This window comes from Methanofastidiosum sp., from assembly GCA_035362715.1.
Lineage (GTDB): Archaea > Methanobacteriota_B > Thermococci > Methanofastidiosales > Methanofastidiosaceae > Methanofastidiosum.
In genome coordinates this window covers 1-52123 of sequence record DAOSDU010000011.1, presented here as the reverse complement: position 1 = coordinate 52123, position 52123 = coordinate 1, and the positions used below count along the sequence as shown (strand labels likewise).

Genomic DNA, 52123 nt, shown 5'->3' with positions numbered 1-52123 from the left:
AATTTATTGGCTCTGCACAGGCAGGCTCATACGTTTCTGCAGTTGATAGCTTTAGCGTAAAAAACAAGAGATACGTAGTTTACGGCTCATTTGATGATAATGTCAACACATACTACAGGGAAACAAAAAATGTCCCGTTTTATGGATTCGGGACAGTTCTAGCTGCCTTGATATACTTCCTATACAGAAGGCGTCAGTAGCTCCTAAATCTTTGGACCACAAAGTCTTTTTCAAGCGCATTTACAAATGCTGCGGCTTTGGGGCCTGATTCCTTGCCAATCAAGACTTGGTATATGGCTCCAAAAAGCATTTTTGGCTCAATGGGAATGCCTGTCGCTATTTCATAGATCTTATTGTGAAGCTCAACATCAGTTAGATCTTCGCCCTGGACCAGGTCAGAGATTATTTTAAGCCCTTCCTTCTGCTCCGGTGAAAGCTCTATTTTTGGGGGCTCATCCAATAACTCAAACTTTATTATATCAGGGGCGTAGAGCTTTACCCAGTTTGACGCAAGTTTTACCCTTGTTTTTATCCTTTCGATGTCAGTTTCAGAAAGCTCACTTTTTATGTGGCCCTCCTTCTTTAGGATTTTTATAATTCTGTCAACATCAGAAGTTATCTGGACAAGGACGGCCATGAATCTAAAAGATGGCTGTGCTGGCAGGGCATTATACCCCCAGATGTTAGAGAATTCATAGAGCTTGTCATACTTTTCTCTTTTATTAATCTCTTCATCACCAAAGTAAGTCGTTTCAACCCTATCAAACTCATCGTAAACATTTAAGAAATCAAGGTCAAGGGCAATTTTAAGCTCCTTTGTCGGCTTTGTCTTGACAAAAAGATACCTCAATACATCAGGCTCCATGACAGACAATATATCTGAAGGCAAAATGACGTTTCCCTTGGATGATGACATTTTTCCGCTTGCGCCTTTTAAGGATACAAACTCGTAAGTTGCACCTATTATAGGAGGTCTATTGAATATCTCCTGTATTATTTTCTGCCCTGTGTCTGCGCTGCCGCCTTGCGTGCCGTGGTCCTTCCCATATGGCTCATAGTCAACACCAAGTTCAGCCCACCTTGATGGCCAGTCCACCCTCCATTTCAGCTTGATGTAGTTTGCCTTCCTTATGTCTGCAGTCTCTTCAAATCCACACTTACATGAATAACTTAGGGCATACTCCCCATCAAAAGATTTGATTTTTGTCATGTCCTTCCCGCATTTTGGGCAGTAAATTGAAACTGGATACCAGTCAGCTGCGATCTTCTCTCCACCCCTCTGGCTGTTCAATAGCTCGATTAGCTTGTCCTTTTTATCAAGTGATATCTTGATATTGTTTTTGTAAATGCCTTTTTGGTATTGATCTGAAGCCCTCAAAAAATCTGGTTTCATTCCAGCTTCAGAAAGTGAAACTTCAAAAGGCTCCATGAAATGATCAGCAAATGAGTTGTGGCACCCGTCAGGGTCTGGGACCTTACAGTCCGGGAACCCTATATACTCAGAATAATTTGCCGGCACATTTGAAGGGACCTTTCTAAACCTATCATAATCGTCCCACATGTGTATGTGGCGGGAGTTGTATCCCATGTCCTTTAATGCAAGCGCTACAAGGCTTGTCGTGATGGCCTCTCTGAAGTGGCCTATGTGACAGAATCCTGAGGGTGTAACCCCAGATTCACATACATACTCTTTCTTCTCTCCTCTTTCAGCTATAATTCTCTCAGCAAAAGTTGATGCCCAGTGCATGTCTAACCTCTCCGTCTGACGTTTGAGTCTTTATCGCATATCTCTTTTAAGACTTGCTCAAAGGACTCGTCATTCATCAAAACTCTATTCAAATAGACGCCCGTCCTGCCTATCTTATCCCTTCTTGTGAGGACTTGAGAGCGCTCTCTCACAATGTCAATTGAAACTTTTAGTAGTTTTGATACTTCAGCTTCCCTCCCAGTTATCTCTTCTTCTATATGGCCCCGCTCATTTGGCCTTATCAATACGAGCCTTTTATCGACACCAGGGACCCTCTTATCTTCTTTCAAGTCGTCAAGCTCGATTGCCCCCCCAAAATAGTAGAACTCAATCTCCCTTACCTTTGACTCTGTGATGGGGAAGGTTATAGTTTCCCCGGAGAAGAGCGTGATTGCACCCTTCACAAGGTGCCAAGGCGTTGCCTGGACGATGCTCCTCTCCTTGATTCCTAGGTCGTCAAGTGCCATCTCGAGTAGGTAAGTTTCAGGTATATGCTCGATAAAAAAGTCAATATCAGATGCTTTATGGACATCCCCCCTGGCTACCGAGCCGTAGAGAATGGGGTGAAAATCCGATATTTTTTCCATGACTGTAACTGCCTTGGATCTAATTGACGAAAGCAGCTGCCACTTTTCGTCGTCATAAACCACATTTCTCCTGTGAAATGCGACTGTTTTCTCCTTCATTATAAAAAAATTACAGTTAGAAATATAAATCATTATCTTAGGAATTGGATATGAATCCGCTTTATATCGTGCTTTTAGGCATAATTATGTTCTGGGTCATACTTTCCGAGGTCAACAAAAAGTATAGCCTTTCAAAGTATGGCATCGATTTCCAGGGGATAATCCTCTTGTGGAGAACTAAAAAGTTCAATGACTTTATTGATAACATCTCACAGAAAGGGAAAAAGATCTGGGGGGTATACAGCATAGTCGGGATAGGTGCCGCAGTTGTCGGGATGGTCACTGTGTTTTACTTCCTATTTTCAAATGCTGTTAAAGTCTTGCTTTCACCTGAACCCTCACCAGGGGTCGGGTTTGTAATCCCGGGTATTACAGTCCCCTTCTGGTACAGCTTGATAGGGCTTATAGTAGTCCTGATGGTGCATGAGGGGTCGCATGGTATAATAGCAAGGGCAAACAACATCTCTCTGAAGTCAGTCGGGTTGGCCCTTTTTGTTGTATTGCCGGGAGCATTTGTTGAGCCTGATGAAGAGGAGCTAAAGAAAACATCAAGGCTCACAAGGATGAAGGTCTATGCGGCGGGGTCTATGGCAAACTTTGTCACAGCTCTAATTGCATTTGTGTTAATCATGGCAGTTATCAATCCGCTTTTGACACCTTCAGGTATAGAGATAGTGTCAATTGAGGAATCTTCTGGTGCGTTTGCGTTTTTATCGCAGGGCGATATAATAACAGAAATCAACGGCGTAAAGATTGAAACACTAGAGAACTTCTATGACATTATGCAAAATTCAAAGCCAGGCGATACGCTAAATATTACATCTGATAAAGGCACATTTGATGTGTTACTAAAAGAACACCCAACTGATGCTGGCAAAGGCTACATTGGCATTGTGACCTCTCAATATTACAACTCGCCAGTTAACATGAAGATTTTAACCCCAATAAGCGGTGTGTTGTTCTGGGTTTTCCTTTTGAACTTTAACATAGGGCTCATAAACCTCTTTCCACTGCCATTTTTGTTTGATGGGGGGAAGATATTCAAGGAGATAGTCGATATAAAGTTCAGTGAGGCGAACTCTAATGCGATTCAGAAGGTATTTGCTGTGATAGGCATTTTGCTCTTCGCAATAAATATCCTGCCTTCATTTTTATGATGTTATGATAAAGGTAGTTTTTTTACGGGACAAGAGGAGTGTTGAGATAGAGGCTAGAAATGTCTCTGAGGTATTCTCAAAGCTATCCATATTGAGAGAGCAGTACGTCGTGATAAAAAACGGCAGGATAATCTGCGAAGACGAGCCTTTGTCAGATGGGGATACAATTGAGCTATTCACAGTTGCTTCAGGTGGTTAATTGAAGTGCTCAAGGTGTAAAAAGGATGCAATCTATTTTCAAAGGCAGTCAGGCCAGTACTACTGCGGGGAGCATTTCAATAGCTATTTTGTTAAGAAGTTCATGCGCGGCATCAGAGAAGACAAGCTAATAAAAAAGGATGAGAAGATTGCAGTTGCCGTAAGCGGCGGAAAGGACAGCTTGACTTTGGCCTTTCTTCTAAAAAAGCTTCAGGTGAGATACCCGTTTGAAATGGAGGCCGTCATAGTTGATGAGGGGATTTCTGGGTATAGACACCACACCCTTAATGCTGCAAAAAATCAACTTGAAAAGCTTGAGATAGACTACCACATCGAAACTTTTAAGGATAATTTTGGAAAGACTCTTGACTCTTTTGTTGAAAATAACAAGGAAAATGCATGCTCCACCTGCGGCGTTTTACGAAGGTATATTTTGAATAAAAAAGCAAGGGAGCTATCTTGCACAAAGCTTGCGACAGGCCACAATCTTGATGATGAGGATCAGTCTGTTATAATGAATCTCATGCGGGGCGATGTAATCAGATTTTCTAGAGGCCAGAACTATTACAAGAAGATCAGTGACAAATTTGTAGAGAGGATTAAACCCCTGCGTTATTTTTTGGAAAAGGAGATAGTCATCTTTGCACTTAATAATAATCTATCTTTTGACTCATCAGAGTGCCCATATGCTTTGTATGCTATGCGGGGGGAGGTGGGGAAGTTTCTTGACAGGATGGAAGAGGTGAGGCCTACAACAAAATACTCTCTTTTGTCGGGCTATGATAAGATACTCCCTGCATTAAATCAGTGCTTTATCCCCGAATCAATTGGGGTATGCGAGATTTGTGGCGAGCCAACAATGGATGGCACCTGCATGAGATGCAAGATTTTGGAGAAATAAGTTAGACTTTAAGGCTTCCAGACTTTTAAGAAATCGACTCTTTCAAAGTCACTGTCGTTTGTGGCGATATTCTTGATGTCATAGTATTTGCAACTGGCCGCGTGGATAGCGTCACTAGCCAAGAGATTGTATTTATTTGAAATATCTAAAGCAGTTTTTAAAATTTCAGCAGTAAAAGGTAACAATACTATTCTTGATTTAAATATATCCTCAATAGCTCTTTGTGCGAAATGACATTTCGATATAAGCGTAGGTTCTCTCTTAATATATGGGAGTAATTCTGTTTTATTCATTCCTGTTATTTCTTCTAATTCAGATATAGTAACTTTGTAAAAAAATTCATTAATACAATTAACTGAGGAAAACCCTAGGATCTCTCCATCTTGACATTTTGAGAGAAATCTCAATGAACTTTCATAAAATCTATGCTTTTTATTAAACGCATACAAGAAAATATTAGTATCTATAAAGATTAATCCTTTAGAAAAACTTTCAACATCTAGTATGTCCATTCATAAGCCTCGTCTTCTACCATCTCATCCCATTTTTTTTCATCGACTTCCATATGGTCCCTGAAAAAAGACTTCACAGGCTTTTTGTGTGGAAAAGCTATCACTACATCCCCAATTATCTTAACATCTTTATCAGATATCAATTCAGATATCCTATCCTTCTTAGAATCTGATATTTCCATCATATCCAATTATTAAAAGAGATATATAAATATTGTCTTGTGATAGATTATATTTATTTTATTCTGTATTTTTCACTTATTTTAATTCGTATATAATTAAAATATGTTTCTGAAATAACAACGGAATTGATTAATCCTATAATTTCCCTTTCGTCAATTCTTTTTAAAAAATTTTTAGTCGAGTTATAATACTCTTCACGTTTCAAAAGAAAGTAAGTAAAAATATTTGAATCAACAAATACTTTAGAGTTTTCTGGAATATGAGAGAGCTCATTCAATATCTACACCATATTCAGTCATTTCTATGCTCTCATCAATTAGCTCTTTCTTTGATTGGACCAGTCTCTTTTCTATTTCATCTATTTTTGACCTTCTTATCTCTAAAATGACCTTTTCGCCTTCCATCCCGAGTTTCTTAAGATCCTCGTCAGTTTTGATTATTCCATCCTTTATCCTTGCATGGACTATTATTCCCATAAATAAGAGTTGCATTTGAAAGTTTTTAAGTATTGCTGTAAGATTCGTAGAACGGAAAAATACGATGCAAAGGCGGATTACCACCCTTGTCAATTAGAGTAAAGAAAAAAATCTATAAATATAGTGCCAGAAGTAAAATATTCAAGATTAGAGTCCATCAATACACCAAAAGACCTTATTTCTTAGACAGGCCCCTATAGAAAAACCTTTTATAATAATATGAAAATCTAAATCTTATGCCCTGGTGGCTTAGTGGTATAGTGCCTGCTTGGTAAGCAGGAGGTCGCGGGTTCAATCCCCGCCCAGGGCTTCATAATTCTATTTTCGAATATTCAGTTAATCGAGGTAATACCCGGCACCAACGACGTACGTCTTACCCTTGTGGGTGACATTCTTGATGAATGATATTTTTTCTGAGTCTATATTCTCCCCATGCCTCTTCCAAAGATAAGGTTCAGACCAGCCTTCGCCTTTACGGCTATATGCTATCTTCATTATCATCTCTGTTATATTTGTACCACGTGCATCTGTCATGTTTGTAATTTCTATATCTTCGCCCATGTTGTCCGGGGGGAATACAAGCCTGATAATCCTTTTACCTTTAACAATCCAGACAAAAACGTAAATATCACCATATAAGAATCTGCCTTCTGTTCGGAACATAGGGAAAGCATCCTCGCCCTGTGCCTCGACAAAAAATGCAGCTTCTCTGACTAATGATTCAATTTCTAAAGCAATATTTTCTGGCATATGATCACTAACGCCCTAATAATTGATTTATTTCTTATTTTCTATTTTTCTACTATTTTCTTAATTTTTCGTTCAAGAGGAGGAATATCTTGATTAATTCTGACAATGTCAGGACTAGGACCTTGCATAAATTACCTCTGAGCTTTGAATTACTTGAGTTCTAAAATATCTACTAAGATCATTTGGTGTCCTTAGATCGATTTTACATTCTTCAAAAAAAGAAGATAGTTCTTCTTCCATTTCTAATATTTTAAAAATGCTTGGCGTATGCCCATCTTCAAACTCTACTAGCAAATCAATATCACTTTCAGGATTAAAGTTTTCTGTCAAAGCTGATCCAAAGAGGGATAATTTTTTGATATAATTATCTTTACAGAATTTAATGATTTTTTTATTGGATATTAAATTACTAATTCTAGAGTTCATAAACAGTATTATGAAACTCTAATATAAATCTTTTATTGATATATATCCATCTGCGGGGTGTAATCCCCTAATCAGTGTCACAGTATGCCAAAAACGGGCAGTGTGAAGTGTAGCATTCACTTTTTGGAATCCTTCTAAAGTTTGAAAGAAAACACCATAATGGTCTCTTTGTCTTTGGTATATAATCTTTATTTTTTTCTCTAACCTCTTCTTCAATGTTGGTCAAATCATCCTTCATTCTGTAAAACACGTGCACCTTCTCAGATCTATAGGTATAAATGCAATAGCCTTCCATCTTTTCTCCATCAACTTCAATATAGTCCCATTCTCCCCTAGCATGACCTGCTGTTTTATACCTTAACAGTTCTTACATAAATACATTCTTATTTATAGTTCATATTAGCATTAAGAATAAACTAAGTGGGATTGCCCTATATTTATTATCAAGATCTATATGATTTTTTGTGACAAGTAATCCTTTATCAAATCTTCTTAAATTCTTAAAGTCGTGACTGCCAATTTTTGATTGGTATTTTACCTCTACGGGGATAAGTTCTTCCCCAAGCCTTACAACATAATCTACGGATTCCCCTTTGTTCGTTCTGTAATAGAAAAGAGAATTTGATACATCAAATAAATCTGTAGGGGAATAATTATATGCTAGTCTAGCAAGATGATCACCACATAAACTTTCTGTCAAAATAGATTTATTTTCAGGAGACAAAAGATATGTTTGGGCCATTTTATAATAGTTACCTCCAGGATTTACTAAGAATCCTCTAAAAGCATGGAAAAAGAAAGGATTTGGAATCTGTATTTTTTTCTCAGATCTATGTTTGGCCGTTTTTTTATCGAAATCTACTGCAGGATAAATATTGACTGCAAATAAAGTCTGAAGCAACTCACAGTACTGATTGACTGTCACCGTGCTTGAAACATCTGCCTCTCTTGAAATTTTAAGCCACCCTATGGGTTTACCTTCATGCTTAATGATTGCAGAAATAATCCTCTTAGCTAAACCCTCGTCTCTCCCAAGTTTTGTTAGATCTCCAAAAAAAAATTGGAGATAAAGCTCATAAATGCTATTTGGAATTGCTCCTGTGGATGCGATAGAGTTAACAGCTGTCATAATCCCTCCATCAATAAGATAATCCTCCATTATGTCTTCTAAGGAATTCATTTGAGGAATTAAGGGATTAATCCATTTTTCAGCGTCCCCATTTAAGATATCGTTTAGAGCATCTATTCTTATTGAATTATCAAAAAGCCCCATATCCTTAAATTTCTGTCCGAGACTTTTGGACTTTAGTTCAACATATTCAGAAAATTTCATTGGGAGAAGTATCTTATTGATGTTGCCATTCTTCATCTCACCCTTTCTGCCGGGTAACCTCTCAATGCTATGTTTTAAATCCCAGGAAGATGAACCTGTTAGGACAAATGTTTTATCCATAAGCCCATAAGTATCAACTATGAATTTTATTGAAAGCTCCCAATCCTCTACTCTTGATATCTCATCAATCATAATTATTTTTCTATCTTTAGACTGTCTCAATGCCCATTTTAGATAAGCTTCAATTGTATCCTTTAGTTCAATATTTGATCTCATGAGATCACATGTGAAATAACAAATATCAACAGGATTTTTTTTCATTAGCCGTTCTCTAATCATTATTTTTAGAAGAGTAGTTTTCCCAACTTGCCTTGGGCCCCTAAGCGAATAGACGCTATCCTTTTCAATATCTATATGGGACTTAATTCTTGGAATCCATATATAACGGGCAGAATTTAAATTTGTTAACTTCTCATCATTTTCAATGAGTTTTTTATCCTCCCACCAAGGATTTTGTGGGAGTATATCATATATTTCTACCATTTTTGGGCACCTACGATATATCTATATACTAAAATTGGTATTTTTAATATATCATAATATACTAAAAATACTATTATATAAATATTACTATTCAAAAGTCCATAATTAAAGGAACGGGCAAAAAATAAGTGGAGATATTAAATAATAAAAAAATTAATTGATATAGTATCCTGCGCCTAGGACATATGTTGTGTCGTTGTAAACAACTTTCTTTATGTATGTGACTTTCTTCTCAATCTTATTGTCCGCTGGATTTGTCCTGAGGTATTCCCCAGACCATCCCTCACCCTTTTCGCTATTTGCTATAGTCACAAACATGTTTGTAATAGAGACATTATTGTCATCCTTAAAGTCAGAGACGTCTGTTCCTTCTTGCGCCAAATCTGGTGGGAAGACTACCCTCGTAACATTATCCCCTTCGACCTTCCAGACAAAGACATACGTGTCGCCTGTATAGAACTTCCCTTTTTCTCTTATCTGTGGGAATGCCTCCTCACCTTTCTCTTGGACAAGCACAGAAGCCTCTCTTACCAAAGTAGAAACTTTTTCAGGCCTACTATCAGTCCCCTGACCGATGCAACCAGAGAACAGAAATATCAGAATTAGTAAAATAGATATGTATTTCTTCAAAGTTATCACGTCCAATTAATGGTTTTTAATTAGATTTTAAAAAAGTAACTATTATAGAATTATTCTGTTGTTAAACTTATTATTTCTTCCCTTATAGAGTTTATTTTCTTTTCTGTTAGTTTAGAAAGAATTGATTTAGATTTAATTAAAAGTTCAGGGGCAAAATCAATTAATTTTGAGTAGAGTTCATCTGAGATATCTTTATCTACATAATACTGGACATCGATTCTTGCTTTTAGTGAGTCTTCTATAAGATCTAGCTCTTCTTTATTAAAATATTCATTAAGATATTCCTTTACAAAATCAACGGTGCACGAGTGAATCTCAGACTTTATTCCTATTCTCATAAGTACAGCATAAAGTGAAAAATAAATGGTATAGTAAGCAGTGGCAACCTTCCATTCTTTCTTTATATTAACTTGAATAGATTCCAAAGAATCTTCCGCTTTGCATAAATAAGCTTGAGATAAGTTTGAATTGGGTTTAATTAATTTAATTCCGTTTTTCTGATTTAGGCACCATAATATCTTACTCATTTCCCATCACCGTTAATACAAATCCATCAATGTTTTTAATGGCTATATGATTCTCCAATACTTCCTTTACCAATATATCTTTATTGATAACAGATTTGTATTTTTCTAAAGGGTAAACAACTAGATTAATTTCAATTTGATATGTTTTTGATATTTCTCTTATTTTATTATTTTCTATATATCCGATTACAAATATATCCAGATCAGACTCTTTATTTTGAGTTCCTTTAGCATAACTTCCAAAGATAAGGCCAATCCCCGAGATAAGAGGTAATATCTTTTCTATAATTTCTCCAACTAGGGGATTCTTGTCCATAAAGAGGGTAGTTTTATAGGACTCGGCTAATATAAGATAATTTTTAGAAGTAGAATTTTTTCTTAAAAAATAGGATTTAATCTTTCCACGGAAGATTGATTCGAGTACGCCCTTTGATTCTAAGGAATTTAGAATTAATTGTGCTGTCCTGGGGCTGATATTGAGGAGTCTATTCACTTCCCTTATATAGAGATTTTTGTTATACCCTAAGGTGAATAAAGAAATAACTTTGAGATGATTTTCCGTTATACTGGGATTATTGTTTAATAAATAATACATATGTTTAAAATATAATACAATATTATTTAAATCTTTGTATTTACAAAATTAGAAATAAAATAAGAATAAGAAAAAATTAAATTATTAAAGATTCTTTTTCTTTACTCTGATTGAAGATGGCGGTAGTCCGCCTTTTGAATTTAGTATTTCATCCAAGTTCTAAAGTTTTTTTTACAATGTCCAAAACAAACTTTACATCTTCGATGGCTCTTATTGCATCACTTTGAGCATATTCTTCAGAAGGTAAAAAGTCTTCAGCGCCGTAGAAGCTTACCTCCCTTTCTTTTCTCAATGTTTTAGATATAGTTCTTATTTTATCAGAATTAGATAAGAATGGCTCTTTTAAAAAGTCTTTATTTTTATCTAGGATAATACTAACATCGTGCATAGTCGGAACAATAAGCCCCATATCTAGTAAGACAGCCTTTAGTAAAAGCTCCACAGTTTCCTGGGCTTCCCTTACTACTTCTGCATACCCTTCTCTTTTGAGATATTCATTCAATACTTCATATCTAATAATGGCGCGTTTTAGATAGTCTTCTGAAAGTTTATCCAACTTTTATACCTTCTAATATCTTTTTATTATTAAGGACAAAGTATTCAAAACTACCACACTTTTCCTTTCTTGTTTTACATTCATTCATTAGATTCTTATATTTCATAAGTAAATTTTCCATGAAATTATCTCTATCAAATATGATAATTCTTTTTGTAACCATGTCAAGATACAGAGGATTAAAGCACAATGATTCTTTTTCTGTTAGAATTAAAGTTGATATTTCAGAGGATATTCTATCCTCGTAAAGCTTGAGGCTTAAATTTAAGAGTGGGGATTCAATCTCTTTGACAAATTCTCTTATTCTCTCTCTCCTGTTTTTATCTGTTTTAATTACAATAAATAAATCAATATCTGAATCAAACTTATTCTCTTCCCTTGCATAAGATCCATAGACTACAAGGGACACTAGTGCATCACCATAATAATCTTCGATTTTGCTAAAAAGTTGAGTTATATACTCTTGATGATTTTTAGTGAAAAACTTCATTATACCAAATAGATAATTTATATTTATAAAGATAATCAGTAGGGTGGGTAATAGATTAATTAAATAAAATAAGAAAAGAAGAAAAAGATAAATTAAAAATTAAATTATTAAAGATTCTTTTTCTTTACTCTAATTGAGGATGGCGGTAGTCCGCCTTTGTGCCTGTGAGGTCTTAGTTTTGGTGCGCCTGGTCTTGATGGTAGTGTTAATCCCTTTGACATTGGTGGTCTCTTTGGCCCTTGCTGTTTTCCAAATTTAAAGTAGTAAAGTGCACCTGCAAGTATCAGTAATCCAAGGCCTATACCAAGGTATAGCGGTAGATTGTTTTTCCTTAGTGCTGTGTCAACAATTACTGTTGAGTCTCCAGCTGTAACCTGCTCTTCAACAGTAGTGAATCCTCCTTTAGTAATCCTGACTGTGTGTGTTCCAAGCTTAAGTCCTGTGACAAGTAGCTCCCCTTCTGAATCAGTTATTCCAGAAAGTGTGCCGTCAACATAGACACTTGCTCCTGCAAGTGGTGCGCCGCTTGCATCTTTTGCAACGACCCTTATGGAGCCAGTTGCTGGGGCTAGTGTAATTGACACTGATGAAGTCTGATTTGAAGTGATGTTAGTTGTCTGTTGAAGGCTCTCTGCAAATCCGCTAGATACTGCAGACACCCTGTAAGCGCCCGGGGCAAGTTGAGTTGATCCTGTACCACCAGATGTAGTAATGGACCTAACTACTGCACCAGTGCTTGACCTGATTGTGACAGTGGCAGTGTTAATTGTTGCACCTTTATCATCCTTGACAGATACTGCCAATGTTCCTCTTATTGAGTTTAGTACGATGCTTCCAAGGACAGATTGCAGGTTCACAGTCTGTTTTGACTGCACGCTAAATGATGAGGATGTGTATGCATCGTATCCTGCCTTTGATATTGTGATGACATATGTTCCTGGTAGCGCATCAAATGAGAACTGGCCGATTGAATTTGTTGTCTTTGTGTCGACAAACTCTTCTCCTGGGTACTTCTTCAATACCACTGTTGCAGATGATACTATCTGCCCAGAGTCATCCTGGACTATTCCTGTGACTGTTCCTTTTGTTTCAAGGATTACAATCTTTTCTCCAGTTGTAAGTGATGTCGGCTGTAAATCCCTTAGTTCCTTTTCATATGCTGGGATCTTTGCGTAGTATGTGCCTGTTGATGGAAGCGGGGATGACTGGAACTTTCCTTCACTGTTTGTAAGTCGGCTATCAACCTTTACATCTGTGGACTGGTTGTATATGTCTATCAAGACATTTGGTGCTGCTGTTCCTATCGCATCAAAGTAGACTGTTCCCCAGATATACCCTTCAGTACCTGGTACTGTCATAGTTAAAGTCTGTGTTGTGTTTCCGTTGATAAGTATTGTACTTGTTCCGTAGTCTACATACCCGGATGCTGTGACATTGTTTAGTGTGTGATTTCCTCCGGATAGTGCGGTGTATGTTACCTGTCCTGCTGCATCTGTTACCTGCGCAACACCGTCAACTGTAACAGTTGCACCTGATATTGCTGTGCCTCCTGCATTCTGGACTGTTATTGTAAGGTTTCCTGCGGAGTATGTTACAGCTACACATGATCCATTTTGACAAGTGTATCCAGATGGACATGGAACTGTGGATGAGCACTGTGATGCTGGCCCTTCGTTGTTTGGAACGTTAACTGTAAAGCTCCAAGGGGCTGTGAACTGTGTTCTGTTCCCAGCTGTGTCTACTGCACAAATTCTCCAGAAGTAAGTTCCATTGTACAAAGGTGTTTGTATTGTATACCCCATGTTGACATAGAGATTATTGTCAACATTAATACCTAAGACCTGAAATATCCCAGATACATCTGTTGTTTTTTCAGGTGGAAATGTAATATCTGTTGAGTATTGGATTATATAACTTGATATCTCTTTTACAACACAGTCACATCTAGAGTGTCTCCATTCAAGTTGTGGATTACTTGAGTTAAGGGTAAATCCATTTGAGGGTGACCTAAGTGCTAATCCTAAATTGTCACGAGGAATATTCAAACATTCAGTTGGCCAGTCATTTTGACAACTAGTTACTGTATTAGGTATATCGCCCCAAACTAAGGGAGGAGAAGTACTTATACGGAAGTTTCTAGTTAATGAATTAGTTCCACGGTTACCCGCAGAGTCTACAGCATAAACTCTCCAATAATATGCCGCTCCAGGGTCTGTTAATAATGTTTCAGGGAAATCTTGTGTTGGTACAAAACTTGTTGTAGTAAGTGGCCCTCTTTGATAAGTAGTGGAATTCCAATCTGATGGCCCATAAAAGTTAGATGTGGATGGCCATGTAGTTGTACCATTACTTATACCTGGAGAATCAGGAAAGCTTGCATTTCCAGATATTTGGACATAATATCTTACAGGATTTGACAAATTATTTGTATCTAATACTGAAGTCCAAGTAAATGTAGGTCTCTTGTTCTGGCTGACTTGCCCATTTGTCAAAGTAAGTAAATTTGGTGCTGGTGGACCTGTTGTATCAACGGTAAATCTCCAAGTTTCAGAGTATACTGTTGTATCAAGGCTTGACGCAACCTTCCAGAACCAAATACCATCTTCCAAACGTCCTATTGGTGGTGTTGGAGGTTTTGAAGTGGATACATTATATTCAGTCTTTCTTGTTGTATCACTGTTATAGTCCCCGGTGTAATTATTTACGGCAATCTTATCCGGATATGCAGTGTAATCATAGAAAATTGGTGTACTATCAGGAGAATCGGTTCTTGATAAACGTATATTATAAAATGTAGCAGAGGATACGTTTTCCCAGTTTAGTATTGGATTGTTGTAGTCTAACAAGGAAAGATCTGATGGAGATGTCAAGTTTGGAACAGTTGTTGAAACTAAGAAGCTCCTACCGACTGAGGGTATTGGACTCTGATTTCCAAGTTTATCAGTTGCCCAAACTCGCCAGTACCATGTGCCATTTGAAAGTGCTTGGGATTTGTGCATTCTTAGATTAGAAAATCCAGCTGGTTTGCTTGGCCAAGTAACATACCAATTGTTATAGGATGTATCTCCTGAAGTACTATTATATCCTCCATTTGGAATTCCACAAAAGAGAGCATCGTTTGGATTATAAAAGCTCTCGTTGATATCTATTGATTGTGTGATAACGTTAGTTGTAAAGTTAGGTGAGGTAGAATACTGTATGTGGTATGTAATGCAGTTGTTTTGTCCTGAGTCAGCGGGCCTCTCAGAAGTTAAATCAGATATTTTGTAAAATGTGAAATTGGCTTCATTTCTATTGTTTGGGATTACATAGCCATTATCAGGTTTATACATGCTTGGAGTATCTGTTGCGGTACTTACATAGAAAAATGCACCGTCAGAATCCGTTTCTTGTGGCAGATAACTTGGATATTTTCTTTCATCTACATCCCATACTGAAGCGTTTATTTGAGTTCCAACATTACCAGACATACTTTCCCCAGATATTGTTATTTGGGCCAATCCATTGTTTGTAGTTGCAGTCGGCACATTGTATGTCGCAGTGAAAACAGATGCAGGTGCTGATTCAGATACAGATAAAGTAGTCCAAGTAGTTTGGTTATGTAACTTTACTTGGACTGTTGGTTTAGTTTTTAATACTTCGGAGGAATAAATCCTAATCTGCATTGAGCCTGCACCAACGACATCAGGAGTAGTGTTATAGTCTATTTTTGGAGTTTTAAGATAACGAATTCTAAAAGTTGGTACTGATGAAGTAGTCGAAACTGTAAAGCTCCTTGTTGTGTGTGAAGTTGGTGTACCGCTAAGATTGCCCAAAGAGTCTGTCGCCCACACTCTCCAGTACCATGTCCCATTAGTAAGCCCTGATGCGGCATATGTAATCGTAGGAGAAGTTGTATATCTTGTATAAACATTAGATGCAAAGGTAGAAGATGTAGAATATTGTAAGGTATATTCTACTGGATCAGCAGCATCAGTTATATCATTCCATGTGAAGGTAACGTCACTTGTTTCTATAGCACCGTTGGTGGGAGAAACTAATGTTGGCTTATCGCATTGCGAATCTACAATAAAAGTTGGCCCATCTAATCCTGTAGTCGCTGTATCAATAATATTTCCAATATTTCCCGCCCTATCTGTAGCATTTATAGTCACCGTAGCCAATCCGTCGCTTGCACCGTTTGTACTTGTGATGCTATATGTTCCTATGAGGGTAGTAGTCGGGAAACCCCCAGATTGTGATCGGAAATTTCCTGCTGAGGGAGGATTTGTAGTTGAAGTGGTATAAGTAAGATTCTGGAGAGTTTTGTTTTGCTGTTTAACAGAAACTGTTGGAGTAGCAATAATAGGATCATCAGCTACAATTGTGATTGTAATATTTCCAAGTCCAAATGTGCCGGGGTCGGTAACTGGCGCACCGGGAACATTAGGTGTTTTAGAATAACTCACAGTGAAGGTAGGTGCAGTATTATCAACTACTACTGATGGAGACAAAAGTAGCGGTGATAAATTACCTGCCGTATTATTTATAGTCCATGTATGTGGCCCTTCACCTGCAGTAACTTGAACTAAATCTAGATTAATGGTACGTGTTCCTGTAGACGTAATGTTACAGGTATAAACCATTTTTTTTGCGGGAAGAACTCCATCCGCATCACTAAGTGCATAGTCAATAGTAAATCCTGTTGATGCCGGCTGAACACCTTTGTCCGCAAGAACAAATCCTGCGGGAGCAATTATCTCTACTACTGTCCAAGAGGGAGAAGGAGTTCCAGTAATATTAAAATTAAATCTTACCCTAACAGGCATGTTATTACCATTAAGATAGGGTTGTGTATAATTATTGGCACTTGTCGTGATGTTGACGCTAATACTAGCAGCACTAACCTCCTGAAACTCAATTGCCCCAAATAAACTAAACATCAATAATGATCCAAATATAAAACTCAAAATCTTCTTATTCAAACAAATCTACCTCCTTTTTCGAAATGATCAGTTTTTTTATCATAATGCTTCTATCATGATTTATGTTAATCATGTAATTATCTCTATTAATTTCATTATATTTTAGTCCATTATCCTCATTATAATATTTCAAGCCAATACCTCCCTAATGTGAAACGATATAAAAATATTATCATGAAACGATTTTTCCATAATTTCAAAAATTGAAACACTCATTTTTAGCTCTCCTCCAGCATCTTTACCATCTTTTCCAGAAAATCCTCCCAGTTCTCTGCCTTCATGCGGCCTTTCCACTCAATGAGTTTGAAATAGAGATCATCCGGGATTCCCTTAATCGTTATACTTTTCATCAATTAACCCCAATGATTAACAATTATCAGTTTTCGCCATATATATGTATAAGCTGTTATCTAGTATCATTATCATTAATAGGTAATAGTATTTAAAGCTTTCGCATCTATTGCTTATCAATGTAAATACTTCTTAAGAAATCTTTGGAGTTTTTACTGTTAACACTGGCTAAATGTTTATATCCCTAGTAACAGATAGTAAATAGGTGATTCTCTGGAAAAGATACATCTTCCAATTATTATTGAGATGGATGAAGACGGTGTGTATATTGTAAGCTGTCCACAACTTAAAGGCTGCCACTCATATGGGGAAACTATAGAAGAAGCAATGGAAAACATTAAAGAAGCAATAGAGCTTTGCTTAGAAGATTAAAGTTCCTCTAATATTATTTTGGCATTATCATAATTAATTCAATATATAAAATTCATTTGGCACAGATTTAAATAATAGTATAATCAAAATATATCTAATGAAAAATGTTGAAGATATTGAAAAAATAATAGAAAGGGAGAAGGAAGAACTTCTCAGAGGATATAAGATTAAAAATATAGGCATCTTTGGATCTTATGCCAAAAATTCTGCTAAAGAAAAAAGTGACATAGATCTAATTGTTGAATTTGAGGAGCCTGTTAGTCTTTTAGGTGTAATAAAAGCAGAGAATTATCTAACCGAACTATTAGGAATTAGGGTGGATTTAGTTCCAAAAGAAGATATACGAAAAGAACTCAAAGAAACTATTCTAAAAGAAGTGATCTATATTTGAAAAGGGAGTATACATTATATCTAAAAGATATGTTAGAAAATATAGAAAAAGCAAATTATTTCATCAAATCTTCCTAATTATACTATACTCGATTATTTAATTTGGTATTAAATCTCTTCATAAGTTATTAGAAGTTTTATCAATATAATGTTTATTCAAAGATCTGTTTACTTTTTTGCCTAGAATAATAGTATCTTCTATGGTAAGGGTGCTTTTCTTTAAGTTAATTTCTAGTTCTTCAGAGAGTAAATCAGATTTATTAGAGTCCATTAATCTGTATCTGGAAAAATAAGATATAAAACTAATGTTTACAAATCTGCCCAAGCATTATCCTCCTCAAAAGTTAGCCAATCTTTTTTTAGAGAGGATTCACTCATTAGAGAAATTTCAAGAATACTTCTGTGTAGGATATATTCACCTTTCTTCATCATAAATCACGACTAAGTCTTCCATTACACTATTTTTAATAATAGGCCTCAAATTTTCCTCTGTAAATAAGTCTATTTTTTTACCCAGAATATCTCCTAAATCAAGCCCTATTCCTATAAATTCCAATAGGTCTTTTACCTCACTAAACTCTACAAGGATATCAATGTCACTATCTGGCCTTTCCTCTCCTCTTGCTGTTGAGCCAAATATTCCAATTTTTATAGCACCGTGTTTTTTTAAAAATGAAATAATAATTTCATTTTCTTTTGGATTCATGAAAATCTATGCATTTGTAGTGTATTTATCGATTATCTTTTATTAAAAAGAAATTAAACTAGGAATAAGAGTAAAGAAACTGGAAGACATCCATAGCTACTACTTAAACCATAGTTATCTTTTGTCACTAAGATCCCTCTGCCAAATGATTTAAAGTTCGATAAATCAGATTTTTTTATAGTGCTTTGATACTTAACTTCAAAAGGATATATTTTATCCTCTGTTAGTAAAAGGAAATCAATCTCTTTTCCTTTTTTGTCTCTATAATAACACACATGATCTTTTGGATCAAATAAGTCTCTTGGATTTAATGAATATGCAAGTCTACAAAGATGATTCTGTACAATTCCCTCAATAATCTTACTTTTGATTTCTAGGTCTAGGACATTTTTTTTCAGATTTATAAAATAATCAGTTTCTGCGTTAGACCAGCCCGAAAGGGCGTGAAAAATGAAAGGGTCTTGAACGTAAAGTTTCTTATTCTTGTTAAAAACAATTCTATTTTTATCGATTGAATAAGCATAGATTGTGTTAATAACAAATAACTCTTCCATTGCACCCACATAATCTTGTATTGTATTGTGTGATTTGATATCCGTATTTTGAGAAAGATTGTTCCAACTAATAGGATCAGAAACTGTCCTACATATCTCCCTAATTATCTGTTTGAAATAGTTTTCTTTGAAGTTATACCTTCTTAAGTCCCCTATTATAGAACTTATATAGATATTAAAGGTATTGTTGGATATTTTATTTTTATTCATGTATTCATTTATAACATATGGGATTCCGCCACAGGCAATATATTGGTCAAAGAGGGCGATGAGTTCATTTTTGTAAAGCATTAGCTTCTGCATTCTTGAATCGTCTTCTCCTTCAAAAAATTTGAAAATTAAATTATGTTTTTCTTTTGAATGATTTAAATTAATGTCTGATAGTATTCCATTGAATTTTGGCTCAATTAATTTTACAAACTCTGAAAATTTCATGGGTAAAAGAATCTTGTCAAGCGTTTCATCTTCTGATCCCCCTCTCCTTCCAGGCAATGTTTCTCCAGAATATTTAATATCCATAGAATGCGATCCTGTTATTAAAATTGAACAGTTTTCAAAAAGAGCTTTGTTTGATAAATGAAGTATTTCTCTTTGCCAGTTTTTTACAGAACATATTTCATCAAAAAATAAATATTTTCTATCGCCAGAGTTAACGCCAGTCCAGTTAAGGTAAATTTGGATTATTTGACTAAGTTCTTCAGCATTGTTCATTTCAAATGACCAGAAGAATATATTTTCAGGATTAATTTTATTTGAATTGATAAGTTCTTTTATTATGATTTTTAGTAATGTAGTTTTGCCAACCTGACGAGGCCCTCTTATTGTATATATAACATCTTTATCTAGAGAAATGTAATGTCTTAATGCTGGATACCACTTATATCTAACTTCATCAAACATTTTAATTTTAATATCTTGATTAATGGATTTTTCATCCTTCCACCATGGGTTATTTTCTGAAAGTTGGCTTATATCAAAATAATCCATAAAATAGCATTAACATTATAAATATTTAAACTTATTGATTTTTGACAAGTCATTTATAAATAAGACAAAATAAAATTGACAACGCACATATAAATAAAACAAAAATAAATTGACCAGTTATTTATAAAGAAGCATATTTATTTTTGACAACTATGACATACCAGTTAGAGAACAATTCCTTCTTTGCATGCTTCCTGGACTGTACCTATTTCATTTCTCTTTCTTTCAAACTCTTCGGGCGTATAGCAGAATGCTTGAAGTCTATAAATCCCGCCCCAGAGATCCTGCACTAATCCCATCCTCTTGATAAAATTAATGCCTTCAAAATCTTTACTAACAATGATTATATCATAGTCACTCTCGATTAAGTTGTCTCCCCTCGCTCTCGAACCAAAGAGAAGAACTAATTCAGTGTTAAATTCATTTTTTATCAGCCTGACTAAATCATCTAAAGTTTCAGCTCTTTCTCTATCCATCATATCTCCTGCAATGTAATTAAAAATTAAGTGATAAAAAATTAATGGTAATACCCTAACTTGATCTCTTAAATTCTGTAATAGCATAGTAAATCTACACCTAAAAGATATCGTTACAATGTTCCAAGATAATAATAGAAAATCCATCCATTAATAATGGCTATCTCTCACCTCATGAAGCCAATAAGGAAAAGAGATAGAATATGTAAACCAGAAAAGGGAGAATTGTATCAATAAGAATTAAAACAGAAATGAAATAATAATAAATTAACTTGGGGATGTCCTATTTTTTATCTTGATTTTTCTTCAATATCTTTTGTATTTTATCCACAGGCACTACGCTCTCGTAAATAGTAACGTCGTCTATATACCATCCCTGATATTTATTGTACTCGTCATCTCCTGAGTCAAAATAGAATATCACCCTGCTAACTCCAGGATAATTTCTTAGATTAACTGTATGTTTAACCCAGACTCCAGGCACATTGTAGCCACCAGAACTGTAATCTCCAGATGAATCATAAGTATCATCTTTGGGATTTAGTTGTAAAAAAAGATACTTTGTTCCGTCGTCTGATGTGATCTGCATTAGGTCAAAGGTGCTTGGATTTAGAGCTTCAATCTCCCACCATGTCCAGAAAGTAAGTATAGAGGGGTTAGCTAAAGGGGGAGAGATAAGCATTCCACTGTTTTCTCCGACGTCATAGTCACCAGTTGATTCATCCCCATACCAGAAGCTTCCAACACCGCTATGCGCATTTGGGTAGTCAGAGTTTGATGGCGTGACCCAGTGCCATAGCCCGGTAGTTGTCCAGCCTTGTGCACCGTCCTCAAAATTGAATATTCCGCCTCCTGCAACGGAAAAGATAGATAAGAAAAATATTACGCTTACTACTATTGAAATAAAAGATATTTTCTTCATGTTTTGCATATGCAATTAATTTATTTATAAGATTAACTACAAGGTAATGATAGAAAATATAGAATAAATAATCTTAAAATTGATCCATATATTAATAGCTATCGAAAAACGATTTAAATATAAGAATTATTTTAATTATTGTTATGGATATAAATCTTGACAAGGAGCTAGGATTAATTAATAAAATAGAGGGATTTGAACATGTTAGATTTATTTTTCTCTACGGTTCAACTTCTACAGGTAATGCAAATAAGAATTCAGATATTGACCTCTGCATATACTATGAAGGCCCAGAGAACGAAGCGTCTAGATTTAGATTAAAAGTATTATCAGAACTATCAACCGATAAATACGATGTAAAAATCTTTCAGCAACTTCCCCTCTATATTAGAAAAGAAGTTCTAAAAGGAAGATTACTTTATTCAAAGGATTTTAGTTTTGTTCATGAGGTAGCTCTTGATACCATTAGGGAATTTGATTATTTTAAAAGATTTTATTATGACTATATAGGGCTAGAAATGATAACATGAGAAAAGAAATTATTCTATCCAAAATAAATGAAATAGAGGAAAGCATTCCGTTGATAGCTGAAAATATGCCAGAAGATTTTGAGGATTTTGAAAATTTAGGATTGTTAAAGGATGGCATCTACAAAAGAATACAATACATAATTGAAAATATCCTAGATATTTGTGCAATTATTAATTCGGATCTCAAATTTAGCTCGCCAGGAGAAGAAGATGATGTTATTACTAATCTAGTTAAAAACAAGATATTATCACTAGGTATCGGAAAAAAAATCAAAGAACTTAAAGGCTTCAGGAATATTATAGTTCATAGATATGGGAAACTTGATGATAAATTATCGTTTGAATTAATAAATGAAAATCTGGAAGATTTTGAAAAAATTATAGAAAATATAAAGTCAATTTTAGACAAGTACTAACTTAAAACAACTTCTTGATGCTCTTCTCATAGGGTGGCTTTAATACCCCTTTTTCTGTAATTATCCCTGAGATATATTTAGCAGGTGTCACATCAAATGCAGGATTAAAAACGTCTATGCCTTCAGTTGCAATCCTCTTGCCACCTATGTGGGTCACCTCATCCTTACTCCTTTCCTCAATAGGTATACCCTCGCCTGTTTTTGTCTTTGGATCGAATGTGGATATAGGTGCTGCTACGTAGAAAGGTATGTTGTTTTCTTTGGCCAAAACTGCTACTTGATATGTTCCAATCTTATTTGCTGTGTCACCGTTCATGGCTATTCTATCGGCTCCAACTATCACCTTCTGGATCAATCCTCGTCTCATAGAGATACCTGCCATGTTATCGCATATCAAAGTTACAGGAATCCCATCTTCCTTTAACTCCCATGTTGTGAGTCTTGCACCCTGAAGGAGTGGTCTTGTCTCATCTGAATAAACCCTAATCTTCTTGCCTGCCTCAACTGCGGCTCTAATCACTCCAAGTGCAGTGCCGTATTCAGAAGTTGCAAGTGCTCCTGCGTTGCAATGAGTAAGTACTCCGTCTCCAGTGGAAATAAGGGGGTGCCCGTATTGCCCCATTTTTCTATTAATCTCCGCATCTTCCTTCCTTATCCTTTCTGCCTCTAAAATAAGTTCATTTTTAATTTCTTCAATTGATTTGTTTTTTATAGAGTCAAAATAGCTCATCATGCGCTCAATTGCCCACATCAAATTAACTGCTGTGGGTCTTGCATTTTTTATCTTTTCTCCTTCTAGTATAACATTGAAAAAATCATCCTTGTTACTGCCTTTGTAGCTTAATGCTGCTAAAACAATGCCGTACGCCCCTGCCACACCGATTGCAGGTGCACCCCTAATTGCAAGAGTCTTTATTGCTACTTCCAATTTCTTTACATCTGTGCATGAAACGACTTTATATTCACCTGGTAGAAGGGTCTGGTCAATATATTTGACCTTGTTATCTTCAAAAAAGATAGTTTTAATCATTAGAATACCGCCCCAAAAAGGTTTAAATACTCCACTCTCATTGGCTATAAAAAACTAACGAGACCCAATATGATCGAAATAACGCCTCTTTTAATATTCAGTATCATTTGGTTTATACTGCCGCCTTACATTGCGAATATGGCACCCGCCGTTTGGGGAGGCGGTCCATCGCTTGATGGCGGGAGGCTCTTTTTTGATGGTAAACGACTGTTTGGTAAAGGCAAGACTACAAAAGGTGCTATAGTCGGCATTCTTGCCGGAGTTATAATAAGCCTGCTGCAGCATATCGCACTTCCTTTCCCTTCCTTAGGATATGCTCTTTTGAGGGGTTTTCTTTTGGGGACAGGGGCGATTGGGGGGGATATTTTCGGCAGCTTCATAAAAAGGAGATTAAATATTGAAAGTGGTGATTCTGCCCCTCTGCTTGATCAGCTTGATTTTATGATTGGTGCAATAATATTGGTAGCCCCGCTGGGCCTTCCATCTTTTGAAGTTGTCTTGATATCAATTGTAATAACTCCTTTCGTCCATTTTGTTTCTAATGTTGTATGGTATCTTGCCGGCAGAAAAGAAGTCTGGTGGTAGCCTAGGCTTTTCTTGCAAATGACATGTAACCCGTGTGACCAAGCATCCTTGTCTTTGGCCTTGTGCCTTTTTCCTTTACCTCGTATTCTCTTATGATGCATTCGATTGATTTAACTTCAGTATAATCGTATTTTGATATTTCTCTTCTGAAATCGATGACCTGCTCTATGCAAGGAGAAAATGAGAATATGAATCCACCGGCCCTTAGTGCCTCATAGGCATGGCCAACAACTCTATAAGGCTCAGGGAGGTCAAGAGAAACAAGATCGACATCCTTTTCATCGATGCCCTCATAGATATCCTTTAACTTAAACTCAACATTTCCCTTCCCATATGTGTCAATATTCTCTTTAGCGACCTTTAGAAAGCGCTCATTGATATCATAAGAGTAGACTTTTCCAGGAAATACGGTATATGATAATAATAGCGTTACCGCTCCTGATCCTGCCCCTGCCTCAACTACGGTATCCCCGCTGGAGATACCGGTATTTGCAATTATCTGGCATGCATCATCAGGATTTATGGTCTGGGGCATCTTTCTCATCATATAGATATAGTCGATTAGATTTGGTTTTAGTATGGAAAAACTCTTCCCCATGTGGGACTTAATCTTGTCTCCATAGGTCTTACCAATAAGTTCAGATAGGTCAAGCTTTCCCAGATTTGTATGAAATACCCTGTTGGTGACTGTTATCAAGTATTTCTTTCCCCTTGGGTCTAATATAAGCACTCTGTCGTTTTCTTCTATCGTATGAATTCACCCCTTGGCGCCAAAAAATAAACTTCTGTGATAAATGTAGATTCAATCGCTTTAATCTGCTCAAAATACATGATACAAAGTTATTTAAATAGTTCTTAAGAGTTTTCCTTGGGGAGGAAGGTTATGAAGGCATTTGAAAAAATTTTTGATAGGATTGACGTTACAAAGCATAATTATAAAAAATTGATAATATTCCCTTTAATTATAGTATTAATATCTGTTATCATTATCTCAACTCTTGGAGTTAATTTGGGTGTTGATCTAAGAGGTGGAACACTTGCAACAGTTCAGGGAGTTGAATACACTCCTGAAATTCAAAATTATCTTATTACAAATCTAGGTGATTCAACTATCAAGGTAAGATCAATTTTCAGCCCCTTGGCAGAAGGATTTATTGTAGAAACTGGGCCTGATGTCGATTCGGCAAAATTAATCAGCTTGATAAATCAGAGATACCCAGATGTTGCTGTAAGCGTACAGAACATCGGACCTTCCTTGGGCGCCTCGTTTTTGAAGCAAGGTACTCAAGCAGTTTTATTTGCATTTTTATTTATGGCTATTATTGTCTTTATAGCTTTCAGAATGCCCATACCCGCAGGTGCTATTGTCTTTGCAGCTTTTTCTGATATGTTGATTGCTCTTGCATTTATGTCAGTTGCAGGGATTGAACTTTCAAGATATACCATAGCTGCTGTTTTGATGTTGATAGGTTATTCTGTAGATACAGATATCCTTCTTACGGCAAGAGTTCTTAAAGAAAAAGGAGACGACATAAATGAAAGAATAAGAAATGCAATGGGCACTGGGCTCACAATGACAATGACCACTCTTGCTGCGCTGACGGCGCTTTACATATTTTCTACTTCTGATGTCCTAGATGATATTGCTATTGTTTTGATATTCGGCCTTATAGGTGATCTTATGATGACCTGGCTCTTCAATGCAGGAGTATTGAAATGGTATGCACTTAGAAAGCAGGGGGCTGACTAAATGAATAAGATTCTAAAGAACGGCAGAGTTCTCTTATTGATAGTTGCAGTGATATTTTCAGCTGTTGCAATTAATTTTAACGGCATATCTACAGGCCTTGATCTAGAAGGTGGAACACTTGTTACCTTGGAGCTTGAAAGAGCCGTTGCAAATGATGTAATGGAGGATACTGTTACAAGGCTTGAGTTAAGATTGAACAGGCTTGGTATATCTGATGTAAATGTAAGGCCGTGGGGAGAATCCAATATAATGGTTGAGGTCTCAGGAACTTCAGCAGAAAAAGAAGCAAGTGTCATTAAGATTCTCCAAGAGCAGGGGGTATACGAGGCAAGAATTGATGGAGTAGTTGCCGTAAAAGGCTCAGATATTGTAAGGGTAGATCCACCTGAAGTCAGGCAAACTTCATATGAAGGAATAAACTGGAATGTACCATTCACCATTACTAAGGAAGCTGGGCAAACTTTTGCTAACGTAGCTAAAGGCAAAGGCGGATACCCAGTAGACATGTTTCTTGACAGGCCTGCAAATTCAGTTATAGTGATGAACAAAAATATGTACGGTTCCATAACTGGCCTGCCATCTGACTTTAATATATCAGGAATTGATGTAAACGTTTCAATCCCTCAAATAGAAAATGTATTTTCGATTGAAAGGAGAATTGGAGACGATATAAAAATAGTAACTTATACAAATAGCTCAGAAATTCCTTCACTCTTGAAGAATTATGTGGGGGATAAGGAAAGAGTAATAGTCCTTGCAACAGAAAATGAAGTTGGAAGAGACATCTACAATCAGATAGCTGCCATGGGATTCAAAACTGAAAGAGAAATCATGGCAGAAAATGAGAGCCAAAGCGCCTATTTCTCAAGAGTAGTTGGTCTTATGAACTCTCCATTACTCTCTGAAAATCTCGCCACTGGAGAGGCTTCGGCTACACCATCTTATGTAATACAAGGCGTTTCCGCGACTTCAGAAGAGGCTATCAAAGAAACTTCAGAATTAAAGATAATACTTCAATCAGGTGCACTTCCTGTTGCAACAGAAATTGTGGGGAAGAGCTTTATTTCACCGACACTTGGTTCAGAGTTTATTAGACAAGTGCTGATTGCAGGTCTTGCAGCGCTTCTTGCAGTTGCAGCTATTGTTTTCATTCGATACAGAAGAATCTATATTTCCTTGCCCATAATACTAATATCCTTCTCAGAGATTATTATAATATTGGGTGTTGCATCTGTTATCCACTGGACAATTGATCTTGCCGCGATGGCGGGTATTATTGCCGCAATAGGTACAGGTGTAGACCACCAGATAGTTATTACAGATGAATCCCTGATGGAAAAAGGTGGAGAGAAGAGAAAAAGGAAGAGCATCAAAAAGAGAGTTGAGCATGCCTTCTTTATTATATTCACATCAGCCTTCACAACAATAGGGGCTATGGCCCCTCTTGCATATTTGAGTTTGGGGATGCTTAGAGGATTTGCAGTGACTACAATAATAGGTCTTTTAATTGGAATAACAATAACAAGACCTGCTTATGGCAATATAGCAAAAATATTATTAAAAAATCAATAATCTAAATGACCATATTTAGATTTTATATTTAATAAATCTATTTTTTCTACATAAACACCAATTAGAAAGCCTATCACAAAGAAGAATCCCAAGAACATTAGACTTATTTCTATTTTAGAAGTCAAGAATAGGTTAATGGTGTACATTTCAATCCCAGTAAAACATCCAAGAGCAAATACTATAAAAGATCTAGCAATAACAGCTTCTTTCATCTCAGATTTATTAGGGATTTGATTCCTTGTTTCTTCTATGAGTTTTAATAGTTCCCTTCTTAAATCTTCATCATTTAGGTTGCCAGTCATGCAAATCTTAATACAATTGTAGCGAAAAGCTTAAAAAGATTTGGCTAAGATATGCGATTTTCTCAATTTTTTAGTTTTAATACTTCAAGTTCTTTTTCAAGTTGTGCAAGCTCCTTTTGGCTAAAAGCGTCTTTATTTAATGGAATAATCAAGCGTGAATTTTCAATTAGAACTAAATCTCTAAGCGCTTGTATAAATTTTAAGACTATATCAAAATTGTTCTGAGCTATTAAATATTCAAGCCCTTCCAGAATAACAATGGAATCTTTTCCTTTATTAATAAAATCTGTTATTAGGTTCATAAGGCTATTTAGGTAAATAGGAGAAATTGTATTTACTCCTTCTATCTTTGATAACCAAATAAAAGGCGTCTTTTCAAGATCATATATTTTCTTTAGTAATCCAGGTGATGTTCTTGTTATTGCAAGACCTGATATGTTGTGTGTTACAAGGTCCTTAAAGATTTCAAAACTCTTCTCATATTTTTTTTCATAGACTATAAATGATTTGCTGGAGGGGAGTTCATACTTAATTGGGAAAGGTGCCTCTTCTTCTCCATTAGTAGATATATTATACTTAAATCTTAAAAGAAATGGAGTGGATTCTCCAGATATTAAAATGATAACGTTTTCATCCTCTTGTTCAAAAGGCGTATCTAATTTCTCAACATATAATGCCCCTATGATATCCTTTTCAAAAAATATGGGCGAGAAAAAACTATTTTTAGAGACAGGGGCCGTATTTTTATTTTTATAGTTATTATAAATATTAATGAGTTTTTTTTCTTCTTTTAAGTTAAATCCTATCTTATTTAAAATTATAGGATTCCCATCCCCTTCAACTGAGTAAAATACTACTTTGTCAACTCCAACTGCCTCATGAATTGTGTCCACGATTAGCTTTGCCCCTTTTTCTAAGGAATCAATTTCTCTAAGCTTCTCCGATAAAGTAATCACAGAAAGTAATTCTTTGTTTCTTTTTACATATCTCTGTTTCAATGCATTATTATAATGCTTCACAAGATTAGATAGTTTCCACCTATCATAGGCCTTGAAAACAAGGCGCCTTATATCGTCTACGCTAACAGGTTTTTTCAGATAATCGTAGGCCCCATGTTTAATAGCTTCAAGTGATGAGTCAAGGGTTGCGTGGCCAGTTAAAATTATAACCATTGTTTCAGAATTGATATTCTTAATATTTTTTAAAGTTTCTTCACCAGACATCCCCTTCATTTTGAGGTCAAGCAGAACAAGATGAATGCTATTACTTTTGAATTTTTTGATTGCTTCTTCGCCACTGTCCGCATCTAATACAGTGTATCCTTCTGTTTCCAAGATTATTTTCAGGCTGTCCCTTATGTTTATTTCATCATCGACTATTAGAATATTGAACTCGTCTTTATCCATTGATTCACCCCCTTGTGAGGCAAATTTTAACTGTAGTCCCTTTATTTATGTCGCTATCTACGTACATCTTGCCGCCATGAGACTCAATTATTCTGTGCGTCATAGGTAAACCGATACCTCGGTTATTTGTAAATGATTTTGTTGTATAGAAAGGGTCAAATATACGTTCAAGATTTTCTGGGGGTATGCCAATACCATTGTCAGTGACTTTGATCTCAATGTAGTCTTGATTCTTTATAGTTTCTATTTTTACAGTCGCATTGCGGTCTATATTAATCAAAGCATCTTTAGCATTTAATAGGAGATTCATTACGGCTCTTTGAAGTTGACCTTCAGTAAAAGGAACAATGCAATCGCCACATTCTTTTAAAGAAATAGATATGTTTTTTGATTTGAAATCGTTTTCAACTAATTCAATTGCTTTTTTTATCTCGCTATCTACATCAATTGCAGATATCTCACCGTGCATATAAGATGAGAAATCCAAAAGCCAGTTCAATATGCCGGCAATTCTTTCGACTTCATAGTTTACAGTCTGGATATATTGTTTTCTTTTTTCGTCGTCATTGGTATTCTCAATAATATATAGATAATTAACAATGACATTTAAAGGATTATTAATTTCATGTGAAAGGCTTGCTGAAAGCCTTTTGATGGAGTCTAGTTTTTCCGATATCAAAGGAGAGAGATTGATTCCTTTAGTCTGATCAATTTCTTTAAATGAAGCAAGTATGGTTTTAGTTCCTTCTCTGTCTAAAAAATCAAACTTAATTTCACATAAAATCTCTCCACCGCTTTTATTCATGACTGACCCTGTTGTAGTGTAGGAGAATATGCTATCTTTTGTTTTTGAATTAAGAACGGTAAGTATGTTTTCTTTTCCATTGCAACATAATAAGTCGGGAAAGGAGATATTTTTTAGATCGTCTCTTGAAAATCCTGTCATATTTATGAGGGCATCATTAAAAAAAAGCAGCCTATCCTCTACTATTTCAGCCATTGGCATGGCAAAGTTTTTTGATATACTCACATTGAAAGTGGAGTTTGATGGAGAAAATTCCTTGGTTTCTGTCATTTTATTCGTACTCAATAACTTGTGTTTTAGAGGTCTTTTTATATATTTGCTTTAATATTGCGATTTTCTTAAATAAAATTAATTAAATCACAAATAAAGAAAAAGAAAACTTCTTAAAGTGACATATTTTAGTTTCAAACGGAGATTCATTTGCCCTACATAGAAAATCTTCTAGAGATAGACCTAGATACTGAAAAAATTGAAGTAAAAAAACTGGATAAAAAGATGGCCAGTAAATATATTGGAGGTAGGGGTGTTGGAGTAAAACTACTATTTGATATGCTTCCTCCAAATACCGATCCACTTTCACGCGATAATATTTTGATATTTGCAACAGGACCTATAACAGGAACTGTTGTTCCACTTTCTGGGAGGCATATAGTCGTTTCTAAATCCCCTCTTACAGGCACTGTCTTTGATTCGAGCGCAGGTGGTTTTTTTGGAAGAGAACTTAGGATGGCGGGCTTTGACGTTGTTGTGATTAAGGGGGCTGCAGAAAAACCTGTTTATATCGAAATAGACGATGGTAATGTTGAAATAAAAGACGCATCAAACATATGGGGAAAAAATGTAAAGGAGTCTACATCAATCCTATCAAATGACGGCTTTAAGGTATCATGCGTAGGAAAAGCAGGTGAAAAATTAATACCGATTTCTTCAATAATGAGTGAGTACACTCATGCCTGCGGAAGGGGCGGCCTTGGGGCAGTAATGGGCTCAAAAAAATTAAAAGCATTTATTGTCAGAGGAAAGAAAGAAATCCAAATATCTGACAGCGAAAAAATGAAGAAATACATATCAGAATCGATGAGACTTTTAAATGCTTCACCAGTTGCATCAAAAGGATTGGCTTATTATGGCACTCCTTCTCTTGTAAATCTCATAAACACGATGCGGATAATGCCAACTGACAATTTTAGAAAAGTTCATTTTGAAAATGCGTACAAGGTTTCCGGGGAATATATAGCGGAAAATTATGATATCAAGAAGAAAACTTGTTACAATTGTTTTATAGCCTGCAAACGTGAGGACAGAAAGCGAAATATAGAAATACCGGAATATGAAACTATTGCAATGTTTGGCCCAAACTCAATGAATGATGATATTGAAAAGATCATACAGGCAAATTATATCTGTAATGATTATGGTGTAGATACCATTTCAGCAGGAAATGCTGTAAGCTGTTATATAGAATTAGAAGGGAAAAAGGATATTGAAAAGCCGCTTAAAGAGATAGTCGAAGGTGGGCCTTTAAGCCAGGGATCTTTTAGGTATTCAAAAGGTAAGGGTAGAGAAGAGTCTTCAATGTCTGTAAAGGGCCTAGAGATACCAGGATACGACCCCCGGGGTGTTTTGGGGCTTGCATTGAGTTATGCAACTTCCAATAGGGGCGCATGCCATCTTAGAGCTTACATGGTGGGGCCAGAAATACTGGGCAAGCCGAAGCTGATTGACAGACTATCATTTTCTGGTAAAAGTGGCCTTATACAGATATTCCAAAATATTTCGGCAAGTATTCACTCATTGATAATGTGTCAATTCTCGTCTTTTGCATTGTCAGAAGAAGAATATGCAAATTTACTTTCTGCGAGCGTTGGTGAGTTGTATACATCTGAAGAATTTATAAAAACTGGGGAGAGGATATATAATCTTGAGAGATTGTTTAATCTCAGAGAGGATATGTCATATTCTGAAGATACCCTTCCAGAAAGATTTTTTGGCAGCGATGGTATATCAAAAGATGAATTTAATTCTGTACTTGATGAATATTATACTTATAGGGGATGGATTAAAGGAGTTCCAACTATGGAGAAACTTGAATCACTTGGCTTAAAAAATGAGGGGAAATTTTTATGTGGAAAGAAATAAGTAAGTTCGGTAAAAAACTTGTTGATGGGGGTTATCTTAGCTCTCATTTTGGTAATATTAGTGTTAGAGTGGGGGATAGTATTACAGTTACAAGAAGTGGTTGTATGCTTGACGAGATAACTGAAGCATCTGTTGTTACTGTGGATCTTCATAAACCCTCATCTCTAGACTTAATAGCTTCAAGTGAGACCATTGTTCATAGAGAAATCTACAAACGGACTTCTGCACTTGCAATTATACACGCACACTGCCCCTTTGCAGTTATAGAATCTCTTTTGCATAATACATCAATTGAGCCTTACGACTCTGAAGGAAAATTCTTTTTTCATGAAATACCAATAGTAACTGGAAATATTGGAACAAAAGAGCTAGCAGAAAATGCTGCAAAATCTCTTGAAAAACATAAAGGATGTATTGTTAAAGCTCATGGTACATTTGCTGTTGGTAAGATACTAGAAGAAGCCTATGTCCATACAACTATGATGGAACACAGTGCAAAGGTAAAATATTTCTGCGATTTAAGCAAAAGTAAATAATAAAATTATTTTACGATAAGAACAGGAACCTTGCTGTTTGTGACAACTACAGAAGCTACCTTACCAAGGGCAGACTTTTTTGGTTTGGTAAATCCATACTGGCCCATAATAATTAACTCATATTTTCCTTCCTCTGCCTCAGCCAAGATTTCATTGGCAGGGGATCCAGATCTTGCTTTAGTTTTAGGCTCAAACCCAAATTTCATCAATAATTTGTAAGCATTTTCAAGTATTTTGAAGCTGACATCGACAGGTTTAAGATTTTTTAAATCTTCCATTGTTTCAACATTTTTGAGCTCAACTTCTTTTAGCTTTCTTACTTCTTCGTTAAATTTTCTTTCATAAAACTTGAACTCTTCATGAACATTTGGCATAACGTATAAAACAACTACCTCGTGTTCTTGGGATTTACAAAAAAGTTGTGCCCCATACGCCAAAGCGCTGTCAGAATAGAAGGAGCCATCAGTACACATCAATATTTTCATATTATCACCTTATTGGCATATAGGGTATTAAGAATACCAAGATTATATTTGCTATCAGTGTTGATATTCCCCCCACTACAAGCCCAATCCATAACCACTTCATGAATCTCATGCTATATTTCTTTCTTTTTTCTAATATACCTAAAGCAACTATATTTGCAGTACTCCCTATCATTGTAATGTTACCCCCGTAACACCCACCAAATAAAAGAGCCCACCATAATGGAAAAGTATTAATTCCAAGGCTATTAAAACTTTCGACAACTGGTATTAATGCAGCAACTAACACTACATTATCAAGAAGACTTGAACCAAGAGAAGCTATCCACAATATCATTGTTGTAAGAATTGGGAGGCTACCAGCAATACCTGCAACGCTTTGTGCAAGTATATCTGTTACACCCGTATATTTCAAGGTACCCGCCTTTGCAAACAGCATCATGAAGAATATCAGTGTCCACCAATCCACATCTTTTTCAATATACTCTCTGGCTTTTGTTCTTTTCCATAACATGACCATACTTGCACCTATTAAAGATGCTGCTAGAAGAAGTGTATTATGTGGGAGATCAAATAAGGATTCAAGTCTTTTGTGCATAGCAATAAGCGCTATTGTGGATAGAAATATTGCAACACCTATCTTAAATTCTTTCTTGTCTGGTACAAATTCCCATTCGTCCTGGAATGCCAATTTTTCTGTTGTTCTCATTTTTAATCTTATTTTTGACTTAAACAATGCTACGTCCTTTCTATACCAGAACAATACTACTAGGATAGTCGCAATCAAAGATATTATTGCTACTGGAAATGCCCATATAATAAAATCTTCAAATGATAATTTTCCCCTCATTGCAATCAATATGCCAATGGGGTTCCCCAAAACTGTCCCAGAGCTGCCTATATTAGTCGCCATAACGCAGGAAATAACATATGGAACGGGATTAACATCAAAATAATCTGTTATTTCTAATAAGACTGCTGTTACGAAAATAATGGAAGTGACCTCATCAATGGCCATTGCAAGGACTGCAGATAGTAAACAAAAAACAATCAAAAGGAGGTGCGCTTCGAAGTTAGTCAGTTTGACGATTTTAATCATCAACCACCTAAAAAATCCAACATCTTTTAGCATCCCGACAAGGGTCATCATCCCGACAAGAAATAATATTACTTCAAGCGATGCAAATTCAATAAGATGAGGGATATCCAATGTCCGCGTTAACAATAAAATCGATATCCCAAGAAAAGCTATGGCGACTCTAAAACTCCAAAAAAGAAGAGTCCCGATGACTGTTGCCGCCAATATCGAAGTTGCTATGACTTGATTTCGTGTGAAACCAATATGATCAAGCAGAATTGCTATACCAATAGTAAATCCCACGAGGATCAAAACATCTCTTCTAAAGTTTAAACTTCCACTGCCTTCGTATTCTTCAGCCATATTTTGACACCGTTGTGATAGGGCCATTTTATTTGATTAGGATTTAAACTTATCTGAAGATTTTGTTTAAATATATTTATAAATTAAGAATAAGAAAGATATATGTGGTCTGATGAGAGAAGACATCCTTATCAAGCATTTGAAAAATCTTACCCTTGAAAATAATAAGATAAAAAATGCATTTATAATGGGAATAGATGGCCTTTTGATATCTGTTATGGATAAAAAAGAGGATAATCAGATTATAGCTGCAAGAATGGCTGGGGTAATTGACGCTGCTAAAAGGATAGAAAACAGGATACCTGAAGCTTTGTCCGTTATGATCAAGGATAAGAAGATTATAGCAATCCCCCTTTCAGAGAATTTTTTGATAGTTCTAATTGCTTCCGAAGATATTGATTCATTCAGTGTGATAAAATTAATCGATAAGAATAAGCAGAATATCCTTAGTATGATCGAAAAAAGAGAGTTTAGCGACCTCTTCTCTTATAATCCAGCTAAAGTAGATGGGCTTGACATTTAATAAGATTATAAACTAATAACTCATTACATTGTACTTATTTTAGTCACTTTCTGAACAATATATTACCATTGTTTCTTTAAAATGTTCATTTGATACTTATCAAAATAAATAAAAAATATTTTTTTAGACAAAATATAATAATTTATTGCCTTATTAGGCCTAATTTGACCATAAATATAGCCATACTAATAAATACTGAATTTTATGTCTATATTTTATCTATATATTAAACATATGTTTAGTATATATAAAATATATTGGAGGTTTAACTAATAAGGTGATTAAAAATGTCTATGGAAATTAATTTATTAGATACTTTATGGGTGTTAATTGCCAGTTTTTTAGTATTTATAATGCACCTTGGATTTACCACAATAGAGGCAGGATTAACAAGGTCAAAAAATACTATTAGTATTATCACAAAAAATGTATTTACTATCGCCATGGGGAGCGTGGTATTCATGGTGATAGGATTTACACTCGCTTTCTCAGGAGATGGGAAGTTTATCGGTGATTTGGCCTATTTTATGATAAATGGATTAAATTCTGACCCGTGGCCAGGGCTTATGATCCCGGCAATGGCTTTCTTTTTATTCCAGGCAATGTTTGCTGCAACATCTGCCACTATAGTTAGTGGTGCTGTTGCTGAGAGGATAAAATTCAGCGCTTATGTTGTTGTTTCTATAATTCTTGTAGGCTTAGTATACCCAATAGTCGCCCACTGGATATGGGGTGGTGGATGGCTTTCATCTTTGGGCTTCCATGATTTTGCAGGGTCAACTGTTGTTCACAGCGTGGGGGGATGGACTGCTCTTGCCACAGTCATAATTTTGGGCCCAAGGTTTGGGAAGTTTGATAAGGATGGAACACCCCAAGCTATAGCGGGGCATAACATAGGCCTTGCAGCTATTGGATGCTTGCTACTTTGGTTTGGATGGTTCGGTTTTAACTCAGGAAGTGAACTTGCATTAACATCAAGAGTTCCATTAATTGCCATAACAACAAATATTGCCGCTGCTGGGGGCGGTATTGCAGCGTTGACTGTTACAAGATTTAGGGGAGGAAAACCGGATATCAGTATGTTCTTAAACGGTATACTGGCTGGACTTGTGGCAATAACTGCCCCTTGCGCAGTTGTAACTCCACATTGGGCCCTTGTAATTGGGGTACTAGCTGGGATAATAGTGGTATACGCAGTTGAATTTATCGAAGCCAAGCTTAAGATAGACGACCCCGTAGGTGCTATTTCAGTCCACGGTGTTTGTGGATTTTTTGGAACTATATGTGTTGGACTGTTTTCAAGTTCAAATGGCCTTATAACTACAGGCTCTGCATCCCAGTTGATTGTTCAATTAATTGGAGCGGGCGCAACATTTGCGCTGGTATTTGTTTCCGCACTAGTCATAGCTAAGGCTGTAGATGTGACAATAGGGCTAAGGGTGCCTGCAGAGGTAGAAATAAAAGGGCTTGACATAACTGAGTTTGGTGGAGATGCCTACCCAGACTTTCTTAAGATGTGAGGTGCTGAAAAATGAAAAAAGTTGAAGCTATAATTAGGCCAGAAAAAATTCAAGATGTTAAAGCGGCACTGGATAAACTTGGATGTATTGGGATGACTATAACTGAAGTTAAGGGGAGGGGAAAACAGGGCGGTATTACACAACAGTGGAGGGGAAGACAATATCATATTGATCTCCTTCCTAAGATAAAGATAGAACTGGTCGTCAAAACAAAATATGTGGACAAAGTCGTTAATACTATAATTGAAAGTGCAAGAACAGGAAAAACTGGAGACGGCAAGATATTCGTAAGTCCCGTGGAAAGGGTCTATCGTGTGAGAACAGGAGAGCTTGATGAAGACGCAATTTAATAATTTAATTTTTTATTTTTAATTTAGGATTAATAGTAATCTTTAAATTAAAGTATTAATGAAAATTTTCATGAGCAATGTAAAATGGCAACTGAAATGGGCAGTTATTCTAATTTTATTATCAGCTTTGATATATATATTCCACTACTTTATTTTTAGGGACGTTCACCACATCTTTCTATATCTAATAGGAGATATCGCCTTTGTATTCATTGAAGTGCTTATGGTGACTCTTGTCATCCATGAATTATTGACCATGCGGGATAAGAAAGCCATTATGGAAAAAATGAATATGGTTGTTGGTACCTTTTTTATTGAAATGGGAAGTACGCTTCTAGATCGCCTTAATGATTTTGATAAAAACTTTGATGATGTTAAGGAAAATTTTATTGACATTGATACATGGTCAAAAAAAGGAGTTTCCGGAAAGACTTGAGATGGCTAAAAAGATTAACTATGAGATTGATATTAGAAAAGGTGATTTAGAAGAACTAAAAAATTTTTTATTTGAAAAGAGAGAGTTTATGTTAAGGCTTCTAGAAAATCCCAATCTTTTAGAACATGATTCATTTACAGAACTTCTTTGGGCAGTGACACATTTGACAGAAGAACTATCATTAAGAAAAGACCTTAAAAAATGTACAGATACAGATCTAAATCATTTACAGGGTGATCTGAAAAGAGCCTATGTAATCCTAATCTATGAATGGATAGAATATATGGGACATTTAAAAAATAAGTATCCTTATCTCTTCTCTCTTGCAGTAAGAATGAATCCTTTTAATCCTAGGGCATCGATAGAAGTAAAAGAATGAAAGAAAAAAATATATTTATTTTTTATCCTTATTGATTATCATTGAAATACAGTTTTGTGGACAGACCATCTTACAGAGCCCGCAACCTACACACTTTTCATAGTCGACATCATTTAGCTTTGGATTTTTCATTGCGTCTGTAGCCCCGTCTCTGCATGCAGTGACACATCTTCTGCAATCGATGCATCTTTCAGTATCAACATCAGAATAGACTTCCTTTACATAGTCAAGCTTTTCAAGTTCTGTAATCTTTGGTAGTGTAATTCCTTTCAAGTCTGCAAGCGAGTCGTAACCATGCTCTTTCATAAAAGTTAGAATATTCTCGTTCCAACCTTTTACGATGTCAAATCCGTACCACATTGCAGCTGTTGCAAGCTGTACTGTACCTGCTCCCATCATCATGTACTCAATTACATTTTCCCAAGACTCAATTCCACCTATCCCTGAAATATTGATGCCTTCTCTTGCAATTTCTCCGACCATCCTGAGTCCTATTGGCCTTACAGCAGGTCCTGAGTAACCACCAAATCCACCCTTGCCCCATACATCAGGCAAAGGATTTCCAGTAGTAATATCAACTCCTGATAAAACTAAGACGGTATTGATTGCCGCTACTCCTTTTGCACCGCCCTTTATTGCTTCCTTTGCTATTGATGCGATGTCAGTTACGTTTGGGGTTAGTTTTGTCATGATAGGAACACTGACAGCCTCTGCTGCCGCCTTAGAAACTTCTCCGGTCAATGGGCAGTCTTGGCCTATGAATGCTCCCATAGCACTGTCTGACATGTGAGGGCATGAAACATTTAGTTCAATTATATCTGCACCCTGTGCCTCGACATCTCTAGCTAATTTTGCCCATTCGTCTAGATCTGTACCTGCCATTATACTAGCAACGATAGGAGTGCCGTGAGTTTTCTTTAGCTCTCTTAACACTTTAAACTCTTTTATCCACCAGTCAAAGACATAGGTGGAAATATGCTCTATATTTTGCATTCCAAATAGTCTGTTTCTACCTTTGACCCCTTGAAATCTTGGTTTTGGATCATGGAATTGCCTGTAAGATATAGTCTTTGTAACTCCACCGCCAAATCCAGCCTCTACAGCCCTTTTGATATGATCTGCATCCAAAGTTGGCGGGGCCGAAGAAAGGAGAATCGGACTCTTAAATTCAACACCTAAAAATTCAACACCTAAATCTACCATTAAATCACCTTCCAAACTTTAATCCATATACTTGTGGAATAATAGAATATTTAGAACCTGCAGCTCTTTTTAGGAATGAAGGATCATTTGTAATTAACGGATATGCCCTCCACTTCGAATCGGCCCTGGCAACGACAGCCTTTGAGAATATATCATTCTTAAGGCCGTATGTTATTAAGGCCGTTATCACGCCACCGTCTTGGCTATGATATGGATTTTTTGCTCTTGCTGCAACAATCTCAGGTTCTTCCTTATCCTTTAAGAGAATTTCCTTAAAGGAATGTGTTCTTGGGCATGACATATAGCAACAGCCACAGTTCGGCAGACAGCCCCTAATACTGTAAGGTCTCCCATCCTCAAGTATTTCAATATTATAACACGGACATGCAAGTGCGCATGTTCCGCATGCAACACAAAGCCCCGGTTGCAGAATTTCTTTTTCTAAATCCATAAACTCTTTTTTATGGCTCTTTTCAACAAATCCTTCTAAATTATCATCTTTTTCCAAATCTACAAAAGGAAGTTTGAATCCCTTGTCTTGAGCTAGCTTAATTGATTTTTTGGCCTGTTTGTTGTTTAAATCAATAACCTTGTTTAGTTCTTCCATTTGCACATTTGTTGAAACTTCAATAAGATCGTGATCAACTAGTTTTTTGAACAAATCTTTTGCTTCTTTTGATCTCAATATTACCGTTGACCAGCCTGTTTGTGTTCCTACACTCCCAACAGATATATCTGAAAAATCACCAGTAAAGTCAGTACACTGCCTACAGTTACCCCTTGCGTATCTTGATACTTCTTTTATCTTTCTTGACCTTACCTCTTTGTCTGTGTATGCATAGAAAACACCGCTAGAAATATTCATTTTGTTGACTTCTTCTAGGGGTAGTCCCATATCCTTTTCAACGAAAGACGGTATTGACTTTGGGGAAAAGTTTTCCTTGCAGAATACAGCTATGGTGAAAACTCTTTTTGGCCAGTGTGGATAGTCTGCGTCCCTATCTTTGTAGAATTCTTTGAACTCATTTGTCAATGCCATTATTTTCTTTACGCCGTTTATCTCGCATGGGTTTCCAACAATTACAACTTGTGCTCTGGGATCATTGGGTGTCTGAGAGATGCTAGCCTCCTTTATAATAGCTCCACTCGTTTATATCCCTCCTAATATTAAATTATTAAAAACCAAAATAGATAGAAACATGATGTCTATATGATTTTTATATTTAAATAGTTTTCGTCATATATTCATTTAAATAAATAAATAGTAAAATATATACGGATAAGATGATTATTAGCGAATAATATCCGCTTTTCTTTTAAGAGCCCGTTTTTTTCTTAGATAATACATGAATGGGTTATTAATTCTTCTGGCTGTGACCGTTTTATTTTTAACAAATGCTAAAAGCTGTTTTTTTACTTCATCTTCAGGTTCGCCAGTTTTTTGAATGATTTCATTTACAGTTCTCATCCTGTCTTTCAAAACAAGCAATATTTTTTCACCTGTAGTCTTACCTTTGATATTTTCAAGTATCTCTTTTTTTGTTAGCTCGTAAAAATACATCTTACAGAAGCCGTCGGGTTCACACAGTGTTGGTGCATTTTCCTTCACCTTGGCACATCCTGGAGGAATGTACCATTTGCTCCTCCCAAAGTTATCCAATGTAGGGTAAGCAAGGCCAAATCCAAGGTGGTAGTATATATTTAATTCCTCTTGGGGTTGATCTTCTAGTAGGGGTGGATTGCACTTGTTTGCAGCAGATAAAATCAAGGGTATGACCTCATTTATTAAAATATTAATCTGATTTTCATTGAGGGAAGGTTTTTCATCTTTTGAGAATATCTTTGTTGAGGGCAAGAGCCTTGAATAAGATAAAAAAGAAGATAAAAATAATGTGATGGCATAATTTCTGTCACCAGCACCAACACCCGATAAAGCCTTTATAACGCACGGGGGATAAACTTCAGGATTTAACTCTTCTGATTGAACTTCAATCTCCGTCAGAGAGCCCGATATCTTTGACACTTCCCTAAAAATTTCTTCATATATTGGGAGTTTCAGTTCTTTAGTTTTTTCTGCTATGCTTTTAATATAACTTAGAATTCTCTGCTCCATTTTTTTCATGTATGCATTGAGGAGTTTGCTCTTGTCTACAAGTATATATCCATTAATAATGTAGCTATCGGTGTATTGGACTAAAGTTTCTGCATCGGTCCATTTAATGAAATAGTACTCTGAAGAAAATTTGAAAAATCCAAGTTTTTCCATATCCCGTATAATCTCATCGGTGATTTTAAGATCAATTTCTTTAAGGATAGAAAACGGTTCTTCTATTATAATCCCTTTTGCTTTTTTTGCCCTAAATTCAAGTATCCTGTTTATATCCGGCATATGAAATGGTATGACTTCAATTATTTCCCTAACAGTTTTTATAATCTCGTCCTTTATTTGCTTATTATCTTTTTCAGTTATCAATGCTTCTGACAATCTTGACCTGTATACCTTTGAATTTACAGATGCAAAAAGCCTTGATTCGCTTGAGAAAGGCCTTTTTGAAAGAGCCTGACAAAAAAGATAAAATGATATAATATCTGTTGCCTCGTCTGATCCGCTAGGAAGTAGATATTTTCTATTTTTGGTATTTTCTACTTCGGTTTTAATTTTATTAATTCCAAAGTCTAAAAGGTCTTGTGATACCTCGTCAAAACTAATGCCAAGGTATCCTTTAGCCTCCTCTCGAAAAGGATTTAGAAGGAGAGGATTCATAATAACAAACTCTATTGTGATTTAAAATAGTTTTCTATGGTAAATTATAAGTTTCGATTGAAGGTGCTATCCCACCTATTTCTAAATCGCCTTTTGTGCATCTCGCTAAGAGCTCTTCTAGTTTTCCAATATCTTCCTGATTTCTAGTTCCTATTAGAACTAAAGGTTTATTCGTTGCCTCTGATGCATGTTTAATCAGTTCTCTGTATTCTTCTCTGGAGCCTCCTTTAAAGAATACAATAAGCTCGTACTTGTTAATGAACTCTGTGACTTGGGGCATAAGTTTTTTTACGCCTTTGAAATCAAGTATCTGCTCATAATCTTTTATTATTTTATCAGGATATATAAGGCCATATTTCGCACTTAATACTGCGAAATCGGCTCCGTCTCTTCTTTTATAAACAGCTTTTATCCTTGATGATTTGTAAAGATCTATTGCCGGCATCTTACCTTTGTTTTTTTTTGCACCGCAGGCAGTTGCAAGAAGTACCTTCATCAAAACTCAACTTTTTTTATCCGATCTAATACGTTAGATCTTATATCACTTACATCTTCAAAATCAATTAATATTTTTCCTTTTTTCATTAAGTTTATCTGGGCTGGTTTCATTTTTTCTCCGCATGCGCATTTTTCAGTTGCTTTGCCATAGACGACCTTTCCAGCCATACATTTTGGGCACCTAAGAACTGTTTTTTTACCGCTTAGTTTTCCTCTCTTAGTAAATGGTTTACCTTCAACTTCCACAATGTCGAGTGCAAAATCAATTGTTTTGGCATTTGAAACTGAGGTTCCCACACCAAAAGCATCTGCATCTTTAAATGACTTAAAAGATTCTTCGTCCAGTCCGCCAGAAAGAAATATTTTTACATCTTTATATCCTCTAATATCAAGCTCCCATCTGACTTCCTGTATTATCTTTGACATATTCCCTCTTCTTGAACCGGGGGTGTCGAGTCTTACACCAGCAAGATTTTTTATATTCTCTGCTGCGATCAACGCCTCTCTCTTTTCATCGCAAAAAGTATCTGCAAGCATTATTCTTGGTATGTCTCTATCTATTATCTGATCAAATAAAATAAAAGCCTCTTTTGAATCGCCAATTATTAAGGCAAGGGAATGTGGCATTGTTCCTGAAGCCTTCATTCCTATAATTTTTTCTGCCCCTATACAGGAAAACCCATCCAAGCCGCCTAGGTAAGCGGCTCTATCAATCATCGGAGCTATTGCGGGATGCATCCTTCTCACACCGAAACTTAGTATTGGTTTTTCACCTGCCATTTTTTTAAGTCTGGCAGATTTTGTTGAAATGCCTGAAGACTGGCAGAGTAAACCCAATAATGCAGTTTCAAGATCACAAAACTCCCTGTAATTTCCTTCTATTGTAAGAACAGGCTCTTGTTGATAGAAAAGTGAGCCTTCTTCAAGACCACTAACATCAATATTGTAGCCCTCAAGCAATAAAAGCGCCTCATATAATCCAGAGAGTATCCCCCATCTATAATTATTTGGGAGGCCAGAAGCTGTTACTTCAACGACGACATTTTTATTAATGTCCTTCTCTTCAAGAATCTTTTTTGTATTGATAAAGTAAAAATCAGTTGTTTTCCCTGATTTAATATCCTCTTCAGATGCTGTGTAAAACATTATATCCCTTCAAATTTCATATCAAATTTAGTATAATCAAATTTAAATCTTTCTTTTTCAAATTTTTTCTCTCTGCCATAGCGTAGAAGGGGTTTTGATAGGTGACGTTTGGCACACATTGGAACCTCATATATCCCAATTTGAATTCCCCTAGGAATTGGAACAATTGAAACTTCTCTGTTTTTTGTATGGCACTTCTTGCAGCGGTAACCTTTTTCTTTACCAATTGACTTCATCTGATTACTGCATACAGGACATATAGGTTTTTCTGTTTTATAGAATTCTGCTAACTTTGTTATCTCAATCTTTTCAAGATTAATTGTAAGCCCGTGCTCTGTTTCTAAGACACCACCATAAGCCACTATTTCATCTCCCTTGGAAAGATTTCTTACTATGTTTCTAAATCCTTTGGTAGGCTCATAAGCTGCGCATAGAATTTTTTTACTATTTGATATTTCAAAAAAGACATGACCCCCTGGAACAGTATAAGGATTCTTAGAAACAGTTCCATTAACTATGACAGATGAATATGGAAGGACTTCTTCAATATTCTTTTCTTCAAGGTGCATATCTGTACCCTGATTAGTTACAAAGAGATTTTGTTTGAAAGGCATTTCTGATTCTATCATTTTTGCAGCTTCCAATAGAAGTTCTGGAGATTCGCCTCTTAAGCCGTATAATATGGGGCAGTCCGAATGCGGTGAAATAACCATTCTCTGATTTTCAAAATCATAGCTTGAGAATATTTTAGGGGAATATTTCTTTTCTATCTCCATTGCACCATGTTCACTGACAAATTTTTTACCTCTTTTATTGTGGCTTCTATATACTATCAGTTCATAGGTGAAATCTTCCAATTGCAATGCACATGATGCAAGCGCTCCTATGAGCCCCCTACCATTCCCAATAAAATTATAATCAGCTCCAATTTTGTTTAATAATGAAATAGCCTCATCTATTGAAAGCATCTCATGAAGGGCCCTTTTGGCAAACAATTGGATCTCTGGAGTAATTGAGTTATCTTCAAGAAAAACAATTGCTGGATTTGTATTTTCTCCAGATTCCGAATACTTAGATACGATGTCAAAGGAAACAGATTTTATTTTTTCAAGAATCTTTGGGTCAGAAGTATCAGTTATAATGATTGAAACAGCTCCGTTCCCCCTTGTTTTATAGGGATTGTTTGGGTTCAAACGCAATAATTTTGGAGGTTCCCTGATAATATTTATATCAAGGTCTCTTATAGCCTCTACAATAAGTGTTCCAATGTAAGTTGTACACATTCCTTCAACTGAATCTGTATCATCAAGACCGATTATCACGAAAAAAAGGAGGGTATATATTTATATAACCTTTCTTATACCATTATTACGATGGAAAAGCAAGAACTTCTAGATAATATTGTTGAAACATTGAAAAAAGGCGGTTTCGAGGTAGCCCTTTCTAGGGTTCAATGCTCTTTTGACATTGTTGCAAGAAGAAATCTTATAGTTCTTATAATAAAGGCCTTAGTAAACCTTGATACGTTTTCTGATGAGCATGCATGGGATCTTAAAATTCTCTCAAAAGCTTTGAAAGCAACACCACTTGTAATTGGGGCAAAGACAAAATTAGGCTTAATTGAAAACGGTACTGTCTATTCAAGACACGGGACAAACTGTATCTCACTTGAAACTCTAGAAGACCTTTTCATAGAAGGCAATCCCCCCTTGATATATGCCGATAGAGGGGGATTTTTTGTAGAGGTCGACGGAAGTCTAATTAAGGAAGAAAGAGAGAAAAGAGGGATGTCTATAAGCCACCTAGCTGAACTTATAGGGGTTTCAAAAAGTTCTGTCTATGAGTTTGAAAACGTAGACAAAAGAATAAGTATTGATTCTGTTCTGAAGATAGAAAAAGAGCTGGATATAGGCATAACTAAACCGATATACATAATTAAAACTAGTGACAAAAAAGAAATTAACACTATTCAAGAAAAGCCTGTTGACGCTGCAAGGTCTGATCTTGAAAAAACTGTTTTGGGGGATCTTAGTGACAAAGGATTTAAAGTCTTTCCTACAAAGAGAACCCCTTTTAATGCTCTTTTGAAGGAGAGGGAGATTTTAATCACAGGAATATCCAATACTAAAACATACATCTTTGAAAAGAAGGCAGAGATTGTGGCAAGTATCTCCGATATTACAGAAAAAGACGCAATGTTCGTAGTAAATGCAAAGAAAGTAAAGGAAAATATTAAAGGTGTTCCCATACTTACCCAAAAAGAGATTAAATCTTCAAAGGATGTCGAAGATATTCTTGAACTTGTTCATGAAAGGAAAATTGATAACAAACGTCAGAACTAATTTTTGAACAAAAGTTTATATATTTCAAATAGTAGTTTAACAAGCGTGATGAGAAAGCTAATCTGAAAAAAGATGATGAGGCTTATGAGCTCTGAAATGCTTTGGGGTGTATTATATGAGATATAAATATTTAATAATATTTCTTTTTGTATTCTTTTTTATAGAGTTACCCCTGATATATATTTACTACTCTGGACAGGAAAAGGCAGTTAAGCAAAATATCAAACAGATAGAATTAAGTGAGAACTTTTCTGTGTCCAGAGATAACCCTAAGTATATAGCTCTGCCATTAGAAGGGAGGAAAATACATCAAATAGTATTTTCTTCTACTGGCAGAATTAATATTTCATTGACTGATCTAGAGGGTTTTTTAGTCTGGCAAAAAGAGCCCGATGATCTAAAACCTTTGGAGTATTTCTATCAGACTGATAAACTTAACTTCCCTTATGTCCCGAAGGAAACAAAAACATATTACTTAATATTTGAAACTGACCCTTTACTATCAACAAATGCTTCAGTAAATATTGAGATATATACAATGAATGTAGAAGTTACCCGAGAAGGTGTTTTAAACACCATAGAGCCTATATTACAAGGGACTTCAGTTATTACTGTCCTTCTTTTCATCCTATCAATATTGCCAAAAGGTGGACTCTCGAGAAAAAAACTTATGAAGACTTCTTTTGTTCTTTCAGAGGAAGCAAAATCTCACGATATTGCTTATTTGAAAGAGATTGCAGGATTTTCAGAAAAAGAAATCAATGTGTTTTTATTAATGCATACAAAAGGCAGGGTGACCGAAAAAGAAATTCCAAAACTTTTTGATATTCCTACCTTTTACAAGCTATACAAAATGGGATTCATTGAAAAGATTACAGAACTTTGATGAATATCTCGCCGAACATCTCTTCTTGGGTGACATCTATCTTTTTATCACTGTAAAGGAACAATATATACAGAAATATTCTTGCTATTTCTCTTGTTGTTTTCTCCTCAAGTAAATCTCTAAAATAGATAAGATCATTTATGCCTTTTAGCTCCAATAGGTGCTGGTATAACTTTTCTACCTGTTTTCTTATATCGGCCTTGATTTCATCAATCTGATAAATCTGAGGGCCCAGTTTAGCAATGATCTTTTTCTTTGGTTTTTCTCCTTCTTCCAAAGCATCGATTAGGGCTTCGAAAAGCTCTGGGAGTGTCATCTTGCCAACATTTCTTCTTCTTAAAGGTGGTTTAATATCGTCAATTTCAAATTCAGCATTTTCAATATCTTCCCAAAAGTCAAAAAATTCGTCGTCTTCTTCTTTCTTTTCATCTTCCCTCATCAATTGTTCACTTTTCATTCGCAAAAGAATGGAGGCTGTAAGTATTGTTTTGCCTGATACCCTTAGATCAAGATTTTTTAATTTTCTAATTCTGTCCAAAAATTTATTTGTAAGATCTATTATATCTATGTCCCACGGATCTATTTCCCTTGACAGGACAAGATCCATGAGAACGTCTATTGGGCCTATCTCTGGTATCAGGACATCTTCTTGGATCAGGCTAATGCCTCCGCCTGTTTAACTACTTTCTCGACTTCAAGTGAGACCATTGCTGAGAGTCCTTTCTTGTACATTGAAACTCCAAACAATCTTTCTGCTCTGGACATCATCCCTTCCCTTAAGGTAATCACAATAAACTGTGTCTTTTCAGCTTGCCTCTTTATCATTTCAGCAGTTCTCTCTACATTTGCATCATCAAGATTTGCGTCTACTTCATCAAGTATATAGAAAGGGGATGGCTTGTGACGTTGGATAGCAAATATTAAGGACAGTGCAGTAATAGCTTTTTCTCCACCGCTTAATGATACAGCGGCCTTAACATTTTTACCCAAAGGTTTAGCATCTATTATTATCCCGCCTTCAAAGGGATTGTCTTCTGTTTCAAGAAGGAGTTGTGCTGTTCCCTCTGGAGATATATCTGAGAATATATCTGAGAAGTTGGAAGCAATTTCATTAAATGTTTTGAGGAAAACTTCAGATTTTTCTTTCTCAACTTCGGCTATAAAGTTTAGAATTGCATTCTTTTCTTCTATGAGAGTGTCTCTTCTAAGTTTTAAGGTATTGTATCTACCTTCTTCTTCCTCATACTCTATAATTGCCCTCATGTTAATTGGCATTAATTTCTCTCTTTCCTTTTCCAATGACTCAATCTCAATTTTAAGTTTGTCTGGATGTTTGGAAAATTCTTGAGGTGCTTCATAGTCTGAAGCGTGTCTGGAAAATTCGACTATATCTTCCAGTATAGTCTTTTTTTCAGAAGCCCATAAATTGAGATCCGATTCTAATTTTGATATTTTCTCAATTTTGTTATCTTTCTTGATTCTCAAATCAGAAGTATCAGTTGAAAGACTCCTCTTTTTTTGATTAAATGAGGATAATTCTTTTTTTATTACAGAATCTTCTTTTTCTTTTTCTTTCAGGATTTCATTAATTTCCTTTAGGTTGTTATCTAACTCAGATATTTTTTTCAAAGCCACTTCTTCTTGAGGCTTTCTTAAATCGATTTTTTCAGAAGATTTAATATTGGATTGTTTAAGGTATTCAAGAGTTGAATTAATTGATGATATCTGTGAGGCCATCTCAGAATTTTTCTTTCGAAGATCTGTAAGGTCGATCTCAAGAGCCTCGCCCATTTCGCCGGTACTAGAATCCTCTATGCCTTTCTCAACGTTTGCCTTCTCCCCCTCAAGTTTTTCTATTTCTTTTAAGATGGGATCAATTTTAATTTTTGTATCAGAAGACAGACTCTTTTGTTTTTCAAGTTTTTTTGTCAGGTCCTCAATATTTTTTTCAAATGATAATCTTTCCTTTTGTAAGGAATTTTTCTCTTTTAAGAGTTCTTCTTTTTCTCTATTAGTTGTAGCAAGTTCAGAAGTTGACTCTGCTTTATTTATACTGAGATTTTTCAAGGTTTCTTCCAGTTTTTCTATTTCTGTTTTGAGAGATTGTTTTCTTGAATCATATTCGGATAACTTCTTCTCCAAATCTTTTAAGGAAAAGTTATCTTCTTCAATGTTAAAAGAAACAGAAAATTTCTTTCGAGTATAATAACCACCAGTTATAGCCCCTGATGATTCTACCAGATCACCATCAAGTGTTACAAGTCTTGTATTGTCAATTGTTTTAGAAACATCAATATTTTCGATTATGTAAGTTCTTCCAAATATATACTCAAACGCTTTTCTAAATTTTTCATCAAAAGATACTAATTCAATTGCAAGCCCCACTACCCCTTTTGTCTTTGGAGCATTTGCTATTCTTGGAGTAACAAGTTTATTTAAGGGTAAGAATGTTGCACGGCCAGCTTTTAGATTCTTAAGGAATTTGACGCATTCCCTTGCAACATTATCATCCTCAACAACAATATTTGTAAGCCTTGATCCTGCTGCAACTTCAAGTGCAAGACTGTATTCCTCTTTTGTAGTTCCAAGCTCTGAAATAGTTCCATAAATTCCTGGAATTAATTTATCCTTTTTCGCTTTTAAAATCTCTGCAATCGCTTTTTGTCCACCGGTGATATCGTTTTGAGCCTCTTTCTTTACGTTTATTCTGGCTTTTAAATGTTCAAATTGAGATAAAGCCTGTTTTGAATCAGACTCCACCTTCACTAACTCACTTTTTAGACCTTGATATCTTTGATTTAGGGTGGTAAGTTCATTACTGTTATTTTTTAGATTGGAGTCGTAAACTGAAGATTTTGATTCTTTTTCTTTTAATTTTTTTTCAATATCCGATAATTTATCATCTATCTTTTTGATATCTGCTGTGATTCGTTTGGTGTCTTGATCTAGAAGGGAAACAGATGCATTATAGGAATCAAGTTCTTTGTTTAGTGCAAGATAGTCTTTTCTATTCTTTTCTAGTTTTCTATCAACTTCAAGTAAACTCTCTTTAATCTTTAAAAACATCCCGTCTTTACCAGAGAGCGAATCAAGGAGTTTTCTATATTCAGCTTCCTTGCTCCTAATAGTTGATTCAACTTCAGCGCTTTCTTTTTCTAGTTTAGATTTATTTTCTAATAGTTCCTTGATTTTTTGTTCATTGTCAGAGATCTCTTTCTTTAGTTCGTCAATCTCTTTCTTTACTGAGGAAAGTTCCTTTTTTTCATATTCGATTGATTGATTAATTGAGGAAATATTTCCTTTAATTTTTTCAATTTCCCTTGTTATGTTGATACTGTCCATTTCCATTTTGCGATTGTATTCGTCATCAAGTTCTAATAGCTCTTTTTCTTTATTAGATATGTCTTGAACAATTTTAGAAACTAAAATCCGTAATTCTTCAATATCTTTCTGGCCTTTTTCGATATTTGTCTCAAGTTTTATTTTTGTATCTTCTAACTCCTTTAATTTGCTGTGATAGTAAATAGCCCATTTATTTTTTATTTCTTTATCAATCTCCTGGTATCGCTCAGCGTCCTTTTTGTCACGGAGCAACCTATCAAGACGATTTTTAACTTCAGAGATTACAAGCTCAACTCTTGTTATATTTTCTTGTGCTTTTTCAAGTTCTCTTAGCCCTTTGTCTTTTTTATCGTCAAATTCTGCAATACCAGAAATTTCTTCTATGATGCCCCTTCTCTCAACAGGGTTCATATTAATAAAGTGTGCAATATCTCCCTGCATTACAATATTATGCCCATCCGGCCTTACACCTACATAAGAAAAGATATCTAAAACATAAGACCTAGTAGCTCTTTTTCCGTTAACTCTATATTCTCCTTCTCCCTTGAGATTTACTGCTCTGGAGATGGTAACTTTTTTCTCATCAATTGGAAGTCCGCCGTCTTCATTGTTAAAAGTAATTGAAACAATTGCCTCTTCGGCTTTCTTTTCATCTTCTGTTCCGTTAAATATAAGGTCAGAGAGTCTCTCGCCCCTCATTGATTTTGCAGATATCCTACCGACAACAAAACATATTGCATCTGTTATGTTTGACTTTCCGCTTCCATTTGGCCCAACAATGCAAGTGAACCCTTTAGAAATGGGAAGTGTCAGAGTTTTATTACCATAGGATTTGAATCCTTTCATTGTGACTTTTTCTATAAATACTATGGGACCACCTCTAGGTCTAATAAACAATATTCACTATCTATAGCTTATAATAGTTTTCGTTAGTTGAACACCAATCACGATTAATTTTAAATAAATACCTATGTTTTTAACATTTGTGGTGTCCAAATTTAAGAGAAACGTAGCTATTTTTCTAAGCCTAATTATTATAGGGCTTGTTGTTATTAGCATTAATTTTTACAGGGACCCACAAAGATCTATCCCTATAGATAAAAATATTATTGTTTCTCCTGCTGATGGAAAAGTAATATCTATAGATACTGTGCAAGACGGTGAAATCCCTTTTACAATAAAAAATGGAGAAATGATTTACTTGCCAGAACTAAAAGGCATTATTGAAGGAAATTTTACAATGGTCTCCATTTTTATGGGGCTTTTTGATGTTCATGTAAACAGGACACCCATATCTGGCCAGGTGATAGATATTATTTACATTGAAGGGGGTCATCTTCCTGCTTTTGGAAATGTCCTTGTAGAGAATGAGAGAAATATAGTCGTAATTGATGGAGATATAAGGACAGTTACAGTTCAGATTGCCGGAACAGTTGCACGAAGAATTGAATGTTATGTGGATGAGGGCCAAATTTTAGAAAGGGGAGATAGAATAGGTATAATAAAACTAGGGTCGCAAGTAGTCGTTATGTATCCTTCTGAATCTTCAACAACAATAAAAATTGGGGACAATGTAAAGGCGGGAGAGACCGTAATAGCAGAAATCTAAATTACAGCAGATTCTCCATCTTTTTTCTTCCTGCCTCAAAAGCTTTCATGTTTATCTCTGCTTTTTTGGATAGCACATATACTATTGTTTCTAAAAGCGTCTCATTTTTTATTGGAGTTTCAAGAAGGGAGAGGGCTCCCATCATTACCATGTTCATTGTGACCTGATTACCTAGGCCTTTTGCAATTTCAGTTGCATTAAAATGATATACTTTACCTTTTTCAGAAAGATTAAACAATATCTCATCTATTGGGGGGTAATCACATTCCCCAAGTGATACAGAGATTGGATTTATTCTCTCGGTATTTAGTATAGTCTTTCCTCCTTTTTTTAGATAAGATATATTTCTTAAGGCTTCGAGTGGTTCAAATGCGATTATAATATCTGCTTTCTCTTGGGGGATAACAGAGCCATAGACCTCATCACCCATCCTTACATGAGAAACAACAGAACCTCCCCTTTGGGCCATGCCGTGAATCTCACCCAATCTTACCTTATGCCCGTCTTTTAATGCTGCATTTCCAAGAACGTATGAAGCGAGAATAGTTCCCTGCCCTCCTACTCCGCAGATGAGAATGTTAAATTCCATAAAAATGAGATAGATAAAAAGTATTTAAGGTTATTGAAAAGTTAGGCTGTGGGACATATTAACCTGCATTTAGATTCAAAAGATTGTGCCAGAGCGCA

59 protein-coding genes and 1 tRNA gene are annotated in these 52123 nt (G+C 35.7%); 22 read left to right on the top strand and 38 right to left on the bottom strand.

Translation table 11 applies throughout. The annotated features are described in order from the left end of the window. The coding region (locus PLI06_07690; protein HOI77474.1) for a hypothetical protein at window positions 1-200 on the top strand (200 nt) is incomplete at its 5' end. Here PLI06_07690 and lysS read toward each other — a convergent pair. Both lysS and PLI06_07680 read right to left on the bottom strand, forming a co-directional pair. Next, window positions 194-1747: a lysine--tRNA ligase gene (gene lysS / locus PLI06_07685; protein HOI77473.1), complete on the bottom strand. Its 1554-nt coding sequence runs from the start codon at window positions 1745-1747 to the stop codon at window positions 194-196. The two genes, PLI06_07690 and lysS, sit on opposite strands and share 7 nt — an antisense overlap. Window positions 1748-1749: 2 nt before the next feature. Further along, window positions 1750-2436 (bottom strand): nucleotidyltransferase domain-containing protein, encoded by a 687-nt coding sequence (locus PLI06_07680; protein HOI77472.1) that lies wholly within the window; start codon window positions 2434-2436, stop codon window positions 1750-1752. A 47-nt stretch (window positions 2437-2483) separates the two neighbouring features. Here PLI06_07680 and PLI06_07675 point away from each other — a divergent pair, with 47 nt between their 5' ends. From PLI06_07675 to PLI06_07665, 3 genes are read left to right on the top strand one after another with little or no spacing between them, the layout of a single operon-like run. Then, window positions 2484-3590 (top strand): site-2 protease family protein, encoded by a 1107-nt coding sequence (locus PLI06_07675; GenBank protein ID HOI77471.1) that lies wholly within the window; start codon window positions 2484-2486, stop codon window positions 3588-3590. Window positions 3591-3594: 4 nt separating this feature from the next. Continuing rightward, window positions 3595-3789, top strand: a complete 195-nt coding sequence (locus PLI06_07670; protein HOI77470.1) for a MoaD/ThiS family protein — start codon at window positions 3595-3597, stop codon at window positions 3787-3789. Then, the gene (locus tag PLI06_07665; GenBank protein ID HOI77469.1) at window positions 3790-4689 is read left to right on the top strand and encodes a TIGR00269 family protein; all 900 of its coding nucleotides are present in this window, start codon (window positions 3790-3792) and stop codon (window positions 4687-4689) included. Between the two features lie 8 nt (window positions 4690-4697). Here the strand turns inward: PLI06_07665 and PLI06_07660 are convergent, their stop codons facing one another. Genes PLI06_07660 through PLI06_07645 form a run of 4 tightly spaced genes read right to left on the bottom strand, consistent with a single transcriptional unit; the run spans window position 4698 to window position 5860 of the window. Next, window positions 4698-5201, bottom strand: coding sequence for a PIN domain-containing protein (locus tag PLI06_07660; protein ID HOI77468.1), 504 nt, complete (start codon window positions 5199-5201; stop codon window positions 4698-4700). After that, entirely contained in the window at window positions 5189-5383 is a 195-nt protein-coding gene (locus PLI06_07655) for a hypothetical protein (GenBank protein HOI77467.1), read from the bottom strand. Before PLI06_07655 ends, PLI06_07660 begins: the two co-directional genes overlap by 13 nt. Window positions 5384-5436: 53 nt before the next feature. After that, window positions 5437-5661, bottom strand: a complete 225-nt coding sequence (locus tag PLI06_07650; protein ID HOI77466.1) for a hypothetical protein — start codon at window positions 5659-5661, stop codon at window positions 5437-5439. Continuing rightward, window positions 5654-5860 carry a hypothetical protein gene (locus PLI06_07645; protein ID HOI77465.1) on the bottom strand — a complete coding sequence of 69 codons (207 nt, stop codon included), beginning with the start codon at window positions 5858-5860 and terminating at the stop codon, window positions 5654-5656. Before PLI06_07645 ends, PLI06_07650 begins: the two co-directional genes overlap by 8 nt. A gap of 238 nt (window positions 5861-6098) precedes the next feature. Between PLI06_07645 and PLI06_07640 the strand changes: the two genes are divergently transcribed. Then, window positions 6099-6170: transfer RNA gene (locus tag PLI06_07640), tRNA-Thr, on the top strand. 26 nt (window positions 6171-6196) lie between these two features. Here PLI06_07640 and PLI06_07635 read toward each other — a convergent pair. The 11 genes from PLI06_07635 to PLI06_07585 form a co-directional block, all read right to left on the bottom strand. Further along, the gene (locus tag PLI06_07635) at window positions 6197-6610 is read right to left on the bottom strand and encodes a cache domain-containing protein (protein HOI77464.1); all 414 of its coding nucleotides are present in this window, start codon (window positions 6608-6610) and stop codon (window positions 6197-6199) included. 114 nt (window positions 6611-6724) lie between these two features. After that, the gene (locus tag PLI06_07630; protein ID HOI77463.1) at window positions 6725-7036 is read right to left on the bottom strand and encodes a nucleotidyltransferase domain-containing protein; all 312 of its coding nucleotides are present in this window, start codon (window positions 7034-7036) and stop codon (window positions 6725-6727) included. A 67-nt stretch (window positions 7037-7103) separates the two neighbouring features. Then, window positions 7104-7331 (bottom strand): hypothetical protein, encoded by a 228-nt coding sequence (locus PLI06_07625; protein ID HOI77462.1) that lies wholly within the window; start codon window positions 7329-7331, stop codon window positions 7104-7106. Window positions 7332-7430: 99 nt separating this feature from the next. After that, window positions 7431-8912, bottom strand: coding sequence for an ATP-binding protein (locus tag PLI06_07620; GenBank protein HOI77461.1), 1482 nt, complete (start codon window positions 8910-8912; stop codon window positions 7431-7433). 153 nt (window positions 8913-9065) lie between these two features. Further along, entirely contained in the window at window positions 9066-9542 is a 477-nt protein-coding gene (locus PLI06_07615; protein ID HOI77460.1) for a cache domain-containing protein, read from the bottom strand. Between the two features lie 59 nt (window positions 9543-9601). Further along, entirely contained in the window at window positions 9602-10078 is a 477-nt protein-coding gene (locus tag PLI06_07610) for a HEPN domain-containing protein (GenBank protein ID HOI77459.1), read from the bottom strand. Beyond that, window positions 10071-10571, bottom strand: coding sequence for a nucleotidyltransferase domain-containing protein (locus PLI06_07605; GenBank protein HOI77458.1), 501 nt, complete (start codon window positions 10569-10571; stop codon window positions 10071-10073). The genes PLI06_07610 and PLI06_07605 overlap by 8 nt, the downstream gene beginning before the upstream one ends. A 250-nt stretch (window positions 10572-10821) precedes the next feature. Then, a complete protein-coding gene (locus PLI06_07600) occupies window positions 10822-11229 on the bottom strand; it encodes a HEPN domain-containing protein (protein HOI77457.1) in 408 nt (135 codons plus the stop codon). After that, a complete protein-coding gene (locus PLI06_07595; protein HOI77456.1) occupies window positions 11222-11719 on the bottom strand; it encodes a nucleotidyltransferase domain-containing protein in 498 nt (165 codons plus the stop codon). Before PLI06_07595 ends, PLI06_07600 begins: the two co-directional genes overlap by 8 nt. 107 nt (window positions 11720-11826) lie before the next feature. Then, window positions 11827-16683 (bottom strand): carboxypeptidase-like regulatory domain-containing protein, encoded by a 4857-nt coding sequence (locus tag PLI06_07590; protein HOI77455.1) that lies wholly within the window; start codon window positions 16681-16683, stop codon window positions 11827-11829. Window positions 16684-16812: 129 nt separating this feature from the next. Beyond that, window positions 16813-16977 carry a hypothetical protein gene (locus PLI06_07585; protein ID HOI77454.1) on the bottom strand — a complete coding sequence of 55 codons (165 nt, stop codon included), beginning with the start codon at window positions 16975-16977 and terminating at the stop codon, window positions 16813-16815. A 270-nt stretch (window positions 16978-17247) separates the two neighbouring features. Between PLI06_07585 and PLI06_07580 the strand changes: the two genes are divergently transcribed. Next, the gene (locus PLI06_07580; GenBank protein HOI77453.1) at window positions 17248-17406 is read left to right on the top strand and encodes a type II toxin-antitoxin system HicB family antitoxin; all 159 of its coding nucleotides are present in this window, start codon (window positions 17248-17250) and stop codon (window positions 17404-17406) included. Between the two features lie 97 nt (window positions 17407-17503). Further along, window positions 17504-17797 carry a nucleotidyltransferase family protein gene (locus tag PLI06_07575; GenBank protein HOI77452.1) on the top strand — a complete coding sequence of 98 codons (294 nt, stop codon included), beginning with the start codon at window positions 17504-17506 and terminating at the stop codon, window positions 17795-17797. 117 nt (window positions 17798-17914) lie between these two features. Here the strand turns inward: PLI06_07575 and PLI06_07570 are convergent, their stop codons facing one another. The 5 genes from PLI06_07570 to PLI06_07550 form a co-directional block, all read right to left on the bottom strand. Further along, entirely contained in the window at window positions 17915-18067 is a 153-nt protein-coding gene (locus PLI06_07570) for a hypothetical protein (GenBank protein ID HOI77451.1), read from the bottom strand. A 144-nt stretch (window positions 18068-18211) separates the two neighbouring features. After that, the gene (locus tag PLI06_07565; protein HOI77450.1) at window positions 18212-18502 is read right to left on the bottom strand and encodes a nucleotidyltransferase family protein; all 291 of its coding nucleotides are present in this window, start codon (window positions 18500-18502) and stop codon (window positions 18212-18214) included. A 53-nt stretch (window positions 18503-18555) separates the two neighbouring features. Next, on the bottom strand, window positions 18556-20043 hold the full coding sequence (locus PLI06_07560) for an ATP-binding protein (protein HOI77449.1): 1488 nt from the start codon (window positions 20041-20043) through the stop codon (window positions 18556-18558). A gap of 164 nt (window positions 20044-20207) precedes the next feature. After that, the gene (locus PLI06_07555; protein HOI77448.1) at window positions 20208-20519 is read right to left on the bottom strand and encodes a nucleotidyltransferase domain-containing protein; all 312 of its coding nucleotides are present in this window, start codon (window positions 20517-20519) and stop codon (window positions 20208-20210) included. 283 nt (window positions 20520-20802) lie between these two features. Next, window positions 20803-21441 (bottom strand): hypothetical protein, encoded by a 639-nt coding sequence (locus PLI06_07550; GenBank protein HOI77447.1) that lies wholly within the window; start codon window positions 21439-21441, stop codon window positions 20803-20805. A gap of 143 nt (window positions 21442-21584) precedes the next feature. Between PLI06_07550 and PLI06_07545 the strand changes: the two genes are divergently transcribed. After that, on the top strand, window positions 21585-21971 hold the full coding sequence (locus PLI06_07545; protein HOI77446.1) for a nucleotidyltransferase domain-containing protein: 387 nt from the start codon (window positions 21585-21587) through the stop codon (window positions 21969-21971). Next, window positions 21968-22387, top strand: a complete 420-nt coding sequence (locus PLI06_07540) for a DUF86 domain-containing protein (protein HOI77445.1) — start codon at window positions 21968-21970, stop codon at window positions 22385-22387. The genes PLI06_07545 and PLI06_07540 overlap by 4 nt, the downstream gene beginning before the upstream one ends. A gap of 1 nt (window position 22388) precedes the next feature. Here the strand turns inward: PLI06_07540 and mtnA are convergent, their stop codons facing one another. Next, window positions 22389-23417, bottom strand: coding sequence for an S-methyl-5-thioribose-1-phosphate isomerase (gene mtnA, locus PLI06_07535; GenBank protein HOI77444.1), 1029 nt, complete (start codon window positions 23415-23417; stop codon window positions 22389-22391). 69 nt (window positions 23418-23486) lie between these two features. Here mtnA and PLI06_07530 point away from each other — a divergent pair, with 69 nt between their 5' ends. Beyond that, window positions 23487-24002, top strand: a complete 516-nt coding sequence (locus tag PLI06_07530; GenBank protein ID HOI77443.1) for a CDP-2,3-bis-(O-geranylgeranyl)-sn-glycerol synthase — start codon at window positions 23487-23489, stop codon at window positions 24000-24002. A gap of 1 nt (window position 24003) precedes the next feature. Here PLI06_07530 and PLI06_07525 read toward each other — a convergent pair whose 3' ends face one another. Continuing rightward, window positions 24004-24732, bottom strand: a complete 729-nt coding sequence (locus PLI06_07525) for a tRNA (adenine-N1)-methyltransferase (protein HOI77442.1) — start codon at window positions 24730-24732, stop codon at window positions 24004-24006. A 153-nt stretch (window positions 24733-24885) separates the two neighbouring features. Between PLI06_07525 and PLI06_07520 the strand changes: the two genes are divergently transcribed. After that, entirely contained in the window at window positions 24886-25752 is an 867-nt protein-coding gene (locus PLI06_07520) for a protein translocase subunit SecF (protein ID HOI77441.1), read from the top strand. Then, complete coding sequence (locus tag PLI06_07515) at window positions 25753-27324, top strand: MMPL family transporter (protein HOI77440.1); 1572 nt, start codon at window positions 25753-25755, stop codon at window positions 27322-27324. It abuts the gene before it with no gap. Here PLI06_07515 and PLI06_07510 read toward each other — a convergent pair. From PLI06_07510 to PLI06_07500, 3 genes are all read right to left on the bottom strand, one after another. Continuing rightward, on the bottom strand, window positions 27318-27626 hold the full coding sequence (locus tag PLI06_07510) for a hypothetical protein (protein HOI77439.1): 309 nt from the start codon (window positions 27624-27626) through the stop codon (window positions 27318-27320). The two genes, PLI06_07515 and PLI06_07510, sit on opposite strands and share 7 nt — an antisense overlap. A 62-nt stretch (window positions 27627-27688) precedes the next feature. Beyond that, window positions 27689-29032, bottom strand: a complete 1344-nt coding sequence (locus PLI06_07505) for a DUF835 domain-containing protein (protein ID HOI77438.1) — start codon at window positions 29030-29032, stop codon at window positions 27689-27691. 4 nt (window positions 29033-29036) lie between these two features. After that, window positions 29037-30107 (bottom strand): HAMP domain-containing sensor histidine kinase, encoded by a 1071-nt coding sequence (locus PLI06_07500; GenBank protein HOI77437.1) that lies wholly within the window; start codon window positions 30105-30107, stop codon window positions 29037-29039. Between the two features lie 150 nt (window positions 30108-30257). On the opposite strand from PLI06_07500, the gene PLI06_07495 reads away from it, so the two are divergent. Then, window positions 30258-31976 carry an aldehyde ferredoxin oxidoreductase family protein gene (locus PLI06_07495; GenBank protein ID HOI77436.1) on the top strand — a complete coding sequence of 573 codons (1719 nt, stop codon included), beginning with the start codon at window positions 30258-30260 and terminating at the stop codon, window positions 31974-31976. Further along, window positions 31961-32512: an aldolase gene (locus PLI06_07490; GenBank protein HOI77435.1), complete on the top strand. Its 552-nt coding sequence runs from the start codon at window positions 31961-31963 to the stop codon at window positions 32510-32512. Before PLI06_07495 ends, PLI06_07490 begins: the two co-directional genes overlap by 16 nt. Window positions 32513-32517: 5 nt before the next feature. On the opposite strand, the gene PLI06_07485 is transcribed toward PLI06_07490, so the two are convergent. Continuing rightward, window positions 32518-32997, bottom strand: a complete 480-nt coding sequence (locus PLI06_07485; GenBank protein HOI77434.1) for a universal stress protein — start codon at window positions 32995-32997, stop codon at window positions 32518-32520. A 4-nt stretch (window positions 32998-33001) separates the two neighbouring features. Next, window positions 33002-34438 carry an SLC13 family permease gene (locus PLI06_07480; protein ID HOI77433.1) on the bottom strand — a complete coding sequence of 479 codons (1437 nt, stop codon included), beginning with the start codon at window positions 34436-34438 and terminating at the stop codon, window positions 33002-33004. 112 nt (window positions 34439-34550) lie between these two features. On the opposite strand from PLI06_07480, the gene PLI06_07475 reads away from it, so the two are divergent. The 5 genes from PLI06_07475 to PLI06_07455 all read left to right on the top strand — a co-directional run bounded on the left by PLI06_07475 (window position 34551) and on the right by PLI06_07455 (window position 37646). Continuing rightward, window positions 34551-34961, top strand: a complete 411-nt coding sequence (locus tag PLI06_07475) for a hypothetical protein (protein HOI77432.1) — start codon at window positions 34551-34553, stop codon at window positions 34959-34961. A gap of 287 nt (window positions 34962-35248) precedes the next feature. Further along, entirely contained in the window at window positions 35249-36481 is a 1233-nt protein-coding gene (locus PLI06_07470; GenBank protein ID HOI77431.1) for an ammonium transporter, read from the top strand. An 11-nt stretch (window positions 36482-36492) separates the two neighbouring features. After that, window positions 36493-36831 carry a P-II family nitrogen regulator gene (locus PLI06_07465; protein HOI77430.1) on the top strand — a complete coding sequence of 113 codons (339 nt, stop codon included), beginning with the start codon at window positions 36493-36495 and terminating at the stop codon, window positions 36829-36831. Between the two features lie 70 nt (window positions 36832-36901). Further along, window positions 36902-37267, top strand: a complete 366-nt coding sequence (locus tag PLI06_07460; GenBank protein ID HOI77429.1) for a hypothetical protein — start codon at window positions 36902-36904, stop codon at window positions 37265-37267. Between the two features lies 1 nt (window position 37268). Next, window positions 37269-37646, top strand: coding sequence for a hypothetical protein (locus PLI06_07455; protein ID HOI77428.1), 378 nt, complete (start codon window positions 37269-37271; stop codon window positions 37644-37646). Window positions 37647-37661: 15 nt separating this feature from the next. Here the strand turns inward: PLI06_07455 and preA are convergent, their stop codons facing one another. The 6 genes from preA to PLI06_07425 all read right to left on the bottom strand — a co-directional run bounded on the left by preA (window position 37662) and on the right by PLI06_07425 (window position 44579). Then, window positions 37662-38849 (bottom strand): NAD-dependent dihydropyrimidine dehydrogenase subunit PreA, encoded by a 1188-nt coding sequence (preA, locus tag PLI06_07450; protein HOI77427.1) that lies wholly within the window; start codon window positions 38847-38849, stop codon window positions 37662-37664. Window positions 38850-38853: 4 nt separating this feature from the next. Then, window positions 38854-39930: a Coenzyme F420 hydrogenase/dehydrogenase, beta subunit C-terminal domain gene (locus tag PLI06_07445; GenBank protein ID HOI77426.1), complete on the bottom strand. Its 1077-nt coding sequence runs from the start codon at window positions 39928-39930 to the stop codon at window positions 38854-38856. Between the two features lie 210 nt (window positions 39931-40140). After that, a complete protein-coding gene (locus PLI06_07440; protein HOI77425.1) occupies window positions 40141-41613 on the bottom strand; it encodes a hypothetical protein in 1473 nt (490 codons plus the stop codon). A 34-nt stretch (window positions 41614-41647) separates the two neighbouring features. Next, window positions 41648-42109 carry a hypothetical protein gene (locus PLI06_07435; protein ID HOI77424.1) on the bottom strand — a complete coding sequence of 154 codons (462 nt, stop codon included), beginning with the start codon at window positions 42107-42109 and terminating at the stop codon, window positions 41648-41650. Then, a complete protein-coding gene (locus PLI06_07430; protein ID HOI77423.1) occupies window positions 42109-43257 on the bottom strand; it encodes a nicotinate phosphoribosyltransferase in 1149 nt (382 codons plus the stop codon). Before PLI06_07430 ends, PLI06_07435 begins: the two co-directional genes overlap by 1 nt. After that, window positions 43257-44579: a tRNA(Ile)(2)-agmatinylcytidine synthase gene (locus PLI06_07425; protein ID HOI77422.1), complete on the bottom strand. Its 1323-nt coding sequence runs from the start codon at window positions 44577-44579 to the stop codon at window positions 43257-43259. The genes PLI06_07430 and PLI06_07425 overlap by 1 nt, the downstream gene beginning before the upstream one ends. Before the next feature lie 51 nt (window positions 44580-44630). Here PLI06_07425 and PLI06_07420 point away from each other — a divergent pair, with 51 nt between their 5' ends. After that, window positions 44631-45599: a transcriptional regulator gene (locus tag PLI06_07420; GenBank protein ID HOI77421.1), complete on the top strand. Its 969-nt coding sequence runs from the start codon at window positions 44631-44633 to the stop codon at window positions 45597-45599. A 115-nt stretch (window positions 45600-45714) separates the two neighbouring features. After that, window positions 45715-46485, top strand: a complete 771-nt coding sequence (locus PLI06_07415; protein HOI77420.1) for a hypothetical protein — start codon at window positions 45715-45717, stop codon at window positions 46483-46485. Here the strand turns inward: PLI06_07415 and PLI06_07410 are convergent. After that, the gene (locus tag PLI06_07410; protein ID HOI77419.1) at window positions 46472-47092 is read right to left on the bottom strand and encodes a segregation/condensation protein A; all 621 of its coding nucleotides are present in this window, start codon (window positions 47090-47092) and stop codon (window positions 46472-46474) included. The two genes, PLI06_07415 and PLI06_07410, sit on opposite strands and share 14 nt — an antisense overlap. Window positions 47093-47139: 47 nt before the next feature. Beyond that, the gene (gene smc / locus PLI06_07405) at window positions 47140-50724 is read right to left on the bottom strand and encodes a chromosome segregation protein SMC (GenBank protein HOI77418.1); all 3585 of its coding nucleotides are present in this window, start codon (window positions 50722-50724) and stop codon (window positions 47140-47142) included. A gap of 88 nt (window positions 50725-50812) precedes the next feature. Between smc and PLI06_07400 the strand changes: the two genes are divergently transcribed. Next, window positions 50813-51436, top strand: coding sequence for a phosphatidylserine decarboxylase (locus tag PLI06_07400; protein HOI77417.1), 624 nt, complete (start codon window positions 50813-50815; stop codon window positions 51434-51436). A gap of 1 nt (window position 51437) precedes the next feature. On the opposite strand, the gene iorB is transcribed toward PLI06_07400, so the two are convergent. Further along, a complete protein-coding gene (iorB, locus tag PLI06_07395) occupies window positions 51438-52025 on the bottom strand; it encodes an indolepyruvate ferredoxin oxidoreductase subunit beta (protein HOI77416.1) in 588 nt (195 codons plus the stop codon). Between the last annotated feature and the right edge of the window lie 98 nt (window positions 52026-52123).

Coding starts and splice junctions, on each gene's coding strand:
- lysS (HOI77473.1), bottom strand. CDS start 1,747: ATGCACTGGGCATCAACTTTTGCTGAGAGAATTATAGCTGAAAGAGGA.
- PLI06_07675 (HOI77471.1), top strand. CDS start 2,484: ATGAATCCGCTTTATATCGTGCTTTTAGGCATAATTATGTTCTGGGTC.
- PLI06_07670 (HOI77470.1), top strand. CDS start 3,595: ATGATAAAGGTAGTTTTTTTACGGGACAAGAGGAGTGTTGAGATAGAG.
- PLI06_07660 (HOI77468.1), bottom strand. CDS start 5,201: ATGGACATACTAGATGTTGAAAGTTTTTCTAAAGGATTAATCTTTATA.
- PLI06_07655 (HOI77467.1), bottom strand. CDS start 5,383: ATGGAAATATCAGATTCTAAGAAGGATAGGATATCTGAATTGATATCT.
- PLI06_07645 (HOI77465.1), bottom strand. CDS start 5,860: ATGGGAATAATAGTCCATGCAAGGATAAAGGATGGAATAATCAAAACT.
- PLI06_07635 (HOI77464.1), bottom strand. CDS start 6,610: ATGCCAGAAAATATTGCTTTAGAAATTGAATCATTAGTCAGAGAAGCT.
- PLI06_07630 (HOI77463.1), bottom strand. CDS start 7,036: ATGAACTCTAGAATTAGTAATTTAATATCCAATAAAAAAATCATTAAA.
- PLI06_07625 (HOI77462.1), bottom strand. CDS start 7,331: ATGGAAGGCTATTGCATTTATACCTATAGATCTGAGAAGGTGCACGTG.
- PLI06_07620 (HOI77461.1), bottom strand. CDS start 8,912: ATGGTAGAAATATATGATATACTCCCACAAAATCCTTGGTGGGAGGAT.
- PLI06_07610 (HOI77459.1), bottom strand. CDS start 10,078: ATGAGTAAGATATTATGGTGCCTAAATCAGAAAAACGGAATTAAATTA.
- PLI06_07595 (HOI77456.1), bottom strand. CDS start 11,719: ATGAAGTTTTTCACTAAAAATCATCAAGAGTATATAACTCAACTTTTT.
- PLI06_07575 (HOI77452.1), top strand. CDS start 17,504: ATGAAAAATGTTGAAGATATTGAAAAAATAATAGAAAGGGAGAAGGAA.
- PLI06_07570 (HOI77451.1), bottom strand. CDS start 18,067: ATGGACTCTAATAAATCTGATTTACTCTCTGAAGAACTAGAAATTAAC.
- PLI06_07565 (HOI77450.1), bottom strand. CDS start 18,502: ATGAATCCAAAAGAAAATGAAATTATTATTTCATTTTTAAAAAAACAC.
- PLI06_07560 (HOI77449.1), bottom strand. CDS start 20,043: ATGGATTATTTTGATATAAGCCAACTTTCAGAAAATAACCCATGGTGG.
- PLI06_07555 (HOI77448.1), bottom strand. CDS start 20,519: ATGGATAGAGAAAGAGCTGAAACTTTAGATGATTTAGTCAGGCTGATA.
- PLI06_07550 (HOI77447.1), bottom strand. CDS start 21,441: ATGAAGAAAATATCTTTTATTTCAATAGTAGTAAGCGTAATATTTTTC.
- PLI06_07545 (HOI77446.1), top strand. CDS start 21,585: ATGGATATAAATCTTGACAAGGAGCTAGGATTAATTAATAAAATAGAG.
- PLI06_07540 (HOI77445.1), top strand. CDS start 21,968: ATGAGAAAAGAAATTATTCTATCCAAAATAAATGAAATAGAGGAAAGC.
- mtnA (HOI77444.1), bottom strand. CDS start 23,417: ATGATTAAAACTATCTTTTTTGAAGATAACAAGGTCAAATATATTGAC.
- PLI06_07530 (HOI77443.1), top strand. CDS start 23,487: ATGATCGAAATAACGCCTCTTTTAATATTCAGTATCATTTGGTTTATA.
- PLI06_07520 (HOI77441.1), top strand. CDS start 24,886: ATGAAGGCATTTGAAAAAATTTTTGATAGGATTGACGTTACAAAGCAT.
- PLI06_07515 (HOI77440.1), top strand. CDS start 25,753: ATGAATAAGATTCTAAAGAACGGCAGAGTTCTCTTATTGATAGTTGCA.
- PLI06_07510 (HOI77439.1), bottom strand. CDS start 27,626: ATGACTGGCAACCTAAATGATGAAGATTTAAGAAGGGAACTATTAAAA.
- PLI06_07505 (HOI77438.1), bottom strand. CDS start 29,032: ATGGATAAAGACGAGTTCAATATTCTAATAGTCGATGATGAAATAAAC.
- PLI06_07500 (HOI77437.1), bottom strand. CDS start 30,107: ATGACAGAAACCAAGGAATTTTCTCCATCAAACTCCACTTTCAATGTG.
- PLI06_07490 (HOI77435.1), top strand. CDS start 31,961: ATGTGGAAAGAAATAAGTAAGTTCGGTAAAAAACTTGTTGATGGGGGT.
- PLI06_07485 (HOI77434.1), bottom strand. CDS start 32,997: ATGAAAATATTGATGTGTACTGATGGCTCCTTCTATTCTGACAGCGCT.
- PLI06_07480 (HOI77433.1), bottom strand. CDS start 34,438: ATGGCTGAAGAATACGAAGGCAGTGGAAGTTTAAACTTTAGAAGAGAT.
- PLI06_07475 (HOI77432.1), top strand. CDS start 34,551: ATGAGAGAAGACATCCTTATCAAGCATTTGAAAAATCTTACCCTTGAA.
- PLI06_07470 (HOI77431.1), top strand. CDS start 35,249: ATGTCTATGGAAATTAATTTATTAGATACTTTATGGGTGTTAATTGCC.
- PLI06_07465 (HOI77430.1), top strand. CDS start 36,493: ATGAAAAAAGTTGAAGCTATAATTAGGCCAGAAAAAATTCAAGATGTT.
- PLI06_07460 (HOI77429.1), top strand. CDS start 36,902: ATGAGCAATGTAAAATGGCAACTGAAATGGGCAGTTATTCTAATTTTA.
- PLI06_07455 (HOI77428.1), top strand. CDS start 37,269: ATGGCTAAAAAGATTAACTATGAGATTGATATTAGAAAAGGTGATTTA.
- preA (HOI77427.1), bottom strand. CDS start 38,849: ATGGTAGATTTAGGTGTTGAATTTTTAGGTGTTGAATTTAAGAGTCCG.
- PLI06_07440 (HOI77425.1), bottom strand. CDS start 41,613: ATGAATCCTCTCCTTCTAAATCCTTTTCGAGAGGAGGCTAAAGGATAC.
- PLI06_07435 (HOI77424.1), bottom strand. CDS start 42,109: ATGAAGGTACTTCTTGCAACTGCCTGCGGTGCAAAAAAAAACAAAGGT.
- PLI06_07430 (HOI77423.1), bottom strand. CDS start 43,257: ATGTTTTACACAGCATCTGAAGAGGATATTAAATCAGGGAAAACAACT.
- PLI06_07420 (HOI77421.1), top strand. CDS start 44,631: ATGGAAAAGCAAGAACTTCTAGATAATATTGTTGAAACATTGAAAAAA.
- PLI06_07415 (HOI77420.1), top strand. CDS start 45,715: ATGAGATATAAATATTTAATAATATTTCTTTTTGTATTCTTTTTTATA.
- PLI06_07410 (HOI77419.1), bottom strand. CDS start 47,092: ATGGATCTTGTCCTGTCAAGGGAAATAGATCCGTGGGACATAGATATA.
- iorB (HOI77416.1), bottom strand. CDS start 52,025: ATGGAATTTAACATTCTCATCTGCGGAGTAGGAGGGCAGGGAACTATT.